Genomic DNA, 57,671 nt, shown 5'->3' with positions numbered 1-57,671 from the left:
AGTTTGTTTTAAATCAATCATCTTAAAGTTCCAAATCTTAAGCGTTTACTTTAGCCAGATCCCATTCTTTTAGTTTGCTTAGGGAGTCCCTGTAATAATCCGTTACTACTTCTAAATAATTTCCTTCTTTAACTGGTGTAAATGGGTTCGGCCCTTCAGCCGTCATTTCCATAATAATTGGTCCATTAAAGCCGATTTCATGCAAAGCATCAATTTGTCCTTTAATATCAGCATGCCCGTTGCCGACCGCCTGTCTGTTCGAATCTGCTACATGATAAACGCCTAATTTATCGTTTGTTTCTTTAAGAGCTGTAATGGGACAAGGTTCTTCGATATTCATGTGATAAGCATCCAGCAGCACATAAAACTTCTCGCTTTTTACTTCGTCAATTAAACGAACGGCTTCTTTGGCTGTGACAATTTGGTGGTTTTCATACCGATTTAATACTTCAAACACCACTTCAATGTCTAGTTCCTCCGCTTTTCGCAGAACTTCCGCTGAACTATTCACAAGCAAATTCCAATCTTTCGATAAGTCTCCAGACCCTTGTGTTTTCCCAACATCACCATGCAAACAAATTCTTTTCGCACCTAGTTTTTGTGCCCAGTCCAATAAATCTAAGAAATAACGGACCGCACTGGAACGAACTTGATCATCTGCACTAGAAATATCGACATTGTCCGGAGTTACTAATAATACTTTTAAATCGTACTTTGTTAAAAGAGCTTGAAGTTCAAGCGGATCTTGCGCTAAATCTCCTTGAACTTCCACGCCGTTTACGCCAATTTCTTTAGCAAGCTTGCATTTGTCTTCAAAAGCTATTTCACCAAATGTCCATAAGCAAAGACCATAATCTCTCGACATTTTATTCCCTCCATTCAATGAATCATTTTCATTACGTTTATTCTAAACCTGCCCATGTTTTTAAATTAAAACAGCATTTTCAATTTTGATTGGGCGATTGGTTTTAACAGACTCTATGCAAGCTAGCGCAATCTGTAGCGCCCACCGTGCATCCTTTGCTGTCGCATACGTTTGAGTATTATTAATAACGCAATCGGCGAAACTTCTTAATTCTTCAACATAAGCATCAAACAATAAATCTTGATCATAACGAGATGTATCAAAACTTACTCCATTTTGGTTGTATCTTGTCATACTGGATTTACGTATGCCACCAGCCGTAAGCATGCCATTTGAGCCAAATACTTCAGCTCTAATGTCATATCCATATACCGCCTGGAAATTAGCTTCTGCAGTTGCCATAGCTCCGTTATCAAATTTTATCGTGACAAGCGCTGTATCCAATAAACCGCTTTCTTTTAAGTCCGGACGAATAAGCGCATCGGCCATCGCATAAACTTCCACTGGTTTTGCGCCGGGATTTAAATACATAAGTGTGTCAAAATCATGAATTAACGTTTCAAGAAAAATCGTCCATTCTGGAATTGATTCAGCCCTGGTTAATTTCGGATCTTTTGTCGTTGATTTCAGCAATTGCGGTGTCCCTATGTTCCCTGCTGCTATTTCTGTATAAGCTGCTTTAAATCCTTTTTCAAATCTTCTATTAAATCCTACTTGCATGATACTGCCCGTTTCATCTACTGCTTGCACAATTGCATTGGCTTCTTCTAAGGTAACTGCCATAGGCTTCTCGCAAAATACAGCTTTCCCTTGTTTGATAGCAGCAAGAACATTGCTTGCATGCGTCCGGGCAGGCGAAACAATGACAACAGCGTCAATCTGCGGGTCTTGAATTAAATCCATTGGGTCTGTATACGCTTTTGCTTCTACATTCAATTTGTTGATCAAATTTTCCGCTGCACCGGGAGTCGGATCTGCAACCGCATACAAATTGGCCTGCGGTAAACGATAAGCGAGAGTTTCTCCATGAAAAGCCCCCATGCGTCCGGCCCCGATTAAACCTATATTCAATTGATTCATAACAATCCCTCCAAAATATTTTTATATTTTCTAACCAGTCAAGGAAAGTTCTTTCCTTTTTTATGATTGTAAGCCATTACAAATCACTAGTCAAACTATTTTTTAACTTAGGAATCACTTTATTTAAGTATTAGGTTTTCATCGTTATTGACCATAAATAGTTGAATTACCTTGCATATTAAAGTGTAAAATGTTAAAATGAGGAAATTAAAATAAGGAAACCACTTTCCTTATTTTAATCATAAATAGACTTTCACTATAATTTCAAAAAAGAATGATTTGTTCTAATATAAAACGACTCCCTATCCTAATAATAGTTTTTTCAATTTACATATTTATATTTCTCTTTATTGTCGCTGGTATTTTTCTCTTTAAAAAATATGGACTTTAACATTGAGTGGAACACCAGAGTTTCGTTCACACCAATAAAGACAAAGACTGAGGTGGAGTTTTTTGTATGATACATGGATTAATAGTCATTTCATAAATACAGTGTTATTCCCTATTTTAGTGCTTGGTGTAGCGATAATAATATCAGCTATCTTTATTCATTTTGTAACTAAAAGTAAAAACTTTTACCTTGCATTAACAACTGGTATACGACAAGGTGAACTACTTGGTTTGCGTTGGAAGGATCTTAACTTGGAAAAAGGATTGTTAAATATTAAACAGACTCTTAGTCATGACGGTAAGACATTTTTAAGCGGAGCTAAAACCTATTATTTAAAAGTCTTGGATACGATTTAGGAACTGTTGTGATGGCGAATAAACGTTGGGTCATCCAATATGAATATAAAAGTTCGTATGAACAGACTGTTGAAAGGCACCATCAATTAACCTATTACGGACCAAGTACTTGGAGTATTTTTCAAGCGCCAATATTATTCTTTTCTTTATTTAGTGTTCTTTTAATATTTTGGTTATTCTTAATGAGACAAAATAAACGTCTTAAAGATGTGATGGGATAATTTCTATTTTAGCTCACATTTTACAAAGAGCTTAAATCGTATACTAAAAAAATGATTGAACAAATATATTTTTAGTAGAGGGTACTTATACTAAATAGTAATCTTCAACAATCTAAGCGCTTTTCCAGAGTAACGATAAAAGTCCAATTTCTCAATTTTAATGAGAAATTGGGCTTTTTCATATTTACTTATAGTGCAAAATAACGCTTTAAAATAGGTGCAAAATATCTTCAAAAGTTACACATGGATTTCTTAAAGATTTTCTATAACCAAAAGAAAAACCAAAAACAAATCACCAAAATAGAAGTTTAATAACCGTTATTGGTACGGATTTACAGACAATGCTCGTTGTTTGCTACAGTATTATCCTTAACGTATGTTTTCCCGTTTTGTTGGTAGGACCCCAGGTAAAAAGGCTAGCTTAAAATCACTAAAAGATACATGGCTAGATTTATCAGAAGTTAATCCATACAGCCAATTCTTAATTACGGTAAGGCTGGTGTTATCCAATTAGAACGAGACCTTATTCGTATGCGACAACGTGAAGAGATTGAGTTTGAAAGAAGGAAAGCTTAAAGGTCGGTTAAAGAAGTATCATAAAAATCACGCAGGAATGAATTATGCAGTAAAGCTATATAAAGAAGGAAATATGACCGTAAATCAAATTTGTGAAATTACAAATGTATCTAGAGCTTCATTATATAGAAAGCTATCAGAAGAGAACAAATAGTCCTTCCTTATTCCATAATACCAGCTAATATAAGTCAATAGATTTGGGTTAAATTAGTTTGAGTTACCATGTTATAATAATTGTAAGCACGACAAAGAGACTTCAAATGGCAGTTTGAAGTTATGGTAAATAATGTAATTTAAGTTCATTTTTTATACTCTAAACGTCTCTTTGTGTGTGAGGATTGCGTAAATCCAATGTAAGAGCTTGTTGGCACAAGCGATAATTGCTACTTTGTGAGGCTTGCCCTCACTTCTTTTTTTGCCATAAAACTCTCTTAGTTTTACATTACGATTTCTTGTCAACCCACATTGTACAGCTGTATACAAGGCTTGTCTTAGCCGAGTAGATCCTCTTTTCGTAATCCGATTGATAGATGCTTTGAACTTTCCAGATTGGAATATCCTTGGGTCTATACCTGCATAAGCAACTAACTTTTTAGGGTTGCTGAATTGATCTATTTCTCCAATTTCTGAAATCAGAGTAGCTGTGATTTTCGCTCCAATACCAGGAATGGAACGAATGATTGAATACTCTTCAAACTCCTGTGCCAGCTGGTCAATTTCTTCTTCTAGGATTAGCAGGTACTCTTTTTGTTGAAGAAGCAAATTCATATACATATTCATACTAACCAAATGGCTTTTATATAAGGTTTCTTTGAATGGGTTCCGACCTGCTGCTTCTTTGAGTTTTTCTGCCTTAGTCAAACACCAAGAATACGACCGTTTCCCTCCAAGACTATACATATCATTAGCCAAATCTTCTGTTTTTACCAGTAATACATCCTTAGAAGTTGGATATAAGAGTAATGTTCTTAGTGACAAAGGTGAATATACATTCCCAAAGACACTTTTATATTCAGGGAACACTTGATCTAGAATTGTTTGGAACTGTAGCTTCAATTGAACATGATTTTTCGTTAAAGACTCATGCTGCCTGGATAGGTTTCTTAGATTCATTGTTCTAACGCTCTTTCTATGAAAGGTCTCTAAATCCTCTTTATAGTAGAGTTCACATAAATGTTTGGCATCATGAGGATCTGTCTTTACTTTTCGAAGGCTTGTCTTTTTTGTTTCGTAAGAAACCACTGGATTAATAAGATAGTATGCGATTCTTCTTTCCTCCAGGAATTGAAGTACAGGTTCATGATAATGTCCAGTAGACTCAAAGATTACAACGGGATCTATTTCTGCTTTAAGCTTAATTTCTTCATAAAAAGCATTAAACGCATTCAAGCCTTCATTATTATGCTTAAACTTAAATGTTTTTCTATAAGGTATTTTCTTTTCCAGAAAAGCTTGAACTTGGCTTTCTCCTTTTGCAATATCCAGGCCAATGACTGGATTCATTTTTATCACATCTCCTTTTTATGGATTTACCGGTAGCCCCTGTCTATCTTGCAGTGTCATAGCTTCGCTTGTTATACGGGATCTTTGTCCCAACCAGCCTCAAACATGTTTCTACAAGTAGGGGGTGGACAGTATAACGGACGGGATCAAGTCCCAAGGGCCAGATCGTCCTACCCCGGCTACCTAAAGAATAACCTATAAAAAATAGACCAACCAGAATTAACTGATTGATCTTATAATACGAAAGGGCCAGATTGTTGAATAGTCCAAAAAAGAAATTGTGTATTCAGGTTGAATTATATAGAAAATATTGTGAAAGAAAAAATGCACCTATGTTAATGAGGGTTAGTTGAAGAAGAAATAGAAGATGGTGATTTCAATGGGTATACAATAAAATATCAAATATAAATATTATGGATAAGATTATTTTTATAAATAGTGTTGACTGAAAAATCTGAATATTGTAACATGAAATAGAACCTTAGCGCATACGTATGCGTGTAAATAAATAGAAAAGGCATGAAGCTATTATGACGATTACAACTAAGGACATTGCTAAAATGGCAAACGTAAGTCAATCAACAGTGTCTAGGTGTTTAAATGACAGTCCGATGATTTCAGAGAAAACAAAGAAAAAAGTATTAAAAATTGCAGAAGAACACGGCTTTCAATTTAACGCCAATGCAAGGAGTTTAAGTGCAAAAAAAACGAACACCATTGGCGTCATTTTACCAAAAAGTCTGTTTTTCTCGGGAGAAGTACACTTCAGGTCGTGGCAGAATGAGCTGATAGAAAGTTTAGAACGAATGGAATTTGATGTTATTGTCTCATTTTTTGAGAATAGATTTACAAAACAAAATAATATTAAGAGACTCATTGCCGCCAAGAAAATAGACGGACTGATTATTTTAGAACCATCATTAAACGATGAAACAATTGCGATCTTGGAAAAAACAGATATTCCCTATATTTTTTGCAAGTATTTACCGCCCTTTTATAAAACAAGAGAAGTAGATTTTGTATGTGTTGACCAATATAAGGGTGGATATATAGCTGCCGATCATCTAATTAAGAATGGGCATAAAAAGATAATGTGTATTTCAGCAAATCATATAGGTGGCGAGTTTGGGTTAAGAACTGAAGGATTTAAAGCAGCTCTTCATGATTATAGTCTTCCATATCATGATAATATGTTGTTTTATGGAAACGCGACATTTGATTCGGGTTACCGGGTTATAAAGGATAATGTTGATGTTTTAAGAGATTTTACTGCTATATTTGCACAAAATGACCTAATGGCTTTGGGAGCAATAAAGGCATTAAGAGAATTAGATATATATGTACCGCAAGATATTGCTGTGGTAGGATTTGATGATATAGAATTAAGTACCCTATATAAACCATATTTGACTACGGTACAACAACCTACAAAAGAAATTGCAGCGTTAACATGTAAGCGATTAATCGATAAGTTGAACTCTTCAGAGACGATTAAGCAAAAGCTTGAGATTAGTCCTACTTTAGTCATTAGAGAATCATGTGGAATAAGATAATATAAATTTATTCCACCTTCTCTATATTTTTCGCAATTTATGCATACGTATGCGTAAAAGCCGATTATTACGATGATAGGAGGAGAATACATATTATAAAAGAGACAACATAGGAAATTTCGAAAAATATATCCCTAATATAAATGCTGACATTAAAGGGATCTAGCATTACTTCTCTTTTCGTTTATCAATACAAAAATATGTACCTTCTATACACTTTTAGGCAATATGCAAAACCTAGATTTGAAATAGTACCTAGAAAGGATGATAGAGATGGAAAAAAATTTAAAAGGAAAAACTTGTATCGTTACAGGAGCAGCAAGAGGAATGGGAAAGGCGTTGGCTGTCAAATATGCGGAACAAGGAGCTAATCTTGTACTTATTGACTTAAATAAGAAAAATATTGAAGCTACTGCAAAAGAAATAGCAAGCTTAGGAGTAACCGTTTTACCACTTGTTGTAGATGTGACTTCATCGGAAGAGATTAATACTGCAATGAATGAGATTGAATCCCAATTTACACAAGTTGATGTACTAGCAAACTGTGCTGGTATGTCTACATCAAGATTAATCTTGGATATAGAAGAAGACGAATGGGATAGAGTGTTTAATGTAAACTTAAAATCTATTTATTTGCTCAGTAAAGCTGTTGCAAAAAATATGATAAAGAACAAAGTTGAAAATGGGAAAATAGTCTCCATTTCCTCACAGGCTTCAAAAATTGGAGAGCTTGGGAACGGTGCATATTGTGCATCAAAAGCTGGAGTTAATTCTTTAACCCAAGTGCTTGCTCTTGAACTGGCAGAATACGGGATTGCAGTTAACACAGTATGTCCTGGATATGTAGATACTGAAATGCTACAAGAGGTATTCCAAAAAAGAAGTGTAATTGAAGGAAAAGCACCTGAAGAATATGAAGAAATGTTAACAAGTCAGGTACCAATGAGAAGACTAGCAAGTCCTGAGGAAGTAGCTGAATTCATGCTTTTTTTAAGTAGTGAAAAAGCTAATTATATTACTGGTACTTCAATGACAATTGCTGGCGGAAAAACACTAATATAATGAAATAATGAAAGGAGTTTTTTATTATGAGAATGAGTTTGGTAACAGATTGTTTAGGATTTATGTCTATCGATGAAATGGCTGATACAGCCGTATCCTTAGGGTATGACACCTTAGAATTTTCTTGTGGTAATTGGTCTAAGGCACCACATGTGGATTTAGATAGTTTACTAGAAAGTTCAATTCAACGCGAAAAGTTTGTAAGCGCTTTAGAATCTAGAGGACTTTCAATTGAGGTTCTGAATTGTTCTGGTAACCAATTAGCTCCAAACGAGGAGGGGCGAGAACACCAAATAGTTGTAGAAAAAACATTTAGACTAGCCGAACTATTGGGGGTGAAAGCGATCAATATGATGTCAGGTCTTCCTGGAGGCGGGCCAGGAGATACGACTCCTAACTGGATCACAACAAGCTGGCCGCCAATCAACAATGAAATTTTAGATTGGCAATGGAATGAAATAGCCCTCCCATATTGGGAAAAGACCGTAAAACAAGCAAAAGAACACGGTATTGAAAAAATTGCTTTGGAAAACCATGGGTCTCAACTAGTTTATAACCCTGAAACACTATTTAAACTACGAAATCATATTGGTGAAATGGTTGGAATGAACTTCGATCCAAGTCATTTATTCTGGATGGGAGGTAACCCAATCCTCTCATTAAGAAAGTTAGGATCAGCAATATACCATGTTCATGCTAAAGACGCACGTATTGAAAAAGGATTCGTTGATACAGATGGTGTACTTGATACAAAAACGATTGATCGTTTTGCAGACCGTTCATGGAATTATGTAGCACTAGGTCATGGTCATGATACTAGTTGGTGGAAGGAATTCTTTTCAGTACTTAGCATGGTTGGTTATGATGGGCCTGTCAGTCTCGAAATGGAGGATTTAACAATGGATCCACTTACTGCATTAAAAAAATCAACGAATGTATTCAAGGAAGCATTACCAAAAGACTTTGACTAATCCTTCTTATTATAGATGACTTTTAAAAACCTGAATCTTGAATAAATAGTATGAATAGAAGAGAACAGTTGGATAACAGAAATCGAAAGAATTCTTTTGGTGGATAGCTCTATAGAAAGGCGCAAAGAAGATATACCTGAAACCAGTGCAGAGAATGAAGAACAAATCCATCGTTCAGGAGCTTCAAGTTAATGGTGAAAAATCCAATATCGAACTTAAACTCTAATAGCTCTATCCTTTGGAGTGTAATCTTTAAACTGAACAGGAATCCATCTGGTTACATAACTATTCAATTTTCATCTACTGATTTCAATATGTCTTGATAGACAATGAATCTATAAAAGAAAGGGTAGGTAATAGGTATGAGTAAACAGGTAAATCAAAAATTGTTCTTAAGTACCATTATCTTTGTCTCGACATTTGGTGGGCTTCTCTTTGGGTACGACACAGGTGTAATCAACGGTGCGTTACCTTTTATGACCGAAGAGCTAGGATTGACCTCATTAACAGAAGGTATTATAACGAGTTCACTTCTTTTGGGAGCCGCGCTAGGTGCCATTTTTGGTGGTCAAATATCTGATTTTATTGGCCGTCGAAAAAGTATTTTATATCTAGCAGTGTTGTTCTTCTTTGCTACCATCGGATGTACACTAGCTCCGAACATTACAGTTATGGTCATCTCTCGTTTCCTTCTTGGGCTTGCTGTAGGTGGCGCTTCCGTAACGGTTCCGACCTATTTAGCAGAAATGTCAACTGCAGAAAGTCGAGGACGAATGGTCACGTGGAACGAACTTATGATTGTTGGTGGACAGTTATTGGCCTTTGTTTTCAACGCGATTCTTGGTAACACATTGGGTGACAATTCACATGTTTGGCGGTTCATGTTATTTATCGCATCACTTCCGGCAATTTTCTTATTCTTTGGAATGCTTAAAGTACCAGAGAGCCCACGTTGGCTTGTATCAAAGGGAAGAAATAAAGATGCACTACGTGTTCTCCAAAAGATTCGTAATGAGAAACAAGCTAAATTAGAGCTCAAGGAAATTGAGGTTGCTTTAGCTGAGGAAACAGAGACGAAAACAGCAACTTTTAAAGATTTAACTATTCCTTGGATGCGCCGTATCGTATTTATCGGGGTTGGTGTGGCAATCGTATCACAAGCTACAGGTGTTAACTCGATTATGTACTATGGTACAGAAATTCTTAGAGATTCAGGCTTTCAAACGTCTGCTGCATTGATTGGTAACGTCGCCAATGGGGTCATTTCAGTATTGGCAACTTTAATTGGAATTTGGCTTCTTGGTAGGGTTGGCCGTCGACCAATGATGCTAACTGGTTTGACAGGAACAACATCGGCGCTTCTCCTTATTGCGACATTTTCACAAATTCTTGAGGGGGCAGCTGTACTTCCATATGTGATGCTTACTTTAACAGTTACATTTTTGGCTTTCATGCAAGGTGCCATTGGGCCAGTATTATGGGTTACACTTTCTGAAATTTTCCCACTGCGTTTGCGTGGTCTTGGTATGGGTACGAGCGTGTTTTTCCTTTGGATCACCAATTTCGTAATTGGCTTAATGTTCCCAATATTACTCGAGAAAATCGGCTTATCCTCAACATTCCTTACATTTGGAGTTATAGGAGTTATGTCCATTTTCTTCATGAAGAAATACTTACCTGAAACGAAAGGGCTTACACTTGAGGAAATCGAACATTATTTCCGTACCTTTGATCAAGGTACTCAAGCAGATTTAAAAGCAGTTGGCTCCCAAACTGGGACACATCTAAAATAAGCTTAGTATTTTTTTGAAAGTGCTTACACGTTTTAGGCTATTAAAAAAGTCAAATAAATAATACCATTTCAAGTCCAACAATATTTTAACTAAATCTTTTCTCCGGTTAACGGATGTCTTTATTTCAGTAACGATCTTCAACAATCGGGCGCTTTTATGAAGTAACCAAAGCCTAATTTCTCAGTGTTGAACGAGAAACTAGGCTTTTTTTATTTGGATTTCCTTAACGTATAAATCCACATTTTCCTGAAGCTACCCCTTATCGATCGTTTATCAAGGTAATTAGTATCAATTTGGGTTTTGAGTGGATTAACACTCTATGTACTTAAATCATGTCCCATGTACTTAACTTTGTGTACTCGTACAAGAATTTCAAATGGTTTTATTGGATTTTGTAAGATTAATATCGAGTTTACATAATACTGATGGTTCTGGTGCAAAAACTTCAAGACGATTACAATTAATCTTTAAATCTTGGACATACTGATACTATTACTCTAAAAAAGGTGCGTGGTCAGTATGGAAAAGCAAAATTTATTCAAGTGGAAACATTATCAACCTGACATGATTTTGTTAACAGTGAGATGGTACCTGCGGTACAACTTGAGCTTTCGTAATGTAGTGGAGATGATGGAAGAACGCGGCTTATCGATGGCTCATACAACGATTATGCGTTGGGTTCATCAATATGGACCGGAATTAGATGAAAGGGTACGGCGTCATCTTAAGCCAACAAATGACTCCTGGAGAGTCGATGAAACGTATATCAAAGTAAAAGGTCAATGGATGTATCTGTATCGTAGCAGTGGATTCCGAAGGAAACACGATTGATTTTTATCTCAGTAAAACAAGAGACAAAAAGGCTGCAAAGCGCTTCTTCAAGAAAGCTTTGCGGTCTTTTCATGTTTCTAAGCCTCGTGTCATAACGGTCGATAAGAATCCGGCTTATCCTATAGCAATTGAAGAGTTGAAAAAAGAGAAAAGCATACCTGATGGTATGCAACTTAGACAACAGAAGTACTTGAATAACATAGTGGAGCAAGATCATCGCTTTATAAAGAAGCGTGTCCGTTCTATGCTAGGATTAAAAACGTTTCGAACAGCCAAACAAATTATCTGTGGAGTGGAGGTGATGCATATGCTGAAAAAAGGACAACTTCAACAAGGGGTGAAGTCTGTCCTAAGCGAGATTGAATTCATACATAAGTTATTTGGAGTAGCCTCATAATTCATAGATGAAAAGGATATTGAGATTCTATGTTTCTAACAGGTCATATTTGCACCAGAACCCATAATACTAAGTTTATTCTTCCATGAGTTCGTACATTAAATTCTCAAGCCTTTCAACAGCTTCTGTCATTTTTCCCATGACTAAAATGTTTTTTGAAATAATCATTTCAATCCGCATGTCTTTTTCACTTTGTTCCTTTTCATATGCTGATTTTTCAATGACTGCTTTTAAAAGTTCTTGTCTTGAAATAGATTTTTTCTTTGCCATTTCATCAAATTTTTTTACTGCGATTGGGTCTATGTTTCTTAAAAATACATCCATCATTTATCTCTCCTTTTGGATAAAAACCAAAATCCGGATTAAAGGGGCTTAGAGTTAGAAAGAGCATAAGGAAAAACTGATATCACCAAGGGTGATATCCTAGGCAAAGCCTAGTGTTTTATATGATATCGTTAATTTCTTTCAGGTGGGCTGACTTGGGGCCCCTGATTGATATAGGTGGGCTGACGTGGGATACCTGATCTTTCTCTGGTGGGCTGATGTGGGTCTTAAATGATAATTAAAAAACAGTTATTTAGTGATATCACTAAATGTTAATCAATGTCCCCTTTATGTCCCCCTATTTTCGACCAATGTCCCCTTTATGTCCCCTTCAAAAACCTACAATGTCCCCTTCGCGTCCCTCTCTTTTATTTATTGTTATTAAAAAAAGAAGGAAACCTTCTCTTTCATTTCACTTTTTCATTGGTTTTTTCGACGAAACTTAGCGATGTTGTTTCTTAAACTTTCGCCTGTGTTTTGACCAATTTGATAGGTTCGTTTAACTGTTTTTACTGATTGACTGTTCTGCACATTATCAGAAATTATGCTTCCAACATGACGAGTTTCTCGATCAGTTCTTTTTTCTTTTAGTGATATTTCCATATTAGGTTCTGCTTGCATTTCAGATGAAACCGAAGGGTAATTTGATTGTGAAAATGAAGGTGATGAAGGACTGGTACTGTCGTAGTCACCCGACATTTTCTCATTTTTTTGTATATCGCCATTGTTCATTTGGTTTGGCGATCCAGACGAAATTGAGTGTGGACTGTTTACAGCTGCTGCACTCGGTTTTCCATTACTGGAGACACCATTCAAAGCCATTTGATCATGCAACCCTATTACTTTCCCTTTTCCTGTTTGTCCTTCTTCTTGTTGTTGTTGTGTCATTTCTTGTTCAATTGAGGAAGCAACTTCTTGCGTTCCAGTTTCAATTTCCCCGGGACCTTCCGAACCATTTGGACTTTGTTTTTCTTGATTTTGATCTTGTGCCTTTAAATCTGCAGAATGACCACTTTCAGAACCATTTGAAGTCTGTTCTGTGGTTTGGTCCTGTCCTTTTGCTCTAAGGCCTTGTGCCATTCCTGCAACTCCTGCAATACCACTTACACCCTTCAATGCAGCCGATTTACCTTCACTTGATAATCCTTTCAGAGTATTTGCAGTACCCTTTGTTGCACCGGTTACACCTTTTGCAAGAGCATAACCACCAGCTACGGCTCCCCAGCTAGATTTCAGTCCTGCATCAATACCAAATAACCGTTCAACGATATTGGGACCATCAATTACTGCAAGAGAGAAAGCAAATAAAGCAATTAAATAGGCGACACCATCCAATTTATCGGTAATAAACTCTGTACCAATTAGATAGATTTTCATTGATAGGAAAATCATAATTGTCACTAGAAAAATATTTAGGATACTTTGAAGGATTTGCTTTGTCTTTTGCCCTGAATGAATATCAGCAGGGGCTATAATGATTGCTAATACATAGTTGAATGTTAATTCAAAGAACAGTTTTGCTAGTTTTATAGCGATTGTCAGCATAGTAAAAGCCGTTATACCTAAAGTGATCGCAATTGTCCAAAAGTTCCAGTCCCAACGATAATACTTTTCTTTAAAGGCAGTAAAGAAACCATTATCTAATTTAACTTTCTTGGCATTACCTAGATCGTTATACTCCAACCGATGAGAATAAACCTCACGCCCTGTATCTGTCATTTCTTCCCCTGCAAGTTCAAAATCTTTATCAATAGATTGTGTGATATTAATTTTTAAAATTTGATCTTTTGGAATTCGGTTTGGATGTTTAAGTTCAGTTGTTTTCCAACCCGTTACATCAAATTGAGCAAGATCAGTCATATTGTCTTTAATAACTTTTTGACTAATTGAACCTTCTTCAACAACATCAAGAGCATCAATAGCTTCATCTGTGAATTGGTTTGCTTTTTCCATACCTTCTTGTATCAAGGCGAAAAAAAACATAATCATAAACACATTCACTATAATGGCTTCGCGATCCACCTTTTTTTGAAAAATGAGCTGATATCCTGTGTAGAGAAGCGAAAACCCCATCAATGTCGCAGAAAGAGGAATAAGGAATTCTACAAAACTTGTAATTTCAACACTATCATAAAACATTTTTAATCCCAGGATTGAATCCGTTATGTTTGATAGGGAATCAACAAGCCATGCAAGCCCTTTTATAATGACCCATCCTATCCAACGAAGCATATAACTGATTGGATTGGTTACTTCGAGAAATTCAGAGAATTTTTCAAGTATCCTGGCTACTTCTTCATCCATGCAATCTCCCCCTAGTTAACTTGTAAATCCCCGTATATCAATGGTTAACTTAGTTTATTTAAGTTAACCTATTTCAAATAATCTTGCTGCACACTTTGAACAAATGTTTCTACTTCAGAAGGAATATCATCTTCTGAGAGATCGATAAAATCTAATTTCTCTTTTACTTCACCATCTTGATAAAAAGCAAAAGTTAACGAATTCTGTTTTAGGCCAAGTTTTGAAGTATCTTCTTTAGCATGATAAATATATAAATCCATGTTATTAGCTTTAGCTACACGTTCAATTTCCTTGATGTTAAAATCCTCTTCTTCTTTTCTACTCTCAAATGGTGACCTTACATATAAAAAGCCTTTTTCAAACTTCTTGGCTTCCTCTAGACTCAATTCAGTTGTTTTTCCATTCCCTTTCACACCATCACTCCCACAAGCTGATACAACCAACACAAACAATAAAACAAGACAGCCACTAAAAACCTTTTTTAAATTCATTTACAAAACTCCTTTGTATTTATTGTTCTATATAAAAACCACGCCTTTCACAGTTTTATTCGGAGACACATATCCGTATAAAATCATGCCTGCATCACCATCAATCGTGAAAGCTTCAGTTAAAACACCATCCTTTTCTTCAAACTTATTTATGTGTTTCTTTAATAACGCAGTTTGAATTGGATTTAAGGTTTTTTTCATTTTCATGATAATCTCTCCTTCTGAAATTAATAGGGGTTTGAATGATTTAAAAAATGCTCTCTATGTAAAGGGGTGCTTTTCCTTGAATTTTTTTCATAACGTCACCTTCCAGGGTTGCTAACTTTTTTGCTAACCTAATTTTTATTTTTCATTCCAACGTATACAATCTCCATTCTTAAAACTCAAGTTGATACAAAGGTTTTGCCAACCCATATAAGAGCAAAAAAACACCTCTTAGATGGGCGGCATGATGTAATTATTAGCCCTCAAAAAAGCGTCAAACCCTGATTTATCAGGGTTTGACGCTTTTTTTCATTCTTATAAATCATTCTCTTATCATAAATTCCTCTCTAACAAAATCCCCACTTGCTCTGCCATTACATGAGGCGGATGCGGAATGTCATTCTTGAACCACCATTCCACGATCCCAACGTAAGACGACACAATAAATTGAAGAATAATCCCTTCATTTAATCCGTGATTTTTTCCTTTTGTGATATCCACTTCATCCTTGAACTCTTCGATGAGAAACGCTACGAACTGACTGCGGAAAGAATGGGCTCCTTTACTGGCTAACATCGTTGAAAAGAATAGAGAATGACTTTCAAGATATTCGAACCAGGGAAGATTCGCGTCTCTAAAATCCAGTTCTGCTGCCGATTCGCACATTTTTCGCAGTTCGTTAATATGTTCTTCTATCAGCTTATCCAGCAGGTCAAATTTATCTACATAATGTAGATAGATAGTTCCCCGGCTGACATTTGCCCTGTCGGAAATATCCTGTATGGTAATTTCATCAAAGCTCTTTTCAGACATCAGCTCAACAATCGCTTTTTTGATGGCTTGTTGGCTTTTAGCTATTCTTCGATCCACTTTTGACATGGCTGGTCACCAAACTTTCTAAAAGATAATTAACAGATATAGGGGGTTTGTTCATTAATAAACAAATCACGTTCAATTAACAATTGTAAGCATTCTGTTGTCGTTTATAATTATAAACAGGTGTTCATTATTGTATCAATAATTATTTTTTAACACGCATCTAATTTGGCTGAATGCTAAAAGGAGGATATAAAATGTCACATTCAAAAGAGCTGACTGCCGCACAGAAAATGATCGGAGACTTTGCACCAAAAGTTGTAGAGTTAACCGACGGCGTTTTATTTGGAGATGTATGGGAGCGCAAGGAGCTTTCTCCCCGTGACCGCAGTCTGATTACTGTAGCTAACTTAATCACTGGAGGCAATACAGAACAGCTGGGCTTTCATTTAAATAAAGCAAAAGAAAATGGTCTTACAGAAGAGGAGCTTATCGAAGTGATTACTCACCTTGCTTTTTATGCGGGCTGGCCAAAGGCAATGTCTGCGATCATGGTGGCAAAAGAATTGTTTTCGAAAGAGAAATAAAAAGAATAGCATTGAAAAATAAAAAATAATATTCGATTATGAAAGGATGTTAAATTGTATGTCTACTATTCAAGATAAAGTGGTTATTATTACAGGTGCCTCCAGCGGGATTGGAGAAGCTGCTGCAAAAGAACTTGCATCTAAAGGAGCTAAACTGGTACTGGCAGCCCGGCGTGTAGATCGTTTACACAAGCTGCAGGAAGAGATTGAAAGAAATGGCGGAAAAGCGATTTATAAAGTAACAGATGTGACGTCACATGAACAAATGGAAGAGCTGGCTGAGTATGCTCTTAAAGAGTTTGGGAAAATTGATGTCATGGTCAACAATGCAGGACTAATGCCGCTATCACCTCTGCATGAGAAAAAAATCAAGGAATGGGATACGATGATCGATGTGAACATCAAGGGGGTCCTTTACGGTATTGGGGCTGTTCTTCCTTCTATGAGAGAAAGAAAAGAAGGCCATATTATTAATGTTTCTTCAGTAGCAGGACACTTAATAGGACCTGCAGGTTCGGTTTACAGTGCAACAAAATTTGCTGTACGTGCCATTACGGAAGGTCTCCGTAAAGAAGAGTATGCTAATAATATTCGTACAACCATCATCTCGCCGGGAGCTATTGCTACTGAATTGCCAGAAACGATTTCAGGTTCAGAACTTAAATCTGCAATTGATAATTTCTACAAAATTGCGATTCCTGCTGAGAGCATTGCCCGGCACATTGTTTTTGCCATAGAACAGCCATCTGATGTGGCTATCAATGAGATGATTATTCGTCCTACAAATCAAGAGCTTTAAATCTGAAGAAATGTCGCTCCTGGAAGAGCTGTATGTGCCGCATACAGTGCTTGGTTTAGATTAATTGCAGTGCATATGAGGATGGATAGAAGATAAAGAAGCTACAGCAATTAACATGTGTTAAAATCTGTAAAAAAGCCCAATTCCAATACTATGGAATTGGGCTTTTTTCAATAGTCTATTAGCTCTTGGCATCCTTTGAAACAACTGCTGAGTTCGATAAAGTAAAACTTCAAGAGCGCAAACTACACAGTGAAGATGCATTGAACTCTACTCGCGCTGCAGTAGAAGAAGGCAATATGCTTTTGTACCTTACCAAAACGAGGTATTATGTATTGTTATAATTTGAATTCGATGGTTTTATGTTTCGTATCGCTGGCCGATATAACTTGCAAATAAGTTTAAAAACCTTCATATTTAATAGAAAAGGAGGTCCGATATGCGACGTGATATACAACCGAATGAACGAGCTTTCTCTTCCAAGGAAGCGGCAGAAGAAGTGGGGATTGCAACTCCCACTGTCCGTAAGTATGGGCAAATCTTAGAGCGGAATGGATATGAGTTTTTGAAAGATGGCGAACGGCGTATCTTTGTACAATCTGACATCGGAGCGCTTATAGCGTTACGCGATACGGACAAGCCCCTAGACGATACAGCTAAAGACCTTGTGTATCAACAAAAAGAAAGATTAGAAGGATCCAATGAAACAGAGATTGCGATACCCGATACATATGAAAATTTACCCCATGACCCCAATCAATTAAAAGAGGTCTTAATGTTTTTAGCTAATGAACTCGCAGCTACACGTGAAATGAATGTCCAACTGACAAACGATATGTCACAGCTTAAAACAAAGGTTTCCCAACTTCAGCAAGATCATCATGTTATAAGTTCAAGTATTGGAAATTCAGCGCATAAAACGAATGTTAAAATTGAAAGATTAACTGAACAACAAAATACCCATTACGAAACATTGCTGCAGCAAGAAAAACAAAAAAGTGAACTCTTACAAAAAGAAATACAAAATATGAGGGACGAACAGAAAAAAGAATGGAGTTCACAAAATGACTTTAATAAACGTTTAGAAGAAGCGATACAAAAACCTCAAGAAAAATGGGAGTGGCTTTTCTCCATATTCCGAAAATAAGATGCCTGTTAAGGTTTTTTGATTAACTGTGTAAAGATTTGCGGAAGCAAATTTTTGATGTAGCAACATTTGATAAATCATCATTTAACACTTAACAGGATTTGGAACGAAGGCACAATTAAAATTCATTGGAGATTTGTTTAAGCGATATGCATCCAAACAAAATACACAACTTGAAGCAAGTAAAAAAGCATGCTCGTTAAAATGGGAGTTGAGGCGGTTGAAAACCTCATTCAAAAACAAGAGTCTTCCTTAATAGAGTTGCTCCAGAAAGAGGCTGATCGGCTCTTTTTTTGGTTTCGTATCGCTTTGCGATATAACTTATAATTACATTCAAAATCTTAATATTTAATAGAAATGCGTTCGATATGCAACATGATATACATCTGTATAGACGCATTTTCTTTCAAATAAGTGTAAGAAGTTGGAACGTGACACCCTTTTTCTAAAGTATGGTCAAAACTTAGAGAGAAGTGGATATGAGTAATAAAAAGATGGTGATTGGCGTATCTGTTCAATCCGACATCGAAACACTTATAGCGTTATGCGATATGGACAAGCCCCTAGACGATACAGGTGAAGACCTTGTGTATCAACAAAAAGAAAGATTAGAAGGAATCAATGAAACAGATATTGCGATACATGATACATATGATAATTTAATCCCAATCAATTAAAAGAGATCTTAATGTTTTAACTCATGAACTCGCAGCTAGCGTGAAATGAACGTTCAACTGATAAACGATATGTCACAGTTTAAAACAAAAGTTTCCCGACTTCAGTAAGATCATCATGTCCTTAATAGTGTTCCTCAAAAAAGGGATTGATAAGTTCTTTTTTTATGTTTCGTATCGCTGGGCGATACAACTTCCAAATAAACCCCCAGATCCTTTATGAGTTTTTAATGGCGAATGGCATATTATTACCAATCTGCCATCGAAGCGCTTATAGCGTTACGCGATATGGACAAGCCCTTAGACGGTAAAGCTAGAAACCGTGTGTATAAACAGAAAGATTAGAAGCAACCAATGAAATAAAGAGCGATACATGATAAATGTCAAAATTTAATCCCAATCAATTAAAAGAGATCTTTTTAAACCTAAGGTAACTAAATATAAAGCAGAAAAATCCTTTGGTCTGAATATTCCAGATTCACTATTTTTCAAATTTCACTAATTCCCGGGAAATATCTACAAATTCTGAGTAGATATCGACAGAATTAGAAGCTTCAAATAGCCATTAGTTTTGCTGATAAGAAAGTAGACATACTATATAATTCAACTCTATCCATTGTTTCTTAAGAAATATCTCTTTTAAGGGAAGAACTTTAGGATGTAATATCATCTCCTAAAAAAAGCGTCAAACCTTGATTTGCAAGGGTTTGACGCTTTTTTATTTTCTGTTATTTTTTTAAAATGCAAAATGAATTATTTCTTTGCAGATGAGGTGTTCAATTGATCGAATCAAAATGCTTAACCCTCACATTCTCAAAAACTGCTTTCCCGCCTTCAGAAAAGAGAGTAATCCCATTATCATCAGGTTGAGGGAATACCAAACTTGAATGAGCAACCTTTCCATCATCCACAAAAACTTCAATGCTAGTTTTATCAACGAGAATCTTTAAATGAACCTTCTTCTTATAAGCATCAAAAGGTGCAATACTTTCAACGAACTGATTTGATTTATCAGGATGCTCTGTAAATGACCGATTAACAAACGAGTAATTTCCTTCTGATGATATCCCGACGTCAACGTGCCGTTTCTTGTCTGCTGATTCTCTCAGCCTAAAGCCTGCATGCTGAAGATCGGACCATGAAATGTCTGCCTCCAATTGATAGGCATCTGCCTTCAATTCAAGTGTTTTCGAGCCATTCACTTTGATTTGGTCATAAGCATTCGATACTTTTGACAATTCATCTAATGCTTCTATGGGCTGTGAAGAAAGATAATACTGATTTTCTCCTTCGTGCTTCAGTTCGATTTCACGGACGATGGAATCCAAGCCATTGAAGCCTTCTTCCATTGTCGGCGCATTGTCGGCATAGGCCCAGTTATTCATCCAGGCAAGACCATAGCGTTTGTCTAATTTATCTCTCTCCTGACCATCTTCGAATGTTACTCCTCCATACCAATCGAAGCCATAGTCTAACCATTGCGCTTCTTGCTGATCCGGGATAAACTCTGTTCCGTTAAATGTTCCGACCCAGTAGGCATACGTGTTTGGCTTGCCTGCAGCTTTTCCGTTTGCGCTGAAGCCCAGTACCCACTTTTCAGTGCCGTCATCGGTGCGCATCCGGTAGAGATCCGGGCATTCGAGCACACCGAGGTTTTCGGTGGAAAAGCTGCTTGTGTAGCGCCAGTCTTTCAAGTTATCAGACTCATAAAAACCGATTTTGCTGCCTTCTGCCATGGTCATAATCCATTTACGATGAGTGTCATCCCAGATGATTTTTGGATCTCTGAAATCCTTTGGGCCTGGGTTCTTCATGACTGGTTCTTCGCTGTATGTCTTAAACGTCTTGCCTTTATCTGTACTGTACCAGAGGAACTGTTCCTGCTTCTGGCCGTTTTTTGATGGCTGGGTTACGACGGCGATAAAAGCGTCTTTTCCGAACCCGGCCGTGTTTTCTTTATCTATGACAACAGATCCAGACCATGGATCTCCGTTTTCATTCGTGTATTTTGGGATGGCGACGCCTTCGTCTTTCCAGTGCACAAGGTCTTTTGAGGTGGCGTGGCGCCACTCTGTTCCGTTGCCATCCGGATAGTCCCCGTTATACAGGTAGTAATAATGATACGTTCCTTCATAGTAAACAGGCTTCTGCGGATCGTTTTTCCAGTGATCAGGAGCCGTAAAATGATAGTCTGCACGGTAGGAGTGCTCTTCTTTTTCTTCTGGCGGAACTTCTTTTGTTTTAAAGAATGTTTGAATTAATAAGCCGGTGCTGATCACCATCCACAATCCAATGATAATGATACCGGCAATCTTGTAGCTTTTCTTGAAAACTCGTTTTTTGCTCATTAAATTCACCACTTTTTAAAATAGAAAAAGAAAATGCCGAGTGACATTTTCTTTCTCTTTTTTTCTTTGGCTCTTACTTTTCTGTAATTTGACCTTGTTCAAGAATGCTGTTTTTAACGACCGATGTTTTGTCTCCTTTGATGTTCAGCTTAAAGCTTGGAGCAAACGTTGATTTGTGGTCTTCAAAGTACCCTCTGTTCGTCATATAGCTTGTAACAACGGTATTGTCACTGCCTTCTTGAGGAATGGCATAGTGAGCATAGTTCCATGTGATATCGTATGGATCAAGGTCCTGATGCAGCACCATGCCCGTTTTATTTAACGGCTTATATGGGCCAGTCAGTGAGTTGGCCACATAACCTAACAAGTAGATGTCTTGATTATCAATGCCGTCAATTGTCATTTTTGAACCGCGTGAGCTTGTAAACAGATACCATTTTCCGTCCTTTTTGAAGATGTTAGGACGCTCAATTTCATCTGTTACCGTGTTTGATACAAGCAGCGGCTTCATTTCTTTTTTAAGAGTATAATCATCATTTATTTCAATAATTCCCATTGCGCCGTTTGCAACTTCAGCCAGCCCTTTCTTATCGCTGCTCAGAAGCTTGCTTTTTTCATCCTGGAAGAATTTATTGCTGTTGCCGTAGTAGGCTTGGTTGTAAAGAGACTCTTCCCCTTGGTAGCCATACTCAGTGCCTGTATTGGCTTCAAATACAAGATACTTGCGGCCGTCTTCTTCAATGTAGTGAGGGTCTCTGAATGTATGATTATCAGAAGGAGCTCCGTCCTCTACAAACTTGTCTACCGTTTGATAGTACTTGCTGTCTTTGCCTTCATAAATGGATTTGTAATCCTCAACGCCGTCAATTTTCAGCGTTTTTGTGTCAGGCTGCGATAGGTTTACTTGTGCAGTCGTTAACGTTTGTTTTCCGTAATGTCCTGATTCAGGTGTAAATGGTTCGCGGTTTGTGTAGAATAAGCGGACTTCACCGTCTTCAGTGAATGTTGCAGAACCAGACCATTCTTCTGCTTGATGCTTTAAGTATGGATCATTCGGAACGTTTTTGTCGTTGTTATCGAATACGCGTCCGGCATTTTTCCAAGCGTCAAGAGAGTTGTCGCCAACTTGTTTATAGAACAAGTAGATGAACGTGTCACTTGGATTTTTAGGATCTCCGGCTAATCCAAAAACGATATGATAGCCTTTATATTCTGCAACCGTTCCATCAGCGTTTTGCAATGGCCATGTATCCCACACATCCATATCAATCGTTTCGCCTGATTCGGTTACTTTTTTGGCAGAAGGGATGTTTTTAATCGTGGATTCGTCAAACTTAGGGATGGTATACCTTGCATCACCGTGCTGGTTGATCATGTCTTTCATAGCGGAACGAGTAATTTGTGAAGTACCGTACGTTTCTTTGTAATCTGCCGGATCCTTTGGAGCCGCAAATGATTGGGTAACAGTACCGCTTAATAGAATGCCCGTACTGAGTGTTACTACTGTTGCCTGTTTGGCAAGCCTGCTAAAGTTCATAAGTCTTCCTCCTCGTTTTATGTTTGATTGCTTGTACAAATAGAATTATAGGGGAGTCCTTTGAGGATAGGTATGGCACATATTGATTGGAATTTAGTCGTATATTGATATTGGCTCAGGAGAAGGGGCTAATGTTCTTTTTGTTGAATATACAAAGACAGTGAGTTTTAACCAAACGTTTAAGGAGGCATCAAATGGATAAAAGAGTTCAATTCGACTTTGAAATCGTGTTTACTAACGGGGGAGGACTTCAGGGACAGGAATTCCGGCTTGATATTGATGGAGATGACATCTCTGATGAGGATCTGACCAAATATATCGTAGAAGATATGAGGCTGCTTATGGTTGGCGAAGTAAGGATTTTTAACAAAAAAATCATTGCGGAAAAACATAAACGAAAACCTGCTGAAGAAAGCGCCGGTCAGTAAATGTGTTTTTTGATTCTGGATCGGTGATGAAAGGAGAAAAAATGGCGGATTTGAGCATGAAGCCGGTCATTACAGGAGAAAAAGTAATTCTCAGACCTTTTAAAGCTGATGAAGATTTACCCTTTATAGAAGAATGTTTAAAGGATCCTGTTGTTCTAAAATATACCGGCAGTTCTGACGAGTACGACAGAGAAGAGGTTTACAATTGGTATCACTCCAGAAATGAACAAACCGATCGCTTTGACCTTGCCATTGTAGATAAATCCCAAAATATCTTGGTTGGAGAAGTAGTGGTCAATGAATATGATGAACAAAATCAAAGCATGAATTTCAGAATCCTTATTGGTCCGAGAGGCAGAGATCGCGGCTTGGGGAAGGAAGCATCTCAGCTAATCATCGAGTATGTTTTTAAAAATACAGACCTCAATTTCCTGACGCTGAGTGTTTTTGCTTTTAATCCCAGAGCAATGAAGGTGTATGAAAACCTGGGGTTTGTTATACAAAGTGTGGATCAAAATAAATTAGAGTTTGAAAGAGAATGGATTGATTCTATTAATATGAAATTGACACGAGAAGATTGGATGAAGGGGAAGTGACATATGAGCGGAATTGCAAAAACTCCTGATCCGCCTTATTATGCAGTGATTTTTGCCTCAGAGAGAACGGAGGCGGATAATGGGTACGGGATCATGGCGGACAAAATGGTAGAGCTGGCTTCTCAGCAGAGCGGCTTTTTAGGCGTGGAAAGCGCAAGGGATGAAGGATTGGGGATTACCGTTTCGTATTGGGATTCTCTGGACTCCATCCAAAAATGGAAAGAACATTCAGCCCATATGGCAGCCCAGTATCGAGGAAAAGCGGAATGGTACAAAACGTTTTCTCTCAGGGTTTGCAAAGTAGAGAGACAAAGCTTTTTTGAGGTGTGAGTGGAGCAATTATTTCAGCATTGCCCTGAAAAAAGTGCGTCAATCCTGGTATTAGAACAATTGTATTAGCGGTTGTCCTGAAAAAAGTGCGTTAATCCTGGTATTAGAGCAAGTTTATTAGCGGTTGTCCTGAAAAAAGTGCGTAATCCCGGCAATAGAGCAAGTTTATTAACGGTTGCCCTGAAAAAAGTGCGTTAATCCTGGTATTAGAGCAATTGTATTAGCGGTTGTTCTGAAAAAAGAGCGTTAATCCTGGCAATAGATCAATTTTATTAACGGTTGTCCTGTAAAAAGAGCGTCATTCCTGGTATTAGAACAATATTATCAGCGGTTATCCTGAAAAAAGTGCGTAAATTTAATAAAAAGCATACCACCTGCCATGTGGTATGCTGCTTCCTCTTTATTCCTCCGAAAACCTCTCCCAGGACTTCTGATATTCATTGAGCAACTGCGTGCGGTTCAGCTGTTTTCCGACATAGAGCTGTGTGGCGGCGCCGAATTCTTCCCGGATTCCGACGGGAAAGTCGAACCAGTTAGAAGGGACGGTGTTGCCTTTTTTGTAGTTTTGAATCGTTTCTTCTGCAAGTGGGCCAAGATCATCCGAGTTGATGTGATGGAAGGCGGGAATGAATTTGAATTCTTCCGTCATGTACCGTTTGCCCTGCTCGGAAGACACCATCCAGTTTAAAAATTTTTTGGCTTCTTTTTTCTTTTCAGGGCTGGCCTGCTTGTTCACGGCCCAATAGTTTGGAACACTGACGACAAGTGCTTCCTTTACAGGCCGGTCATTAATTGGGATCGGCATAAAGCCGATGTTCATGTCCGGCGCAGCCTGATCGATCATCGGCTGAATCCAGTTGCCCTGCTGAATGATCGCTGCTTTACCGGAAGTGAAAAGATTTACTTCCATCGTGTAGTCTGTAGTCAGTGGGTTATCATTTCCGAACTTTAAGGTGAGGTCGAGCAAGTTAAGCAAATCGTTAAAATTTTGATTGGTCGTAATTTTTTCCGTTCCGTTATTCAGGTTTTGGATAAACTCCTCTGTATTTTCCTGCTGGGCGAATGCGACATTCATCAGGTGATCGCCAAGCTTCCAGTCTTCATAGTAGCCTGTTGCAAACGGAGTGATGCCAGCCTTCTGCAGTTTTTCTGCAGCTGATGTCAGCTTAGTAAGAGTGTCAGGCGGTTCCACAATGCCGGCTTTTTTAAACAGATCCTTATTAAAAATAAACCCATAGCCTTCAAGGTTAATCGGCATACCGTAAACCTTACCTTTCAACGTCACCGGGGTCAGTGCTTCTTGGTAGGCCTGATCCACCCAGGGCTCACCGGAGAGATCCTCTAGATAGTTCTGCCACAGCATGGTATTTTCAAAGCCGGTGTTTGTGAAAATATCCGGCCCGGTGCCAGTCGCCATTTCCGCTTTCAGATCGGACAGGTCATCCATTGCGCCCCCAACGGTATGCACCCGGATATTGACATTGGGATTCTCCCGCTCATAAGCCCGCGTCATTTCTTCAAATTGAGTGGAGACCTCTACTTTGGGATTCCTTAGATCAAGTGTGACTTTCGGGTCTTTCTTTTCTATTTTTTCTGGCTGGGCTTCATTTTGGCATGCCGAAAGAAGCAGGCTGACCAATAAAAAGAGAGATAAGAACACGCTTTTCATCATGTCACCCCTTTGCTGCTGTTCCTGAACTCAAAAGGCGTCATGCCAACGACCTTTTTAAATAGCTTTGAAAAGTAGATTTCATCCTGATAACCAAGCATGGTTGAGATAGAGTAGATGCTTTTGTCCGTTTCCTGCAGCCAAGATTTTGCCTGGCTGATTCTAAGCTCTGTAATGTATTTGGAAAGGGTCATTCCAGTTTCCTGCTTAAACTTCCGTGAGATATGCTCGCGGCTTAAAAAGAAGACATTCGACAGTTTTTCCAGACTCAAATCCTCCATATAATAGGTTTTAACATAAGAAACGATGTCCTCCATACGCCGGGCAGCATCGATTTCATCCAAACGGTGGATCGATCTGAAATTTTGTTCCTCAAGCTTTTTCTCCAAGGTCTGAAAAGCCGGCCTGATTTGTGATAAAGACTCAATCGGTTCTCCTGTTACAAGCCTTACAGGGAGGTCGAATTCCCGGCTGATATACTCTTCAACAGACAGCCACTGGTCGCAGATCGTGATCACAAGGCAGAGGTTAAGGTCTGTCTGGAGGGAAAAGGCATTTCCCACTCTGCGGTCCATCAGCTCATCTGAAAGGTTTTCTATATAAGAATCCGGATTGTGCATCTGATAAAAAGAAAGCAGTGTCAGCTCATAGCCTGCTGATTCAGGAAGAAACTCGGCCAGGCTGTCGGCATCTGAACGGTCACCAAGGCAGATCGCAGTCGCCAGCTGATTTCTCCGCAGTTTTTTTGCATCTTCCAGCACTTCTGCATGCTCGAAGTCATCTTTCCATGCTTGTACGGATTTTTTCAGCGTGTGATTGAATGCTTCATACTCAATCGGTTTCAGCAAATAATCGAAGCTGCTGTGCTGGATGGCCTTGCGCATATAGGAATAATCATTATATCCAGTGATGAAAATCACTTTTCCCGGATAGGAAATCGAATCAAGCCACTCAATCAGTTCCATACCGGTCATTCCGGGCATTTTTATATCTGTAAAGATCAGTTCAGGCTGCTCTTTCTCAATCCATTTTTTCGCTTCCTTGCCGTTGCTTGCCTCCAGCAGCTTGGTGATTCCGTATTGTTCCCACTGGCCTAAATGGCGGAGGACGTCCCGCACATTGAATTCATCGTCGACAATCAGTGCTTTCACCGTGTTCAACTCCTTGCCTAAGTCTTTATGATTTTGGGGAGATCTCTATCGGAATTTTCATGCTGACGGAAAAACCCTTTCCGTTTATTGAATCAACTTTCATTTCAGCACTTTGCCCATACCGCAGAAGCAGTCTGTCGCGGATATTCTTCAGGCCGATATGCTCGTGTGAATAGGTCCCTTCGTAAGGCGGTGTATAAATATGGTTCCGCAGAGTTTGAAGCACTTCTGCTGTGAGACCAGGGCCATCGTTCTCAACAGTAAATTGAAGATATTCTTTATGTTTCTTCCCGGTAATGGACAAATGAGCGCTGCTGTAGCCTTCCTCATACGTGTGTTTAAAGAAATTCTCAGCGAGCGGCTGCAGAATCATACTTGGTATAGTTATGTCCAGAATAGATTCATCCATCTCGAGTGAATAGCTGACATCTTCGCCAAAACGTTCGGTTTGAAGGGAGAGATACGCTTTTGTGTACTCTGCTTCATCCCTGACCCGCACCCATTGATCCGCCTGCAGAGAGTAGCGCATCATTTTGGACAGGGAGGTCAGCAATTGGTACACCTTTGGAGCATTCGACCTTAATGCAACTGCACCGATCGATTGCAGAGCATTAAATAAGAAATGCGGATTAATCTGTGATTTTAACGCTCTGAACTGGTTTTTCCTGTTTTCAATTTCAAGCTTATATTCACGGTCAATGTGGGAATTGATCCGGTTCATCATATCTTTCATGTGCGACTCCAGATGGCCGATTTCATCGTCTCTGGCATCGTCAAACGGAACATTCATATTTCCGCCTTCAATGGAGCGGACTTTGCTGCTCAGCCTTGCGATCGGGCGGGTAATTCGGTTTGAGATAATACCTATCATCAGAAGACCAAGCAATCCAACGCCAATGCCGACAAGAATATTGGTGTATGCGGTTTTCCGGACATCTTCATATAAGGACTGACTTGACGTAATTTTAATCAGCTTCCAGCCGTTTAATGAGCCTGAAAGCTCCTTGGAAAGCAGAATATCGTCATCCTGCCGGCTCCTGTTTCCGTCCAGACGCTGCTTTTCACCTTCAGGAAGGGGCTTTCCAATCAAGGAACGTTCATTTGCATACAGGACTCGATCTTGTGAATCTATCAGCAAAACAGAAGATGCATCACCTTGGACAAGGTTATTGCAAATGCGGGCATAGCCCCCTAAATCAATGTCGATGGTGATGATGCCGAGGAATCTCTTAGAGAGAACGTCTGTAATTTTATGATGAAACGTCATCACCATCGTTTTATCTGACTTTGGAATAATCGCTGCGTTGTTGTAATTGATAAGAGGGCGGGGCGGTTCAATCAAATAGTTCAAGTCAGAAGCATACAGCTCTTTGATCGGGCTCTGATCAAGAAAATCCGGCTGATGTCTGCGTGTGCTGATCATCGCATTGTACAGCGTGAACGATTCTTTGTTTTTATCAATATAGAACCGGATTTGCCGGATTTCGTTTCTCATCAGATAAAAGGTTTCGAGACTCTTTTCCATTGTCTTGGGGCTGAAATAAATGGAGTCTTCAAAGCCGTTGTTAAAAATCCGGAACAGATCAGGATCCCGGTAAAGGATATAAGGAAAATCAATCATGCCGTCAAAATACTGCTCCAGCTCCTCCGCATTCTTCTGAAGCTGATCCCGGCTGTTTTCAAGTTCATGCTGCTCCACACTGTTTTTTGTGTAGGTATAGATGAAAAAAACAGATAGGAAATACGGCAGAACGATGAAAATCAGCAGCATAATCAACAGGCGGCTTTGTATACTTTTCACGGGAGTCACTCCTTTGGCGGATACTCAAGATTTTTCTTTCTCTCTTTAGCATCCTAAAACTATATCAAACCAAAAAACCAAGTCAATCCTGCACAAGTAGGATTCGAAAAAAGATAATTATCCTTATATTTTTCGCAGAGCGGGGCTATATTATGTTACCGTCCCTATATGATATGCAAACAAAAAAGCTGAAGAGGTCTTCAGCTTTTACATGTTGTTATGCTATTTATCCTACTTTTTCAAAAGCAAATACATAAAATAAGGTGCGCCGATTAGCGCAATCATAATCCCCGCAGGTATACCCTCGGGTTCGATCATGTTCCGTCCAATCGTATCCGCTAATAGCAGGAGAAAAGCACCAATCAGAATGGCCACCGGCAGGAAGAGCTGATTTCGAGGTCCGACCAGAGCCCTTGCAATGTGCGGAGCCATGAGCCCGACGAAGGCGATGCCTCCTGTAACGGAGACGGCTGATGCTGCAAGGGCAATTGCTGTCAGCAGCAGAATAATTCTTTCTTTTTCAACGGATACACCGAGGCCGATTGGCACAGCTTCACTCATGCCGAGAAGGTTCAGCCTGTTTGCTTTGTACAGGGCAAAGGGAATGAGGATGACTGCCCAAGGTAAAGTGGCCCAAATAAATGGCCAGTCTGCGCCCCAAATATTACCTGCAAGCCACTTGGCAATAAAATCAACTTTTTGACGTTCAGCAGATGAAATAAGGACGATCATTAAACCTGAGAGAGCCATAGAAAATCCCACCCCGGTCAATACGAGTTTGACTGGCTGCATGCCCGCAGTCCTGCTGTACGAAAAAGCATAGATGAGAACAGCAGTAAGCAAGGCCCCGGCAAATGCAACTAAAGGCAGCATATAAACGAATGAACCTGCGTCAATTGGAAAGTACAAAAAGAATACAGCGATAGCCGCTCCAGCCCCAGAGTTAATACCGATAATGCCTGGGTCGGCCAGATCATTTCTTGTGATGCCCTGCAAAATGGCACCAGATAGAGCGAGCGCCATTCCTGCTAGGATGGTGATGATGATCCGCGGCAGGCGAATGGAATAGAGAATAAAGTCTTCTTTAAATGTACCCTGTCCAAGCACAACGGGAAGCAGCCTGTCATAAGAGAGGGAGGCATAGCCAAGCCCCATACCGGCAATAATGGTCGTTAAAAGCAGGATAAACAAGATCAAAATGGTTATTCGCTGTTTTTTGACTAATGCAGAATGAATCATGTGAAATCACGGCCTCCTTTGCGGACAATAAAGAGAAAGAAAGGCAGGCCAAGAACGGCAACCACCGCAGCGACTGGTGTTTCATACGGGGCATTGACGGTACGGCCGACAGTATCTGCAAGCAGCATGAATGCAGCTCCCATGATGACGGACATCGGGATGATGTACCGGTAGTCCGTCCCGACGATTGCCCGCACGATATGAGGAACCATCAGTCCGACAAAGGCTAAATTACCGGCAATGGCAACGCCTGCACCTGCAAGCAAGACGATAACAACAAACAAAATCCCCTTAATGGCAACCGTTTTTTGCCCTAGTCCGACGGCTACCTCTTCGCTTAAACTAAGAATGGTCAGCTGTCTGGAAAGCATCAGGGAAATGAGGATGCCGCCTGCAATAAACGGAATAATGAACTGCAGCTGGCTCCAGGATGTTCCAGCCATACCGCCGGAAGTCCACATGGAAACATCCTTTGAAAGCTTAAAGGTAATCCCGAATCCCTCAGCAACCGCAAAGAGAAAAGCAGACACAGCTGCTCCGGCCAGAACAATCCGCATAGGAGAGAAACCGCCCTTTTTCATAGAGCCGATGCCTAAAACCATCGCCGCTCCAACGGCACAGCCAATAAAACAGGCAATCATAATGCCGAAGTAATTCACGCCTGGAATGAAAGCCAGGGTAATGGCAAGCGCAGCTGTACCGCCGGCTGTCAGCCCGATTAATCCTGGATCAGCCAGAGGATTTCTCGTCAGCCCCTGCATGATGGCGCCAGATACGGCAAGAGCTGCACCGACAGCCATAGCTGCAACCTCCCGCGGAAGGCGGATTTCACGGATCATAGTGGCTTTATCGCTAAGTTCTGTTCCCGTCATGGCGAGCCATACATCATTTAACGCTGTATCTGCAGCTCCGAAGATCATTGCTGCAGCGAAAGCACCAAGAAACACGAGAATTCCCGCAGCCATTTTCAATATAAACAAGTACGTTTTCATCATCCATCATTCTCTTCTTTTTAGAATAAAGGAAAAGGAATTCTTAAAGTAAGAATCCCTCTTCTGAATATTAGTTTGCAAGGAAGCTTTTCTTAAAGAATTCAAGCTGGTAGTCCAATGAGATTGGATCGTTGAAATAGAATTCCTTTGCGTTCGCTTCGAATACTTGATTGTTTTTGACTGCAGGAATGTTTTTGTATGTTTCTGTCTCCTGGAATGAAGTATCTCCGTCTGAGTTTTTGCTGAAAATCATATAATCTCCTGCATATTCAGGGAGAACCTCTGCAGAGATGGCATAAAATCCGTCTTTCAATGCCATTTCCGTCACTTTTTCAGGCATTTTCAATTTCATTTCCTGATAAAGAATTTCAGTGCCGCGAGCCCAGTTGTCGCCGAATACGTAGAGCTGTTTATCGAAGTTTTCAATAACAGAAACCGTTGCATCTTCGCCGATTTTTGCTTTAATGTCTTCACCTGCAGTTTGTGCGCGGTTTTTGAAGTCATCAATCCAAGCTTGAGCTTCTTTTTCTTTGTTTAAAAGTTTTCCGATTTCAAGGTGCTGTGTTAAGTAATCAACTTTTCCGTAAGTATACGTAACAGTTGGAGCGATTTCTTTTAATTTATCAATGTTTTTGATGTTTGAAAGGCCGATTATCAAGTCCGGATTAAGTTCAATGATTTTCTCCAGATTATCATCTGTCACTTCTTCAACACCTTTTAAAGCTTCATAGCGGGGATTCATTTTTGACCATGAATCAACTCCGACAAGCTTTGTATCTAACGCCAAGACATTTCCTGCGAAAGAGGAAACGACAATAACGCGCTTGGGATCTGCTGGCACTTCAACTGGACCTGATTCTGATTCATAAGTAATGGTGCTTTTTTCTTCTTTTTTATCCGCACCATTTTCTTCTGCTGCTTCATTGCCGCATGCGCTAAGCAGGACTAAGAGCAACAGCAGGAATGGAATCATTAATTTCTTCATTTTCTTCTTCTCCCTTTATTAAGTTATAGGTCATGCACATTGGTTTATTAGTGCGCGGATCATTTCCAATCACCGCGTCAATATGAAAAACTTCTTTTAGCACATCACGGGAAATGACTTCTTCACATGTTCCGGCTTTCACAATTTCCCCGTCTTTTAGAGCAATGATATAGTCTGCAAAGCGGGCCGCCTGATTTAGATCGTGAAGAACCATGACAATGGTACGTTCCTGCTCAGCATTTAATGTTTGCAAAAGCTCAAGCACCTCAAGCTGGTGAGCCATATCAAGATATGTAGTAGGCTCGTCAAGAAAGATAATTTCCGTTTCCTGCGCGAGGGCCATAGCAATCCATACACGCTGGCGCTGACCACCTGACAGCGAATCGACAGGACGGAATTTATAGTCGGCTGTACCAGTCACCTCAAGAGCCCATTGAATGACCTCATAATCCTTCTTAGTTAATCTGCCGAAGCCCTTTTGGTGAGGGAAACGGCCGTATGAGACAAGCTCGCCAACTGTAAGGCCGGCGGCACTTTCAGGTGTTTGAGGAAGAATCGCCATTTTTTTTGCCAGTTTTTTTGTTTGTTCTTTAGAAATGGATTTACCGTCGAGCACGACGTCTCCAGACTGAAGAGAAATAATGCGGGTAATCGCTTTCAACAAGGTGGATTTTCCGCAGCCATTTGGACCGATGATGGTTGTGATCTTTTTATCAGGAATCCTGACGCTAAGATCTTTTACTATTAGACGTTCACCATAGCCAATGTTTACTGACTCGGTAAGTAGGCGAACCATTTTTCCCCCTCCATTTGCTGAAAAATTGGAAATAATTACTGATAATGATTATCAATATCGAACAAGAAAAGTCTATAATTCTTTTAAACTATTGTCAACAGCTGTTTGTCTTGTCAAAACAAAGAAAACACGATATATTCAATTGAGAATGATAATCAATGATCGTTGGATGTAAGGCCATCCTATTAATATAGAATCTTACGCTAAGGGAGTGTTGAGTGTGGTGTGGAATGAAATATTTGATGTGACGGTTATAGGGGGCGGTCCTGCGGGGCTTTATTCGGCTTTTTACAGCGGACTGAGAGAAATGAAAACAAAGATAATTGAATATCAGCCGCAGCTCGGCGGAAAAGTTCATGTGTATCCTGAGAAAATGATCTGGGATATAGGAGGACTCACTCCCATTTCCGGAGCACAATTAATTGAGCAGCTGGTTAAACAGGGGTTAACGTTTCATCCTGAAGTTGTGCTGAATGAAAAAGTAGAATCCATCTCAAAAAATGAAGAAGGTATTTTCGTGCTGAAGGCTGCATCCGGACGCACACATTATTCTAAAACCGTTATTGCAGCAGTAGGCGGGGGTATCCTGAATCCTCAGAAGCTCGAAATTGAAGGGGCAGAGAGATTTGAAGTCTCAAACTTGAACTATACTATAAAATCTTTAAAGCGCTTTAAAGATAAAACCGTCATCATATCAGGCGGGGGGAATTCAGCCATTGACTGGGCGCTTGAATTAGAGCCAGTTGCCAAAAAAGTATATGTCGTCTACCGGAAGGATGCATTAAAAGGACACGAAGCACAAGTGACGCACCTGATGAACAGTACAGCTTCGTGTTTATTTCACACATCCATTACGAAGCTGATGGCCTCTGAAGATCATGAAAGAATAGAGCGTGTGGAACTGACGAATCATGAAACTGGAGAAAGTTCTTATCTATCTATTGATGAAGTCATCATTAATCATGGGTATGAACGTGATGCGGCGCTGCTTCAAAACAGCCAGCTGAATATTGCGCTTGCAGAAGAGTTCTATATTGCCGGCAATGAATCGAGCGAATCATCTGTTGAAGGTCTTTTTGCTGCAGGCGACATCCTCATGCACAGCGGGAAGCTGCATTTAATCGCCGGAGCTTTTCAGGATGCGGCAAATGCCGTAAACAAAGCAAAGCAGTACATACAGCCAGATGCGCATAAGTCGGCGATGGTTTCCTCGCACAATGAAGTGTTTAAAGAGCGGAACCGGGAACTTGTAAAAGAGATGATGAAGTAAGCAGTAAGTAGTTTGGAAGAACGTTTTTTACAGTGGCAAATCTAGCTGATTTGAAAAAGGTATTAAATATAATGGGAAACTCAATCTGCCGCCAATGTGCTGAAAGGAGTTTTCCTTTTTTTATTCCGTGCTATTGTTAAAAGAATATTAAATATGTAAAAAGAAACAGGAATTTGTCGCTTCGTTCCGAACTTTATTATAGTTAAGCAACTTATCGATAAATGGTTCTAGGAGGAAGAGAATGGCTCAAAATGAAACGATGCATCCTAAACTAGTTAAAGTGATTGAAAATATAGAACGTGTCATGGTCGGAAAACGTGATGTAGCAGTGCTCAGTCTGGTTGCCATATTGGCTGAAGGCCACGTTTTGCTTGAAGATGTACCTGGCGTCGGGAAAACCATGATGGTCAGATCTCTTGCCAAATCGGTAGGAGCAGATTTTAAACGAATTCAATTCACTCCTGATTTATTGCCGTCTGATGTAACAGGAGTTTCTATTTATAATCCGAAAACGCTGGAATTTGAATACCGCCCGGGTCCGATTATGGGAAATATCGTCCTGGCCGATGAAATTAACCGTACGTCGCCTAAAACCCAATCCGCGTTATTAGAAGGAATGGAAGAAGCAAATGTCACGGTTGATGGTGTAACGAAATCCCTTGGGCGTCCATTCTTTGTCATGGCGACACAGAATCCGATTGAATACGAAGGCACTTATCCTCTTCCGGAAGCCCAGCTTGATCGCTTCCTTTTCAAAATCAGAATGGGCTATCCAACTCCGGGAGAAGAACTTGAAATTCTGAAACTCGCTGAAAAGGAAAGACCGATTCACCATATACAGGCTGTCATCACAAAAGAAGAATTAGTAGAGCTTCAAAAAGAAATACAGTCAATCTATGTAGATGAGACAGTGAAACGATATATAGTCGAGCTTGTTACAAAGACGCGCAAACATCCTTCCGTCTACTTAGGTGCAAGTCCCCGCGGATCCATCGCACTTATGAAATCCGCACAAGCCTTTGCTTTCCTGTATGGCCGTGACTATGTCATTCCGGATGATATCCAATATCTGGCCCCTTATACGCTTCCTCACCGGATGATCTTAAAATCAGAAGCGAAATATGAAGGGAAATCTGCTGAACAGCTGCTCTCTGAAATTATTTCAAGAACTTCTGTGCCGGTGCAAAGGTCGATGAGCAATTAATGAAATCCTTTTTTCTTAAAATCCGCTATGTCTGGAAGCTTGTGAGCCTTTTGTTTTTTACGGCTGTCACATATGCATATGCCATGTTTCAGGGAGGATTTGTGAGCTGGTTTTTATTTTACAGCTTTCTGCCGATCTCCATTTATTCGCTTTTGATTGCCATCTATCCAATCAGAAGTTTTCAAGTCACACGATCCATCAATCAGGAGCAATTTTTAGTAGGGGAAAAGTTAATCGGGACAATCACAATAAAAAGGAACGTGCCTTTTCCATTGTTCTATTTAATAGTAGAAGACATTTTGCCGGAGAAACTGTCCGAGCAGAAATTAATGAGTGAACCGAAAAAGCTTTTGTTCCCATGGTTTAAGAAGACGATCACCATGCAATATGAATTGAAGCGAATGCCGAGGGGCGAGCACCGCTTTACAGAGGTCCGGGTCCGAACGGGAGATCTGTTTGGCCTCATCGATAAAGAGATGATATTTGAATCAGAAAATTACTTCCTCGTTTATCCCCACTCGGTAGACTTGACCTATCGTCAATACGATAAGCAGTTTGAACAGGGAGCAACAAATTCTAAAGCTAAATTCTGGCAGGATACCACAATGGCAATCGGGATAAGGGAATATCAGCCTGGAGACCGTTTTTCGTGGATTGACTGGAAGGCAACAGCAAGAAGAGACCGCATCATGACGAAAGAGTTTGAACAAATGCAAAGTCATGATGTCGTGCTCATGATGGACCGGGTAAAGTCGGATGCTTTTGAAGAAATCGTCACGTTTTCTGCCTCGCTTGCTAGAGTGATTATAAAAAGCGGGGCCAAAATGGGGTTTGTTTCCGTTGGAAAGGAAAAAACAGTGTTCTCCCTGCAGGAAACGGAACAGCACCTGCAGCAGATTTACTATCACCTGGCAAAAGTGGATTGTGACAGCGGGCGTTCTTTTGCGGATGTAACAGAAAGCGAACTGCCGGTTTGGCAATCAAAAAATGTGACGCCATTGCTCGTAACGGCGAGCCTGTCACTCGATTTAGTCAGAAAACTTGAGCTCATTGGAAGCCGGAATCACTCAACGTTCGTGTTCCTTATTAAGAGAGAAGGGGAAAGGATCTCAAGAGAAGAAAAAGTGATGATAGAACGGCTGATGAAACGAAGGATTATGATAAAAGCAGTTAGTGCAGGCAGATTTGAAGATGCATTCAAAGAGGTGAGTACGCTGTGACCGAAAACTTTGAAAAACAGACATCCGTCTACATCTACTATGGATTTGCATTCCTGCTGCTGTGGGAATGGCTAAGGCCGCTGCAGGACTTCACGGAAACAGGGAATACCTTGGTGTTTGTCCTTTTTATTGGACTCAGCTTTTTGTTTATTTCGATTAAGGCTCGCTGGTATATAGGAGCTCTAGTAAAAATCTTTTACATTTTATTTGTCCAGCATCTTTTGTTTTTTGAGGGATCTTTTTTCAGTCCTGCATGGATTGGATTTTTTATAGGAGATATTAGTAATAATGCAGCTTTAATGATGGAAGCAAATTGGATGGAGATTTCCTCTCCTTTTCGTACACTGCTGTTCTTTGTTCTTTTATGGCTGCTTGTTTATCTGATTAATTACTGGATCATCTTTCAAAAACGCATCATGTTCTTTTTTATCATCACGATTGTCTATGTGACTGTGCTTGATACGTTTACAGAATATGATGCAAGCTTTGCCATTGTAAGAATTGTCGTCATTGGCTTTGTTTTAATCGGTCTGCTTTATCTGGAGAGGATCAAAATCCTTGAAAGAATTAAAAGAGAGCGGTATATGACGATAAAGTGGGTGCTGCCGCTTTCCGCTTTAATCGGCTGCGCCGTGCTGGTCGGCATTCTTTCTCCAAAAGCCGAACCGCAATGGCCTGATCCTGTTCCTTATTTGACGGCATATGGGAGCTCGGAGGAAGGACCGAACGGCACGGTTAATAAAATTGGCTATGGTCCTAATGACGAACAGCTTGGCGGAGCTTTTGTCGCTGATGATACCCCTGTTTTTACTGCGGTTGCCGCAGACCGTCATTACTGGAGAGTGGAAACAAAGGATTTATACACGGGTAAAGGCTGGGATGTTTCAGATTCTGATGCCGAATCTGTTCAAATGGATCCTGAAAACATCACCATTTCATCGACGGAAGAAGGGGTAGACACTGTTCCGCTTACAGCAAGTGTAGAGATTGATAATCGATACCGGTATGACCATGTCATATATCCTGCCGGAATTAAGTCCATCACTCTTCCGCGGGATTCCTCGTTAGACGTGAATCCTCTTACGGAACTTATGACGCCGCGACTGGCAGAGAACAGAGGGAACTTTTCTCCTGGATCGTACGAGGCAGCCTATGAGTTTCCAGACTTTAAAATTGATGAGCTCCGTAAGGTTTCATCAAATAATGGAGTACCGGAGGATATCCGGGCGCGTTTTACCCAGCTGCCTGAGCAGCTTCCTCAGCGGGTGCGGGATTTGGCACGGGAATTAACGTCTGATAACGATAATTACTATGATAAGGCGAAATCCATTGAAACCTACCTTGGAGGGTCGCAGTTTACGTATGAAACGACAGACGTTGCTGTGCCAAGAGGGGAAGAGGATTACGTGGATCAATTTCTTTTTGAAACCTTCAAGGGGTACTGTGATAACTTTTCGACCTCGATGATTGTTTTGCTTCGGGCTGCTGATATTCCGGCACGATGGGTAAAAGGGTATTCAGACGGAGCGTTTGTCCAAAACCTTGGCGGGAATCAGAAAGAGTACAAAATTACGAACAATAATGCTCATTCATGGGTAGAGGTTTACTTCAGCGGGATAGGATGGGTGCCGTTTGAACCGACCAAAAGCTTTACAAATCCATATGATTTTACGTTTAACTTGGATTCTCAGGAAAGTGCGGAAACGGAAACACCGGAACAATCCCAGCCTGAGAAAGAGCCTGCCCCTGAGGAAAACAAAACTCCGCAGTCAAGCAGCTCAAACAGCAGTTCATGGCCATTTTCCATACAAATTGGAAGTGCGGCCTTCTATCTTATCCTGATAGCGGCTGCGATGATTGTCTTTATTTTATATAAAACCAGGTTAAGATGGATGCCATATTTGATCTTGTACACCTATAAGCACCGCAAAGACGAAAAAGTGTACGGTGATGCATATGTCGCACTGTTAAAGCAGCTGGAGCGTTATGGATTAAAGCGTCAGGAGGGACAAACACTTCGGGACTATGCAAGGTATGTTGATTCCTTTTTTGACGTGCGCGATATGACCAAACTGACAGCCAGTTATGAAAAGTCTCTCTACCGAGGAGACAATTCGAAAGAAGAATGGATAAAATCAAAGGAATTGTGGGAAAATTTAATTAAAAAGATATCATCTTGACCGAATGACAGGACATTGTTAGAATAGGGAAAATTAATAGTACTTATCCTTCATATATCCTCGATAATATGGTTCGAGAGTCTCTACCGGATTGCCGCAAATAATCTGACTATGAAGGCAGAATAGACAAGTGTAAAAGCTAGAATTCTGCCTTCTTTTCTTTTTGGATTGAAGGCACAGTTCTAGCTTTTTTTCTTAATTTAAGCAAAAGATGCATCAGTGTCTGACGCATGACCCCTCTTTATTCATAAAGGGGATATCTTTCGAATGAGGTGACCACCCGTGATAAACATGCAAGATGAAATGGTTGTAGTGTTGGATTTTGGAAGTCAATATAATCAATTAATCACCCGCAGGATTCGTGAGCTTGGTGTATACAGTGAGCTTCATCCGCATACACTTACGGCTGAAGAAATCAAGAAGATGAATCCTAAAGGAATCATCCTATCTGGAGGACCGAACAGTGTGTACGGCGAACAGGCTTTCCGCTGTGACGAAAAAATCTTCGACCTTGGCATCCCTGTCCTCGGTATCTGCTACGGCATGCAATTGATGACTCATTACTTGGGCGGAAAAGTAGAAGCTGCCAACCATCGTGAATATGGAAAAGCGACTTTGAACGTTCAAACAGAAACAGCATTGTTTGCTGATCTGCCAAAACAGCAGATCGTGTGGATGAGTCATGGTGATTTAGTGGCTGATATTCCTAGCGGCTTTATTGTCGATGCGACAAGCCCTGCATGCCCTTTTGCAGCGATCAGCAATGAAGAGCGCCGTTTTTATGGGGTACAGTTCCATCCGGAAGTACGTCATTCTGAGTTCGGGAATGATATGCTGAAAAACTTTGTATTTGGAGTTTGCGGCTGTTCAGAAGAATGGTCAATGGAAAACTTTATTGAAATGGAACTTCAGAAAATCCGTGAGCAGGTCGGCGAAAAGCAAGTTCTTTGTGCATTAAGCGGAGGAGTTGATTCTTCTGTAGTAGCGGTCCTGATTCATAAAGCCATTGGAGATCAGCTGACATGTATCTTTGTTGATCACGGTCTTCTTCGTAAAGACGAAGCAGAGGGCGTTATGAAAACATTCAGTGAGGGCTTCAACATGAATGTCATTAAAGTTGATGCAAAAGAACGTTTCATGGATAAACTGCGCGGGGTCTCTGATCCTGAGCAAAAACGCAAAATCATCGGCAATGAATTCATTTACGTATTTGATGACGAGGCTACAAAACTTAAAGGCATCGAGTTCCTTGCTCAAGGAACTCTTTATACTGATATTATTGAGAGCGGCACGGCAACAGCTCAAACGATTAAATCACATCACAATGTAGGGGGACTTCCAGAGGACATGCAGTTTAAACTGATTGAGCCTTTGAATACCCTATTTAAGGATGAAGTGCGTGCATTGGGGTCTGAGCTCGGAATCCCTGATGAAATCGTTTGGCGCCAGCCTTTCCCTGGACCGGGACTTGGAATCCGTGTATTGGGAGCAATTTCTGAAGAAAAGCTTGAAATCGTTCGTGAATCTGATGCGATTTTACGTGAGGAAATTGCTAAAGCAGGACTTGAAAGAGATATCTGGCAATACTTTACAGTTCTTCCTGACATCCGCAGTGTAGGTGTTATGGGTGATGCAAGAACATATGATTATACAATTGGAATCCGTGCGGTTACTTCGATCGATGGGATGACATCTGACTGGGCGCGCATTCCATGGGAAGTGCTTGAGCTCATCTCTACCCGCATTGTTAATGAAGTAAAACATATCAATCGCGTTGTTTATGACATCACGAGCAAGCCGCCAGCAACCATTGAATGGGAATAGACGAACGAAAACGAACATTTTTAATTAAATGTTCGTTTTTATTGACGACTTTATTCCTGCGCTGTTAATATGAAGGTACACAAAATTTGTCTAAATACGTTCGTATAAAGTTGGGGATATGGCCCAAAAGTTTCTACCAAGCTGCCGTAAAGAGCTTGACTACGAGGTGTTATATAAGATTGGGATTTCGGAATACGTTCTTGAACCAGTCTTGTCTAATATCATTGTCGTCAAGCGCTCCCGCAGCAGGGAGCGTTTTTTTGCACTTATTCTATTTTTTTGTGGGCCCCATGCTTAAAACGGCGTTTAAGATATTAGGAGGATTTTTTAGATGAAGAAGTATTTTCAATTTGAGGAGCTGGGCACCAATTACCGCCGCGAGATTATTGGCGGGTTAACAACCTTCCTGTCCATGGCGTATATCTTATTTGTCAATCCGCTGACATTATCCCTAGCGTCAGTGCCTGATTTCCCAAATGAGCTTAGAATGGATCAGGGTGCCGTATTTACAGCTACAGCTCTTGCAGCTGCAATCGGGTCCCTGCTGATGGGGCTGATAGCGAGATATCCGATTGCACTTGCGCCGGGTATGGGATTAAATGCTTTCTTTGCTTTCACTGTTGTTCTTACGATGGGTATTCCTTGGCAGACTGCCCTTATCAGGGGTACTTGTTTCCGGATTGATCTTTATTATTTTAACAACTTCAGGTCTTCGTGAAAAAATTATCAACTCCATTCCGGAAGAATTGAAACACGCAGTTGGAGCAGGTATCGGATTATTCATCACTTTTGTCGGTTTTCAAAATGCAGGCATCATCACAAATAATGATGCAGTGCTAGTGGGTCTTGGGAATCTGAAGGACGGAAATGCACTGCTTGCTATTTTTGGGGTTTTCATCACAGTCATCTTTATGGTTAAACGCATTAATGGCGGAATCTTCTATGGAATGATCCTTACAGCAATTATGGGCATGATCTTTCAATTAATTGATGTGCCGACTCAAGTAGTAGGAGCTGTTCCGAGTCTTGAGCCAACGTTTGGAGCAGCGTTCCAAAATCTTGATCAGCTGCTTACGCTTCAAATGCTTGTGGTCATTCTGACATTCCTGTTTGCGGACTTCTTTGACACGGCAGGCACTCTTGTAGCTGTTGCCAATCAGGCTGGCCTGATTAAAGAAAACAAGCTGCCAAGAGCAAGCAAAGCATTATTTGCCGATTCAGCAGCAACAGTAATCGGTTCTATTTTAGGTACATCTACTACTACGTCTTATATCGAATCTTCTGCGGGTGTAGCAGCAGGCGCGAGAACAGGATTTGCTTCCGTCGTAACAGCTGTTCTGTTCTTGCTTGCTCTGTTCTTCTCGCCGCTGCTGAGTGTCATCACGGCGCCAGTTACAGCTCCTGCATTAATTATAGTAGGTATTCTCATGGTTTCTTCTCTTGGGAAAATTGACTGGAACCGATTTGAGATGGCTGTTCCGGCTTTCTTGACAATAATCGCAATGCCGTTAACCTACAGCATCGCAACTGGAATTGCCATCGGGTTCATCTTCTATCCGGTTACGATGATTGTAAAAGGAAAAGCAAAAGAGATTCATCCAATTATGTATGGATTGTTCATCATCTTTATTCTCTACTTCGTCTTTTTGGCAGGATAATAACGATATGAAAAAAAGAGGTGCTTCGGCATCTCTTTTTTTGTTGACTTTAGCTTAATAGGTTGGTATTCTATCTTTTGTGCCTTTTAAGAGCGCCTTTCAGATAAATCAATGACCTTTTTTAAAAACGTTGACTCTCTTAAGTTATCGTGGTATATTATTATTTGTTGTCGCAAACAAACGACAAAATGAAATGAAAAAAGTTGTTGACTTTATTAATCTAGTATATTATGATTGGAAAGTTGCACTTAAAGCAAATGATCTTTGAAAACTAAACAAAACCAAAAGCGTACCAAACGTTTTAAATTTTTGAAGTCAGCAACAAATTGAGTCACAAATTTTCTTCGGAGAGTTTGATCCTGGCTCAGGACGAACGCTGGCGGCGTGCCTAATACATGCAAGTCGAGCGGACCTCTTAGGAGGTCAGCGGCGGACGGGTGAGTAACACGTGGGCAACCTGCCTGTAAGACTGGGATAACTCCGGGAAACCGGAGCTAATACCGGATAGTATCTTGAACCGCATGGTTCAAGCTGGAAAGACGGTTTCGGCTGTCACTTACAGATGGGCCCGCGGCGCATTAGCTAGTTGGTGAGGTAATGGCTCACCAAGGCAACGATGCGTAGCCGACCTGAGAGGGTGATCGGCCACACTGGGACTGAGACACGGCCCAGACTCCTACGGGAGGCAGCAGTAGGGAATCTTCCGCAATGGACGAAAGTCTGACGGAGCAACGCCGCGTGAGTGATGAAGGTTTTCGGATCGTAAAACTCTGTTGTTAGGGAAGAACAAGTGCGAGAGTAACTGCTCGCACCTTGACGGTACCTAACCAGAAAGCCACGGCTAACTACGTGCCAGCAGCCGCGGTAATACGTAGGTGGCAAGCGTTGTCCGGAATTATTGGGCGTAAAGCGCGCGCAGGCGGTTTCTTAAGTCTGATGTGAAAGCCCCCGGCTCAACCGGGGAGGGTCATTGGAAACTGGGAAACTTGAGTGCAGAAGAGGAGAGTGGAATTCCACGTGTAGCGGTGAAATGCGTAGAGATGTGGAGGAACACCAGTGGCGAAGGCGACTCTCTGGTCTGTAACTGACGCTGAGGCGCGAAAGCGTGGGGAGCGAACAGGATTAGATACCCTGGTAGTCCACGCCGTAAACGATGAGTGCTAAGTGTTAGAGGGTTTCCGCCCTTTAGTGCTGCAGCTAACGCATTAAGCACTCCGCCTGGGGAGTACGGTCGCAAGACTGAAACTCAAAGGAATTGACGGGGGCCCGCACAAGCGGTGGAGCATGTGGTTTAATTCGAAGCAACGCGAAGAACCTTACCAGGTCTTGACATCCTTTGCTACTTCTAGAGATAGAAGGTTCCCCTTCGGGGGACAAAGTGACAGGTGGTGCATGGTTGTCGTCAGCTCGTGTCGTGAGATGTTGGGTTAAGTCCCGCAACGAGCGCAACCCTTGATCTTAGTTGCCAGCATTCAGTTGGGCACTCTAAGGTGACTGCCGGTGACAAACCGGAGGAAGGTGGGGATGACGTCAAATCATCATGCCCCTTATGACCTGGGCTACACACGTGCTACAATGGATGGTACAAAGGGCTGCGAGACCGCGAGGTTTAGCCAATCCCATAAAACCATTCTCAGTTCGGATTGCAGGCTGCAACTCGCCTGCATGAAGCTGGAATCGCTAGTAATCGCGGATCAGCATGCCGCGGTGAATACGTTCCCGGGCCTTGTACACACCGCCCGTCACACCACGAGAGTTTGCAACACCCGAAGTCGGTGGGGTAACCGCAAGGAGCCAGCCGCCTAAGGTGGGGTAGATGATTGGGGTGAAGTCGTAACAAGGTAGCCGTATCGGAAGGTGCGGCTGGATCACCTCCTTTCTAAGGATATATGAGGACGCTTTTGGTTTTTGTTTAGTTTTGAGAGATCATTCTCTCTATGATGGAAGACAAATCAACTGATTTGTCAGTTGTTCTTTGAAAACTAGATAACGTAATTGATAACAAGTAATTCACTGAGATTTACGCTTACCATAATTAGTGATTTTCTAGACATTTATGTCTAAACAAACAACGAAATGCGAAACGCATCTGATGATGCGATTGACCATTTAGGTTAAGTTATGAAGGGCGCACGGTGGATGCCTTGGCACTAGGAGCCGATGAAGGACGGGACTAACACCGATATGCTTTGGGGAGCTGTAAGTAAGCTTTGATCCAGAGATTTCCGAATGGGGAAACCCACTGTTCGTAATGGAACAGTATCTTTATCTGAATACATAGGATAATGAAGGCAGACCCGGGGAACTGAAACATCTAAGTACCCGGAGGAAGAGAAAGCAAACGCGATTTCCCAAGTAGCGGCGAGCGAAACGGAATTAGCCCAAACCAAGAGGCTTGCCTCTTGGGGTTGTAGGACACTCTATACGGAGTTACAAAGGAACGGGGTAGATGAAGCGACCTGGAAAGGTCCGTCAGAGAAGGTAATAACCCTGTAGTCGAAACTTCGTTCCCTCCAGAGTGGATCCTGAGTACGGCGGGACACGAGAAATCCCGTCGGAAGCAGGGAGGACCATCTCCCAAGGCTAAATACTCCCTAGTGACCGATAGTGAACCAGTACCGTGAGGGAAAGGTGAAAAGCACCCCGGAAGGGGAGTGAAAAGATCCTGAAACCGTGTGCTTACAAGTAGTCAGAGCCCGTTAATGGGTGATGGCGTGCCTTTTGTAGAATGAACCGGCGAGTTACGATCCCGTGCAAGGTTAAGTTGATGAGACGGAGCCGCAGCGAAAGCGAGTCTGAATAGGGCGTTTTAGTACGTGGTCGTAGACCCGAAACCAGGTGATCTACCCATGTCCAGGGTGAAGTTCAGGTAACACTGAATGGAGGCCCGAACCCACGCACGTTGAAAAGTGCGGGGATGAGGTGTGGGTAGCGGAGAAATTCCAATCGAACCTGGAGATAGCTGGTTCTCTCCGAAATAGCTTTAGGGCTAGCCTCAAGTATGAGAGTCTTGGAGGTAGAGCACTGATTGGACTAGGGGCCCTCATCGGGTTACCGAATTCAGTCAAACTCCGAATGCCAAAGACTTGCTCCTTGGGAGTCAGACTGCGAGTGATAAGATCCGTAGTCAAGAGGGAAACAGCCCAGACCACCAGCTAAGGTCCCAAAGTATACGTTAAGTGGAAAAGGATGTGGAGTTGCTTAGACAACCAGGATGTTGGCTTAGAAGCAGCCACCATTTAAAGAGTGCGTAATAGCTCACTGGTCGAGTGACTCTGCGCCGAAAATGTACCGGGGCTAAACGTATCACCGAAGCTGTGGACTGTTCTTACGAACAGTGGTAGGAGAGCGTTCTAAGGGCGTTGAAGCTAGACCGTAAGGACTGGTGGAGCGCTTAGAAGTGAGAATGCCGGTATGAGTAGCGAAAGAGGGGTGAGAATCCCCTCCACCGAATGCCTAAGGTTTCCTGAGGAAGGCTCGTCCGCTCAGGGTTAGTCGGGACCTAAGCCGAGGCCGAAAGGCGTAGGCGATGGACAACAGGTTGATATTCCTGTACCACCTCCTCACCATTTGAGCAATGGGGGGACGCAGGAGGATAGGGCAAGCGCGCTGTTGGATATGCGCGTCCAAGCAGTTAGGCTGAGAAGTAGGCAAATCCGCTTCTCATATAAGGCTGAGCTGTGATGGCGAGGGAAATTTAGTACCGAAGTTCCTGATTCCACACTGCCAAGAAAAGCCTCTAGCGAGGTGAGAGGTGCCCGTACCGCAAACCGACACAGGTAGGCGAGGAGAGAATCCTAAGGTGAGCGAGAGAACTCTCGTTAAGGAACTCGGCAAAATGACCCCGTAACTTCGGGAGAAGGGGTGCTTTTTAGGGTTCATAGCCCTGAAAAGCCGCAGTGAATAGGCCCAGGCGACTGTTTAGCAAAAACACAGGTCTCTGCGAAGCCGCAAGGCGAAGTATAGGGGCTGACGCCTGCCCGGTGCTGGAAGGTTAAGAGGAGAGGTTAGCGCAAGCGAAGCTTTGAATTGAAGCCCCAGTAAACGGCGGCCGTAACTATAACGGTCCTAAGGTAGCGAAATTCCTTGTCGGGTAAGTTCCGACCCGCACGAAAGGCGTAACGATCTGGGCACTGTCTCAACGAGAGACTCGGTGAAATTATAGTACCTGTGAAGATGCAGGTTACCCGCGACAGGACGGAAAGACCCCGTGGAGCTTTACTGTAGCCTGATATTGAATTTTGGTACAGCTTGTACAGGATAGGTAGGAGCCTTGGAAGCCGGAGCGCCAGCTTCGGTGGAGGCATTGGTGGGATACTACCCTTGCTGTATTGAAATTCTAACCCACAGCCCTGATCGGGCTGGGAGACAGTGTCAGGTGGGCAGTTTGACTGGGGCGGTCGCCTCCTAAAATGTAACGGAGGCGCCCAAAGGTTCCCTCAGAATGGTTGGAAATCATTCGCAGAGTGTAAAGGCACAAGGGAGCTTGACTGCGAGACCTACAAGTCGAGCAGGGACGAAAGTCGGGCTTAGTGATCCGGTGGTTCCGCATGGAAGGGCCATCGCTCAACGGATAAAAGCTACCCCGGGGATAACAGGCTTATCTCCCCCAAGAGTCCACATCGACGGGGAGGTTTGGCACCTCGATGTCGGCTCATCGCATCCTGGGGCTGTAGTCGGTCCCAAGGGTTGGGCTGTTCGCCCATTAAAGCGGTACGCGAGCTGGGTTCAGAACGTCGTGAGACAGTTCGGTCCCTATCCGTCGTGGGCGCAGGAAATTTGAGAGGAGCTGTCCTTAGTACGAGAGGACCGGGATGGACGCACCGCTGGTGTACCAGTTGTCTTGCCAAAGGCATCGCTGGGTAGCTATGTGCGGAAGGGATAAGTGCTGAAAGCATCTAAGCATGAAGCCCCCCTCAAGATGAGATTTCCCATCACGCAAGTGAGTAAGAACCCTGAAAGATGATCAGGTTGATAGGTCTGAGGTGGAAGCGCGGTGACGTGTGGAGCTGACAGATACTAATCGTTCGAGGACTTAACCACAGTCTAATAAAGTGTATAACCTAAGTGAAACTTGTTATCAAACGTTATTTAGTTTTGAAAGAATAACATTCTTTCTTCAATTGCATATTGTCTGGTGATGATGGCAAAGAGGTCACACCCGTTCCCATGCCGAACACGGAAGTTAAGCTCTTTAGCGCCGATGGTAGTTGGGGGTTTCCCCCTGTGAGAGTAGGACGTTGCCAGGCTGTAGCAAATGATGGCGAGCAGCTTTTGCTGTAAGTGATCTGCGGTTCATTCCGCTAAGCTATTATTTTTTTAAAAAAAGTTGTTGACTTTATTAATCTAGTATATTATGATTAGAAAGTTACACTTAAAGCAAATGATCTTTGAAAACTAAACAAAACCAAAAGCGTACCAAACGTTTTAAATTTTTGAAGTCAGCAACAAATTGAGTCACAAATTTTCTTCGGAGAGTTTGATCCTGGCTCAGGACGAACGCTGGCGGCGTGCCTAATACATGCAAGTCGAGCGGACCTCTTAGGAGGTCAGCGGCGGACGGGTGAGTAACACGTGGGCAACCTGCCTGTAAGACTGGGATAACTCCGGGAAACCGGAGCTAATACCGGATAGTATCTTGAACCGCATGGTTCAAGTTGGAAAGACGGTTTCGGCTGTCACTTACAGATGGGCCCGCGGCGCATTAGCTAGTTGGTGAGGTAATGGCTCACCAAGGCAACGATGCGTAGCCGACCTGAGAGGGTGATCGGCCACACTGGGACTGAGACACGGCCCAGACTCCTACGGGAGGCAGCAGTAGGGAATCTTCCGCAATGGACGAAAGTCTGACGGAGCAACGCCGCGTGAGTGATGAAGGTTTTCGGATCGTAAAACTCTGTTGTTAGGGAAGAACAAGTGCGAGAGTAACTGCTCGCACCTTGACGGTACCTAACCAGAAAGCCACGGCTAACTACGTGCCAGCAGCCGCGGTAATACGTAGGTGGCAAGCGTTGTCCGGAATTATTGGGCGTAAAGCGCGCGCAGGCGGTTTCTTAAGTCTGATGTGAAAGCCCCCGGCTCAACCGGGGAGGGTCATTGGAAACTGGGAAACTTGAGTGCAGAAGAGGAGAGTGGAATTCCACGTGTAGCGGTGAAATGCGTAGAGATGTGGAGGAACACCAGTGGCGAAGGCGACTCTCTGGTCTGTAACTGACGCTGAGGCGCGAAAGCGTGGGGAGCGAACAGGATTAGATACCCTGGTAGTCCACGCCGTAAACGATGAGTGCTAAGTGTTAGAGGGTTTCCGCCCTTTAGTGCTGCAGCTAACGCATTAAGCACTCCGCCTGGGGAGTACGGTCGCAAGACTGAAACTCAAAGGAATTGACGGGGGCCCGCACAAGCGGTGGAGCATGTGGTTTAATTCGAAGCAACGCGAAGAACCTTACCAGGTCTTGACATCCTTTGCTACTTCTAGAGATAGAAGGTTCCCCTTCGGGGGACAAAGTGACAGGTGGTGCATGGTTGTCGTCAGCTCGTGTCGTGAGATGTTGGGTTAAGTCCCGCAACGAGCGCAACCCTTGATCTTAGTTGCCAGCATTCAGTTGGGCACTCTAAGGTGACTGCCGGTGACAAACCGGAGGAAGGTGGGGATGACGTCAAATCATCATGCCCCTTATGACCTGGGCTACACACGTGCTACAATGGATGGTACAAAGGGCTGCGAGACCGCGAGGTTTAGCCAATCCCATAAAACCATTCTCAGTTCGGATTGCAGGCTGCAACTCGCCTGCATGAAGCTGGAATCGCTAGTAATCGCGGATCAGCATGCCGCGGTGAATACGTTCCCGGGCCTTGTACACACCGCCCGTCACACCACGAGAGTTTGCAACACCCGAAGTCGGTGGGGTAACCGCAAGGAGCCAGCCGCCTAAGGTGGGGTAGATGATTGGGGTGAAGTCGTAACAAGGTAGCCGTATCGGAAGGTGCGGCTGGATCACCTCCTTTCTAAGGATATATGAGGACGCTTTTGGTTTTTGTTTAGTTTTGAGAGATCATTCTCTCTATGATAGAAGACAAATCAACTGATTTGTCAGTTGTTCTTTGAAAACTAGATAACGTAATTGATAACAAGTAATTCACTGAGATTTACGCTTACCATAATTAGTGATTTTCTAGACATTTATGTCTAAACAAACAACGAAATGCGAAACGCATCTGATGATGCGATTGACCATTTAGGTTAAGTTATGAAGGGCGCACGGTGGATGCCTTGGCACTAGGAGCCGATGAAGGACGGGACTAACACCGATATGCTTTGGGGAGCTGTAAGTAAGCTTTGATCCAGAGATTTCCGAATGGGGAAACCCACTGTTCGTAATGGAACAGTATCTTTATCTGAATACATAGGATAATGAAGGCAGACCCGGGGAACTGAAACATCTAAGTACCCGGAGGAAGAGAAAGCAAACGCGATTTCCCAAGTAGCGGCGAGCGAAACGGAATTAGCCCAAACCAAGAGGCTTGCCTCTTGGGGTTGTAGGACACTCTATACGGAGTTACAAAGGAACGGGGTAGATGAAGCGACCTGGAAAGGTCCGTCAGAGAAGGTAATAACCCTGTAGTCGAAACTTCGTTCCCTCCAGAGTGGATCCTGAGTACGGCGGGACACGAGAAATCCCGTCGGAAGCAGGGAGGACCATCTCCCAAGGCTAAATACTCCCTAGTGACCGATAGTGAACCAGTACCGTGAGGGAAAGGTGAAAAGCACCCCGGAAGGGGAGTGAAAAGATCCTGAAACCGTGTGCTTACAAGTAGTCAGAGCCCGTTAATGGGTGATGGCGTGCCTTTTGTAGAATGAACCGGCGAGTTACGATCCCGTGCAAGGTTAAGTTGATGAGACGGAGCCGCAGCGAAAGCGAGTCTGAATAGGGCGTTTCAGTACGTGGTCGTAGACCCGAAACCAGGTGATCTACCCATGTCCAGGGTGAAGTTCAGGTAACACTGAATGGAGGCCCGAACCCACGCACGTTGAAAAGTGCGGGGATGAGGTGTGGGTAGCGGAGAAATTCCAATCGAACCTGGAGATAGCTGGTTCTCTCCGAAATAGCTTTAGGGCTAGCCTCAAGTATGAGAGTCTTGGAGGTAGAGCACTGATTGGACTAGGGGCCCTCATCGGGTTACCGAATTCAGTCAAACTCCGAATGCCAAAGACTTGCTCCTTGGGAGTCAGACTGCGAGTGATAAGATCCGTAGTCAAGAGGGAAACAGCCCAGACCACCAGCTAAGGTCCCAAAGTATACGTTAAGTGGAAAAGGATGTGGAGTTGCTTAGACAACCAGGATGTTGGCTTAGAAGCAGCCACCATTTAAAGAGTGCGTAATAGCTCACTGGTCGAGTGACTCTGCGCCGAAAATGTACCGGGGCTAAACGTATCACCGAAGCTGTGGACTGTTCTTACGAACAGTGGTAGGAGAGCGTTCTAAGGGCGTTGAAGCTAGACCGTAAGGACTGGTGGAGCGCTTAGAAGTGAGAATGCCGGTATGAGTAGCGAAAGAGGGGTGAGAATCCCCTCCACCGAATGCCTAAGGTTTCCTGAGGAAGGCTCGTCCGCTCAGGGTTAGTCGGGACCTAAGCCGAGGCCGAAAGGCGTAGGCGATGGACAACAGGTTGATATTCCTGTACCACCTCCTCACCATTTGAGCAATGGGGGGACGCAGGAGGATAGGGCAAGCGCGCTGTTGGATATGCGCGTCCAAGCAGTTAGGCTGAGAAGTAGGCAAATCCGCTTCTCATTAAGGCTGAGCTGTGATGGCGAGGGAAATTTAGTACCGAAGTTCCTGATTCCACACTGCCAAGAAAAGCCTCTAGCGAGGTGAGAGGTGCCCGTACCGCAAACCGACACAGGTAGGCGAGGAGAGAATCCTAAGGTGAGCGAGAGAACTCTCGTTAAGGAACTCGGCAAAATGACCCCGTAACTTCGGGAGAAGGGGTGCTTTTTAGGGTTCATAGCCCTGAAAAGCCGCAGTGAATAGGCCCAGGCGACTGTTTAGCAAAAACACAGGTCTCTGCGAAGCCGCAAGGCGAAGTATAGGGGCTGACGCCTGCCCGGTGCTGGAAGGTTAAGAGGAGAGGTTAGCGCAAGCGAAGCTTTGAATTGAAGCCCCAGTAAACGGCGGCCGTAACTATAACGGTCCTAAGGTAGCGAAATTCCTTGTCGGGTAAGTTCCGACCCGCACGAAAGGCGTAACGATCTGGGCACTGTCTCAACGAGAGACTCGGTGAAATTATAGTACCTGTGAAGATGCAGGTTACCCGCGACAGGACGGAAAGACCCCGTGGAGCTTTACTGTAGCCTGATATTGAATTTTGGTACAGCTTGTACAGGATAGGTAGGAGCCTTGGAAGCCGGAGCGCCAGCTTCGGTGGAGGCATTGGTGGGATACTACCCTTGCTGTATTGAAATTCTAACCCACAGCCCTGATCGGGCTGGGAGACAGTGTCAGGTGGGCAGTTTGACTGGGGCGGTCGCCTCCTAAAATGTAACGGAGGCGCCCAAAGGTTCCCTCAGAATGGTTGGAAATCATTCGCAGAGTGTAAAGGCACAAGGGAGCTTGACTGCGAGACCTACAAGTCGAGCAGGGACGAAAGTCGGGCTTAGTGATCCGGTGGTTCCGCATGGAAGGGCCATCGCTCAACGGATAAAAGCTACCCCGGGGATAACAGGCTTATCTCCCCCAAGAGTCCACATCGACGGGGAGGTTTGGCACCTCGATGTCGGCTCATCGCATCCTGGGGCTGTAGTCGGTCCCAAGGGTTGGGCTGTTCGCCCATTAAAGCGGTACGCGAGCTGGGTTCAGAACGTCGTGAGACAGTTCGGTCCCTATCCGTCGTGGGCGCAGGAAATTTGAGAGGAGCTGTCCTTAGTACGAGAGGACCGGGATGGACGCACCGCTGGTGTACCAGTTGTCTTGCCAAAGGCATCGCTGGGTAGCTATGTGCGGAAGGGATAAGTGCTGAAAGCATCTAAGCATGAAGCCCCCCTCAAGATGAGATTTCCCATCACGCAAGTGAGTAAGAACCCTGAAAGATGATCAGGTTGATAGGTCTGAGGTGGAAGCGCGGTGACGTGTGGAGCTGACAGATACTAATCGTTCGAGGACTTAACCACAGTCTAATATGTGTAAATGTAAGTGAATCTTGTTATCAAACGTTATTTAGTTTTGAAAGAATAACATTCTTTCTAATCAATTGCATATTGTCTGGTGATGATGGCAAAGAGGTCACACCCGTTCCCATGCCGAACACGGAAGTTAAGCTCTTTAGCGCCGATGGTAGTTGGGGGTTTCCCCCTGTGAGAGTAGGACGTTGCCAGGCTGTAGCAAATGATGGCGAGCAGCTTTTGCTGTAAGTGATCTGCGGTTCATTCCGCTAAGCTATTATTTTTTTAAAAAAAGTTGTTGACTTTATTAATCTAGTATATTATGATTAGAAAGTTACACTTAAAGCAAATGATCTTTGAAAACTAAACAAAACCAAAAGCGTACCAAACGTTTTAAATTTTTGAAGTCAGCAACAAATTGAGTCACAAATTTTCTTCGGAGAGTTTGATCCTGGCTCAGGACGAACGCTGGCGGCGTGCCTAATACATGCAAGTCGAGCGGACCTCTTAGGAGGTCAGCGGCGGACGGGTGAGTAACACGTGGGCAACCTGCCTGTAAGACTGGGATAACTCCGGGAAACCGGAGCTAATACCGGATAGTATCTTGAACCGCATGGTTCAATTTGGAAAGACGGTTTCGGCTGTCACTTACAGATGGGCCCGCGGCGCATTAGCTAGTTGGTGAGGTAATGGCTCACCAAGGCAACGATGCGTAGCCGACCTGAGAGGGTGATCGGCCACACTGGGACTGAGACACGGCCCAGACTCCTACGGGAGGCAGCAGTAGGGAATCTTCCGCAATGGACGAAAGTCTGACGGAGCAACGCCGCGTGAGTGATGAAGGTTTTCGGATCGTAAAACTCTGTTGTTAGGGAAGAACAAGTGCGAGAGTAACTGCTCGCACCTTGACGGTACCTAACCAGAAAGCCACGGCTAACTACGTGCCAGCAGCCGCGGTAATACGTAGGTGGCAAGCGTTGTCCGGAATTATTGGGCGTAAAGCGCGCGCAGGCGGTTTCTTAAGTCTGATGTGAAAGCCCCCGGCTCAACCGGGGAGGGTCATTGGAAACTGGGAAACTTGAGTGCAGAAGAGGAGAGTGGAATTCCACGTGTAGCGGTGAAATGCGTAGAGATGTGGAGGAACACCAGTGGCGAAGGCGACTCTCTGGTCTGTAACTGACGCTGAGGCGCGAAAGCGTGGGGAGCGAACAGGATTAGATACCCTGGTAGTCCACGCCGTAAACGATGAGTGCTAAGTGTTAGAGGGTTTCCGCCCTTTAGTGCTGCAGCTAACGCATTAAGCACTCCGCCTGGGGAGTACGGTCGCAAGACTGAAACTCAAAGGAATTGACGGGGGCCCGCACAAGCGGTGGAGCATGTGGTTTAATTCGAAGCAACGCGAAGAACCTTACCAGGTCTTGACATCCTTTGCTACTTCTAGAGATAGAAGGTTCCCCTTCGGGGGACAAAGTGACAGGTGGTGCATGGTTGTCGTCAGCTCGTGTCGTGAGATGTTGGGTTAAGTCCCGCAACGAGCGCAACCCTTGATCTTAGTTGCCAGCATTCAGTTGGGCACTCTAAGGTGACTGCCGGTGACAAACCGGAGGAAGGTGGGGATGACGTCAAATCATCATGCCCCTTATGACCTGGGCTACACACGTGCTACAATGGATGGTACAAAGGGCTGCGAGACCGCGAGGTTTAGCCAATCCCATAAAACCATTCTCAGTTCGGATTGCAGGCTGCAACTCGCCTGCATGAAGCTGGAATCGCTAGTAATCGCGGATCAGCATGCCGCGGTGAATACGTTCCCGGGCCTTGTACACACCGCCCGTCACACCACGAGAGTTTGCAACACCCGAAGTCGGTGGGGTAACCGCAAGGAGCCAGCCGCCTAAGGTGGGGTAGATGATTGGGGTGAAGTCGTAACAAGGTAGCCGTATCGGAAGGTGCGGCTGGATCACCTCCTTTCTAAGGATATATGAGGACGCTTTTGGTTTTTGTTTAGTTTTGAGAGATCATTCTCTCTATGATGGAAGACAAATCAACTGATTTGTCAGTTGTTCTTTGAAAACTAGATAACGTAATTGATAACAAGTAATTCACTGAGATTTACGCTTACCATAATTAGTGATTTTCTAGACATTTATGTCTAAACAAACAACGAAATGCGAAACGCATCTGATGATGCGATTGACCATTTAGGTTAAGTTATGAAGGGCGCACGGTGGATGCCTTGGCACTAGGAGCCGATGAAGGACGGGACTAACACCGATATGCTTTGGGGAGCTGTAAGTAAGCTTTGATCCAGAGATTTCCGAATGGGGAAACCCACTGTTCGTAATGGAACAGTATCTTTATCTGAATACATAGGATAATGAAGGCAGACCCGGGGAACTGAAACATCTAAGTACCCGGAGGAAGAGAAAGCAAACGCGATTTCCCAAGTAGCGGCGAGCGAAACGGAATTAGCCCAAACCAAGAGGCTTGCCTCTTGGGGTTGTAGGACACTCTATACGGAGTTACAAAGGAACGGGGTAGATGAAGCGACCTGGAAAGGTCCGTCAGAGAAGGTAATAACCCTGTAGTCGAAACTTCGTTCCCTCCAGAGTGGATCCTGAGTACGGCGGGACACGAGAAATCCCGTCGGAAGCAGGGAGGACCATCTCCCAAGGCTAAATACTCCCTAGTGACCGATAGTGAACCAGTACCGTGAGGGAAAGGTGAAAAGCACCCCGGAAGGGGAGTGAAAAGATCCTGAAACCGTGTGCTTACAAGTAGTCAGAGCCCGTTAATGGGTGATGGCGTGCCTTTTGTAGAATGAACCGGCGAGTTACGATCCCGTGCAAGGTTAAGTTGATGAGACGGAGCCGCAGCGAAAGCGAGTCTGAATAGGGCGTTTTAGTACGTGGTCGTAGACCCGAAACCAGGTGATCTACCCATGTCCAGGGTGAAGTTCAGGTAACACTGAATGGAGGCCCGAACCCACGCACGTTGAAAAGTGCGGGGATGAGGTGTGGGTAGCGGAGAAATTCCAATCGAACCTGGAGATAGCTGGTTCTCTCCGAAATAGCTTTAGGGCTAGCCTCAAGTATGAGAGTCTTGGAGGTAGAGCACTGATTGGACTAGGGGCCCTCATCGGGTTACCGAATTCAGTCAAACTCCGAATGCCAAAGACTTGCTCCTTGGGAGTCAGACTGCGAGTGATAAGATCCGTAGTCAAGAGGGAAACAGCCCAGACCACCAGCTAAGGTCCCAAAGTATACGTTAAGTGGAAAAGGATGTGGAGTTGCTTAGACAACCAGGATGTTGGCTTAGAAGCAGCCACCATTTAAAGAGTGCGTAATAGCTCACTGGTCGAGTGACTCTGCGCCGAAAATGTACCGGGGCTAAACGTATCACCGAAGCTGTGGACTGTTCTTACGAACAGTGGTAGGAGAGCGTTCTAAGGGCGTTGAAGCTAGACCGTAAGGACTGGTGGAGCGCTTAGAAGTGAGAATGCCGGTATGAGTAGCGAAAGAGGGGTGAGAATCCCCTCCACCGAATGCCTAAGGTTTCCTGAGGAAGGCTCGTCCGCTCAGGGTTAGTCGGGACCTAAGCCGAGGCCGAAAGGCGTAGGCGATGGACAACAGGTTGATATTCCTGTACCACCTCCTCACCATTTGAGCAATGGGGGGACGCAGGAGGATAGGGCAAGCGCGCTGTTGGATATGCGCGTCCAAGCAGTTAGGCTGAGAAGTAGGCAAATCCGCTTCTCATATAAGGCTGAGCTGTGATGGCGAGGGAAATTTAGTACCGAAGTTCCTGATTCCACACTGCCAAGAAAAGCCTCTAGCGAGGTGAGAGGTGCCCGTACCGCAAACCGACACAGGTAGGCGAGGAGAGAATCCTAAGGTGAGCGAGAGAACTCTCGTTAAGGAACTCGGCAAAATGACCCCGTAACTTCGGGAGAAGGGGTGCTTTTTAGGGTTCATAGCCCTGAAAAGCCGCAGTGAATAGGCCCAGGCGACTGTTTAGCAAAAACACAGGTCTCTGCGAAGCCGCAAGGCGAAGTATAGGGGCTGACGCCTGCCCGGTGCTGGAAGGTTAAGAGGAGAGGTTAGCGCAAGCGAAGCTTTGAATTGAAGCCCCAGTAAACGGCGGCCGTAACTATAACGGTCCTAAGGTAGCGAAATTCCTTGTCGGGTAAGTTCCGACCCGCACGAAAGGCGTAACGATCTGGGCACTGTCTCAACGAGAGACTCGGTGAAATTATAGTACCTGTGAAGATGCAGGTTACCCGCGACAGGACGGAAAGACCCCGTGGAGCTTTACTGTAGCCTGATATTGAATTTTGGTACAGCTTGTACAGGATAGGTAGGAGCCTTGGAAGCCGGAGCGCCAGCTTCGGTGGAGGCATTGGTGGGATACTACCCTTGCTGTATTGAAATTCTAACCCACAGCCCTGATCGGGCTGGGAGACAGTGTCAGGTGGGCAGTTTGACTGGGGCGGTCGCCTCCTAAAATGTAACGGAGGCGCCCAAAGGTTCCCTCAGAATGGTTGGAAATCATTCGCAGAGTGTAAAGGCACAAGGGAGCTTGACTGCGAGACCTACAAGTCGAGCAGGGACGAAAGTCGGGCTTAGTGATCCGGTGGTTCCGCATGGAAGGGCCATCGCTCAACGGATAAAAGCTACCCCGGGGATAACAGGCTTATCTCCCCCAAGAGTCCACATCGACGGGGAGGTTTGGCACCTCGATGTCGGCTCATCGCATCCTGGGGCTGTAGTCGGTCCCAAGGGTTGGGCTGTTCGCCCATTAAAGCGGTACGCGAGCTGGGTTCAGAACGTCGTGAGACAGTTCGGTCCCTATCCGTCGTGGGCGCAGGAAATTTGAGAGGAGCTGTCCTTAGTACGAGAGGACCGGGATGGACGCACCGCTGGTGTACCAGTTGTCTTGCCAAAGGCATCGCTGGGTAGCTATGTGCGGAAGGGATAAGTGCTGAAAGCATCTAAGCATGAAGCCCCCCTCAAGATGAGATTTCCCATCACGCAAGTGAGTAAGAACCCTGAAAGATGATCAGGTTGATAGGTCTGAGGTGGAAGCGCGGTGACGTGTGGAGCTGACAGATACTAATCGTTCGAGGACTTAACCACAGTCTAATATGTGTAAATGTAAGTGAATCTTGTTATCAAACGTTATTTAGTTTTGAAAGAATAACATTCTTTCTAATCAATTGCATATTGTCTGGTGATGATGGCAAAGAGGTCACACCCGTTCCCATGCCGAACACGGAAGTTAAGCTCTTTAGCGCCGATGGTAGTTGGGGGTTTCCCCCTGTGAGAGTAGGACGTTGCCAG

General features: G+C 42.9%; 34 protein-coding genes, 9 rRNA genes, 4 pseudogenes and 2 riboswitches. Of the genes and pseudogenes, 30 read left to right on the top strand and 17 right to left on the bottom strand.

All coding sequences use genetic code 11. The features are described 5' to 3' along the window. Positions 1 to 37: 37 nt before the first annotated feature. Both QFZ72_RS00230 and QFZ72_RS00225 read right to left on the bottom strand, forming a co-directional pair. Positions 38 to 865, bottom strand: a complete 828-nt coding sequence (locus QFZ72_RS00230; protein ID WP_307428057.1) for a sugar phosphate isomerase/epimerase family protein — start codon at positions 863 to 865, stop codon at positions 38 to 40. Positions 866 to 925: 60 nt separating this feature from the next. Then, positions 926 to 1,945 carry a Gfo/Idh/MocA family oxidoreductase gene (locus tag QFZ72_RS00225; RefSeq protein ID WP_307428054.1) on the bottom strand — a complete coding sequence of 340 codons (1,020 nt, stop codon included), beginning with the start codon at positions 1,943 to 1,945 and terminating at the stop codon, positions 926 to 928. 573 nt (positions 1,946 to 2,518) lie between these two features. On the opposite strand from QFZ72_RS00225, the pseudogene QFZ72_RS00220 reads away from it, so the two are divergent. Then, a pseudogene (locus QFZ72_RS00220) lies at positions 2,519 to 2,662 on the top strand (tyrosine-type recombinase/integrase); the annotation flags it as partial. Positions 2,663 to 3,322: 660 nt separating this feature from the next. Continuing rightward, positions 3,323 to 3,643 (top strand): annotated as a pseudogene (locus QFZ72_RS00215) (helix-turn-helix domain-containing protein); the annotation flags it as partial. A 152-nt stretch (positions 3,644 to 3,795) separates the two neighbouring features. On the opposite strand, the gene QFZ72_RS00210 reads toward QFZ72_RS00215, so the two are convergent. After that, a complete protein-coding gene (locus QFZ72_RS00210) occupies positions 3,796 to 4,992 on the bottom strand; it encodes an IS110 family RNA-guided transposase (RefSeq protein ID WP_307428050.1) in 1,197 nt (398 codons plus the stop codon). Positions 4,993 to 5,522: 530 nt separating this feature from the next. Here QFZ72_RS00210 and QFZ72_RS00205 point away from each other — a divergent pair. The 5 genes from QFZ72_RS00205 (at position 5,523) to QFZ72_RS00185 (ending at position 11,599) form a co-directional block, all read left to right on the top strand. Further along, positions 5,523 to 6,545 (top strand): LacI family DNA-binding transcriptional regulator, encoded by a 1,023-nt coding sequence (locus tag QFZ72_RS00205; protein ID WP_307428045.1) that lies wholly within the window; start codon positions 5,523 to 5,525, stop codon positions 6,543 to 6,545. A gap of 273 nt (positions 6,546 to 6,818) precedes the next feature. Beyond that, positions 6,819 to 7,607: an SDR family NAD(P)-dependent oxidoreductase gene (locus tag QFZ72_RS00200; RefSeq protein ID WP_307428042.1), complete on the top strand. Its 789-nt coding sequence runs from the start codon at positions 6,819 to 6,821 to the stop codon at positions 7,605 to 7,607. 26 nt (positions 7,608 to 7,633) lie between these two features. Beyond that, positions 7,634 to 8,578 (top strand): sugar phosphate isomerase/epimerase family protein, encoded by a 945-nt coding sequence (locus QFZ72_RS00195; protein ID WP_307428039.1) that lies wholly within the window; start codon positions 7,634 to 7,636, stop codon positions 8,576 to 8,578. A gap of 362 nt (positions 8,579 to 8,940) precedes the next feature. Continuing rightward, positions 8,941 to 10,371 carry a sugar porter family MFS transporter gene (locus QFZ72_RS00190; protein WP_307428037.1) on the top strand — a complete coding sequence of 477 codons (1,431 nt, stop codon included), beginning with the start codon at positions 8,941 to 8,943 and terminating at the stop codon, positions 10,369 to 10,371. Positions 10,372 to 10,890: 519 nt separating this feature from the next. After that, positions 10,891 to 11,599, top strand: a protein-coding gene (locus tag QFZ72_RS00185) for an IS6 family transposase (RefSeq protein ID WP_307428035.1) whose coding sequence is annotated in 2 segments (ribosomal slippage) — positions 10,891 to 11,172 and positions 11,174 to 11,599 — 708 coding nt in all. Because the reading frame shifts where the segments join, the coding sequence is not laid out codon by codon here. Positions 11,600 to 11,674: 75 nt separating this feature from the next. Here the strand turns inward: QFZ72_RS00185 and QFZ72_RS00180 are convergent. From QFZ72_RS00180 to QFZ72_RS00160, 5 genes are all read right to left on the bottom strand, one after another. Further along, positions 11,675 to 11,923 carry a hypothetical protein gene (locus QFZ72_RS00180; RefSeq protein WP_307428032.1) on the bottom strand — a complete coding sequence of 83 codons (249 nt, stop codon included), beginning with the start codon at positions 11,921 to 11,923 and terminating at the stop codon, positions 11,675 to 11,677. A gap of 420 nt (positions 11,924 to 12,343) precedes the next feature. Then, positions 12,344 to 14,227, bottom strand: a complete 1,884-nt coding sequence (locus QFZ72_RS00175) for a pLS20_p028 family conjugation system transmembrane protein (protein WP_307428029.1) — start codon at positions 14,225 to 14,227, stop codon at positions 12,344 to 12,346. A 68-nt stretch (positions 14,228 to 14,295) separates the two neighbouring features. Next, entirely contained in the window at positions 14,296 to 14,718 is a 423-nt protein-coding gene (locus QFZ72_RS00170) for a hypothetical protein (RefSeq protein ID WP_307428026.1), read from the bottom strand. Between the two features lie 27 nt (positions 14,719 to 14,745). Beyond that, entirely contained in the window at positions 14,746 to 14,925 is a 180-nt protein-coding gene (locus tag QFZ72_RS00165) for a hypothetical protein (protein WP_307428023.1), read from the bottom strand. A 330-nt stretch (positions 14,926 to 15,255) separates the two neighbouring features. Beyond that, positions 15,256 to 15,801 carry a TetR/AcrR family transcriptional regulator gene (locus QFZ72_RS00160; protein WP_307428020.1) on the bottom strand — a complete coding sequence of 182 codons (546 nt, stop codon included), beginning with the start codon at positions 15,799 to 15,801 and terminating at the stop codon, positions 15,256 to 15,258. A gap of 194 nt (positions 15,802 to 15,995) precedes the next feature. On the opposite strand from QFZ72_RS00160, the gene QFZ72_RS00155 reads away from it, so the two are divergent. The 5 genes and pseudogenes from QFZ72_RS00155 (at position 15,996) to QFZ72_RS00140 (ending at position 18,948) form a co-directional block, all read left to right on the top strand. Then, positions 15,996 to 16,325, top strand: coding sequence for a carboxymuconolactone decarboxylase family protein (locus QFZ72_RS00155; protein ID WP_307428017.1), 330 nt, complete (start codon positions 15,996 to 15,998; stop codon positions 16,323 to 16,325). 58 nt (positions 16,326 to 16,383) lie between these two features. Further along, positions 16,384 to 17,124, top strand: coding sequence for an SDR family oxidoreductase (locus tag QFZ72_RS00150; RefSeq protein WP_307428014.1), 741 nt, complete (start codon positions 16,384 to 16,386; stop codon positions 17,122 to 17,124). Positions 17,125 to 17,324: 200 nt separating this feature from the next. Continuing rightward, positions 17,325 to 17,420 (top strand): annotated as a pseudogene (locus QFZ72_RS29360) (hypothetical protein); the annotation flags it as partial. 143 nt (positions 17,421 to 17,563) lie between these two features. Beyond that, the gene (locus QFZ72_RS00145; RefSeq protein ID WP_307428011.1) at positions 17,564 to 18,271 is read left to right on the top strand and encodes a hypothetical protein; all 708 of its coding nucleotides are present in this window, start codon (positions 17,564 to 17,566) and stop codon (positions 18,269 to 18,271) included. A 479-nt stretch (positions 18,272 to 18,750) separates the two neighbouring features. After that, positions 18,751 to 18,948 carry a hypothetical protein gene (locus QFZ72_RS00140; protein WP_307428009.1) on the top strand — a complete coding sequence of 66 codons (198 nt, stop codon included), beginning with the start codon at positions 18,751 to 18,753 and terminating at the stop codon, positions 18,946 to 18,948. Positions 18,949 to 19,721: 773 nt separating this feature from the next. On the opposite strand, the gene QFZ72_RS00135 is transcribed toward QFZ72_RS00140, so the two are convergent. Together QFZ72_RS00135 and QFZ72_RS00130 are read right to left on the bottom strand one after the other, a co-directional pair. Further along, a complete protein-coding gene (locus tag QFZ72_RS00135; RefSeq protein WP_307428007.1) occupies positions 19,722 to 21,293 on the bottom strand; it encodes a glycoside hydrolase family 32 protein in 1,572 nt (523 codons plus the stop codon). 73 nt (positions 21,294 to 21,366) lie between these two features. Continuing rightward, positions 21,367 to 22,830, bottom strand: a complete 1,464-nt coding sequence (locus tag QFZ72_RS00130; RefSeq protein ID WP_307428004.1) for a glycoside hydrolase family 68 protein — start codon at positions 22,828 to 22,830, stop codon at positions 21,367 to 21,369. Between the two features lie 194 nt (positions 22,831 to 23,024). Here QFZ72_RS00130 and QFZ72_RS00125 point away from each other — a divergent pair, with 194 nt between their 5' ends. From QFZ72_RS00125 to QFZ72_RS00115, 3 genes are read left to right on the top strand one after another with little or no spacing between them, the layout of a single operon-like run. After that, complete coding sequence (locus QFZ72_RS00125) at positions 23,025 to 23,258, top strand: cyclase (RefSeq protein WP_307428001.1); 234 nt, start codon at positions 23,025 to 23,027, stop codon at positions 23,256 to 23,258. 41 nt (positions 23,259 to 23,299) lie between these two features. Further along, the gene (locus QFZ72_RS00120) at positions 23,300 to 23,854 is read left to right on the top strand and encodes a GNAT family N-acetyltransferase (RefSeq protein WP_307427998.1); all 555 of its coding nucleotides are present in this window, start codon (positions 23,300 to 23,302) and stop codon (positions 23,852 to 23,854) included. 3 nt (positions 23,855 to 23,857) lie between these two features. Further along, positions 23,858 to 24,184, top strand: coding sequence for an antibiotic biosynthesis monooxygenase family protein (locus QFZ72_RS00115; RefSeq protein WP_307427996.1), 327 nt, complete (start codon positions 23,858 to 23,860; stop codon positions 24,182 to 24,184). Between the two features lie 400 nt (positions 24,185 to 24,584). Here the strand turns inward: QFZ72_RS00115 and QFZ72_RS00110 are convergent, their stop codons facing one another. The 7 genes from QFZ72_RS00110 to QFZ72_RS00080 form a co-directional block, all read right to left on the bottom strand. Continuing rightward, complete coding sequence (locus tag QFZ72_RS00110) at positions 24,585 to 25,853, bottom strand: ABC transporter substrate-binding protein (protein ID WP_307427992.1); 1,269 nt, start codon at positions 25,851 to 25,853, stop codon at positions 24,585 to 24,587. After that, positions 25,853 to 27,004, bottom strand: a complete 1,152-nt coding sequence (locus QFZ72_RS00105) for a response regulator (RefSeq protein ID WP_307427990.1) — start codon at positions 27,002 to 27,004, stop codon at positions 25,853 to 25,855. Before QFZ72_RS00105 ends, QFZ72_RS00110 begins: the two co-directional genes overlap by 1 nt. A 25-nt stretch (positions 27,005 to 27,029) precedes the next feature. Further along, positions 27,030 to 28,805 carry a cache domain-containing sensor histidine kinase gene (locus tag QFZ72_RS00100; protein ID WP_307427988.1) on the bottom strand — a complete coding sequence of 592 codons (1,776 nt, stop codon included), beginning with the start codon at positions 28,803 to 28,805 and terminating at the stop codon, positions 27,030 to 27,032. 231 nt (positions 28,806 to 29,036) lie between these two features. Further along, a complete protein-coding gene (locus tag QFZ72_RS00095) occupies positions 29,037 to 30,044 on the bottom strand; it encodes a FecCD family ABC transporter permease (RefSeq protein WP_307427985.1) in 1,008 nt (335 codons plus the stop codon). Then, on the bottom strand, positions 30,041 to 31,039 hold the full coding sequence (locus QFZ72_RS00090; protein WP_307427982.1) for a FecCD family ABC transporter permease: 999 nt from the start codon (positions 31,037 to 31,039) through the stop codon (positions 30,041 to 30,043). Before QFZ72_RS00090 ends, QFZ72_RS00095 begins: the two co-directional genes overlap by 4 nt. A gap of 67 nt (positions 31,040 to 31,106) precedes the next feature. Next, positions 31,107 to 32,021, bottom strand: a complete 915-nt coding sequence (locus QFZ72_RS00085) for an iron-hydroxamate ABC transporter substrate-binding protein (protein WP_307427979.1) — start codon at positions 32,019 to 32,021, stop codon at positions 31,107 to 31,109. Further along, positions 31,972 to 32,817, bottom strand: coding sequence for an ABC transporter ATP-binding protein (locus QFZ72_RS00080; protein ID WP_307427974.1), 846 nt, complete (start codon positions 32,815 to 32,817; stop codon positions 31,972 to 31,974). The genes QFZ72_RS00085 and QFZ72_RS00080 overlap by 50 nt, the downstream gene beginning before the upstream one ends. A gap of 220 nt (positions 32,818 to 33,037) precedes the next feature. On the opposite strand from QFZ72_RS00080, the gene QFZ72_RS00075 reads away from it, so the two are divergent. From QFZ72_RS00075 to rrf (QFZ72_RS00005), 15 genes and pseudogenes are all read left to right on the top strand, one after another. Further along, positions 33,038 to 34,087, top strand: a complete 1,050-nt coding sequence (locus QFZ72_RS00075; RefSeq protein ID WP_307427972.1) for an NAD(P)/FAD-dependent oxidoreductase — start codon at positions 33,038 to 33,040, stop codon at positions 34,085 to 34,087. A gap of 241 nt (positions 34,088 to 34,328) precedes the next feature. Next, on the top strand, positions 34,329 to 35,291 hold the full coding sequence (locus tag QFZ72_RS00070) for an AAA family ATPase (protein WP_307427969.1): 963 nt from the start codon (positions 34,329 to 34,331) through the stop codon (positions 35,289 to 35,291). A 101-nt stretch (positions 35,292 to 35,392) separates the two neighbouring features. Beyond that, the gene (locus QFZ72_RS00065; protein ID WP_307427966.1) at positions 35,393 to 36,511 is read left to right on the top strand and encodes a DUF58 domain-containing protein; all 1,119 of its coding nucleotides are present in this window, start codon (positions 35,393 to 35,395) and stop codon (positions 36,509 to 36,511) included. After that, positions 36,508 to 38,691, top strand: a complete 2,184-nt coding sequence (locus QFZ72_RS00060; protein ID WP_307427963.1) for a transglutaminase TgpA family protein — start codon at positions 36,508 to 36,510, stop codon at positions 38,689 to 38,691. The genes QFZ72_RS00065 and QFZ72_RS00060 overlap by 4 nt, the downstream gene beginning before the upstream one ends. A gap of 30 nt (positions 38,692 to 38,721) precedes the next feature. Then, positions 38,722 to 38,823: riboswitch (purine riboswitch) on the top strand. 159 nt (positions 38,824 to 38,982) lie between these two features. Continuing rightward, entirely contained in the window at positions 38,983 to 40,515 is a 1,533-nt protein-coding gene (gene guaA / locus QFZ72_RS00055) for a glutamine-hydrolyzing GMP synthase (protein ID WP_373464650.1), read from the top strand. An 80-nt stretch (positions 40,516 to 40,595) separates the two neighbouring features. Continuing rightward, positions 40,596 to 40,697, top strand: a riboswitch (purine riboswitch). A 149-nt stretch (positions 40,698 to 40,846) separates the two neighbouring features. Then, positions 40,847 to 42,173 (top strand): annotated as a pseudogene (locus QFZ72_RS00050) (NCS2 family permease). A 341-nt stretch (positions 42,174 to 42,514) separates the two neighbouring features. Beyond that, positions 42,515 to 44,052, top strand: a 16S ribosomal RNA gene (locus QFZ72_RS00045). Positions 44,053 to 44,285: 233 nt separating this feature from the next. Further along, positions 44,286 to 47,216 (top strand): 23S ribosomal RNA (locus QFZ72_RS00040). Between the two features lie 90 nt (positions 47,217 to 47,306). After that, positions 47,307 to 47,422: ribosomal RNA gene (rrf, locus tag QFZ72_RS00035) — 5S ribosomal RNA — on the top strand. A 218-nt stretch (positions 47,423 to 47,640) separates the two neighbouring features. Further along, a 16S ribosomal RNA gene (locus QFZ72_RS00030) occupies positions 47,641 to 49,178 on the top strand. Positions 49,179 to 49,411: 233 nt separating this feature from the next. Further along, positions 49,412 to 52,341 (top strand): 23S ribosomal RNA (locus tag QFZ72_RS00025). Positions 52,342 to 52,431: 90 nt separating this feature from the next. Then, positions 52,432 to 52,547: ribosomal RNA gene (gene rrf, locus QFZ72_RS00020) — 5S ribosomal RNA — on the top strand. Positions 52,548 to 52,765: 218 nt separating this feature from the next. Continuing rightward, a 16S ribosomal RNA gene (locus tag QFZ72_RS00015) occupies positions 52,766 to 54,303 on the top strand. Between the two features lie 233 nt (positions 54,304 to 54,536). Further along, positions 54,537 to 57,467: ribosomal RNA gene (locus QFZ72_RS00010) — 23S ribosomal RNA — on the top strand. Positions 57,468 to 57,557: 90 nt separating this feature from the next. Then, positions 57,558 to 57,671, top strand: a 5S ribosomal RNA gene (gene rrf, locus QFZ72_RS00005); the annotation flags it as partial.

The organism is Bacillus sp. V2I10 (assembly GCF_030817055.1).
Lineage (GTDB): Bacteria > Bacillota > Bacilli > Bacillales > Bacillaceae > Bacillus_P.
This window is presented reverse-complemented; position numbering and strand designations above follow the sequence as displayed.

Coding starts and splice junctions, on each gene's coding strand:
- QFZ72_RS00195 (WP_307428039.1), top strand. CDS start 7,634: ATGAGAATGAGTTTGGTAACAGATTGTTTAGGATTTATGTCTATCGAT.
- QFZ72_RS00080 (WP_307427974.1), bottom strand. CDS start 32,817: ATGGTTCGCCTACTTACCGAGTCAGTAAACATTGGCTATGGTGAACGT.
- QFZ72_RS00130 (WP_307428004.1), bottom strand. CDS start 22,830: ATGAACTTTAGCAGGCTTGCCAAACAGGCAACAGTAGTAACACTCAGT.
- QFZ72_RS00070 (WP_307427969.1), top strand. CDS start 34,329: ATGGCTCAAAATGAAACGATGCATCCTAAACTAGTTAAAGTGATTGAA.
- QFZ72_RS00115 (WP_307427996.1), top strand. CDS start 23,858: ATGAGCGGAATTGCAAAAACTCCTGATCCGCCTTATTATGCAGTGATT.
- QFZ72_RS00135 (WP_307428007.1), bottom strand. CDS start 21,293: ATGAGCAAAAAACGAGTTTTCAAGAAAAGCTACAAGATTGCCGGTATC.
- QFZ72_RS00205 (WP_307428045.1), top strand. CDS start 5,523: ATGACGATTACAACTAAGGACATTGCTAAAATGGCAAACGTAAGTCAA.
- QFZ72_RS00190 (WP_307428037.1), top strand. CDS start 8,941: ATGAGTAAACAGGTAAATCAAAAATTGTTCTTAAGTACCATTATCTTT.
- QFZ72_RS00160 (WP_307428020.1), bottom strand. CDS start 15,801: ATGTCAAAAGTGGATCGAAGAATAGCTAAAAGCCAACAAGCCATCAAA.
- QFZ72_RS00210 (WP_307428050.1), bottom strand. CDS start 4,992: ATGAATCCAGTCATTGGCCTGGATATTGCAAAAGGAGAAAGCCAAGTT.
- QFZ72_RS00095 (WP_307427985.1), bottom strand. CDS start 30,044: ATGATTCATTCTGCATTAGTCAAAAAACAGCGAATAACCATTTTGATC.
- QFZ72_RS00140 (WP_307428009.1), top strand. CDS start 18,751: ATGAGTAATAAAAAGATGGTGATTGGCGTATCTGTTCAATCCGACATC.
- QFZ72_RS00165 (WP_307428023.1), bottom strand. CDS start 14,925: ATGAAAATGAAAAAAACCTTAAATCCAATTCAAACTGCGTTATTAAAG.
- QFZ72_RS00155 (WP_307428017.1), top strand. CDS start 15,996: ATGTCACATTCAAAAGAGCTGACTGCCGCACAGAAAATGATCGGAGAC.
- QFZ72_RS00175 (WP_307428029.1), bottom strand. CDS start 14,227: ATGGATGAAGAAGTAGCCAGGATACTTGAAAAATTCTCTGAATTTCTC.
- QFZ72_RS00125 (WP_307428001.1), top strand. CDS start 23,025: ATGGATAAAAGAGTTCAATTCGACTTTGAAATCGTGTTTACTAACGGG.
- guaA (WP_373464650.1), top strand. CDS start 38,983: ATGCAAGATGAAATGGTTGTAGTGTTGGATTTTGGAAGTCAATATAAT.
- QFZ72_RS00150 (WP_307428014.1), top strand. CDS start 16,384: ATGTCTACTATTCAAGATAAAGTGGTTATTATTACAGGTGCCTCCAGC.
- QFZ72_RS00230 (WP_307428057.1), bottom strand. CDS start 865: ATGTCGAGAGATTATGGTCTTTGCTTATGGACATTTGGTGAAATAGCT.
- QFZ72_RS00200 (WP_307428042.1), top strand. CDS start 6,819: ATGGAAAAAAATTTAAAAGGAAAAACTTGTATCGTTACAGGAGCAGCA.
- QFZ72_RS00090 (WP_307427982.1), bottom strand. CDS start 31,039: ATGATGAAAACGTACTTGTTTATATTGAAAATGGCTGCGGGAATTCTC.
- QFZ72_RS00145 (WP_307428011.1), top strand. CDS start 17,564: ATGCGACGTGATATACAACCGAATGAACGAGCTTTCTCTTCCAAGGAA.
- QFZ72_RS00170 (WP_307428026.1), bottom strand. CDS start 14,718: ATGAATTTAAAAAAGGTTTTTAGTGGCTGTCTTGTTTTATTGTTTGTG.
- QFZ72_RS00225 (WP_307428054.1), bottom strand. CDS start 1,945: ATGAATCAATTGAATATAGGTTTAATCGGGGCCGGACGCATGGGGGCT.
- QFZ72_RS00085 (WP_307427979.1), bottom strand. CDS start 32,021: ATGAAGAAATTAATGATTCCATTCCTGCTGTTGCTCTTAGTCCTGCTT.
- QFZ72_RS00120 (WP_307427998.1), top strand. CDS start 23,300: ATGGCGGATTTGAGCATGAAGCCGGTCATTACAGGAGAAAAAGTAATT.
- QFZ72_RS00180 (WP_307428032.1), bottom strand. CDS start 11,923: ATGGATGTATTTTTAAGAAACATAGACCCAATCGCAGTAAAAAAATTT.
- QFZ72_RS00110 (WP_307427992.1), bottom strand. CDS start 25,853: ATGAAAAGCGTGTTCTTATCTCTCTTTTTATTGGTCAGCCTGCTTCTT.